At 71.7% G+C, this 56256-nt stretch carries 51 protein-coding genes and 1 tRNA gene (1 of these 52 only partly in view); 25 read left to right on the forward strand and 27 right to left on the reverse strand.

Going from position 1 to position 56256, the window contains the following annotated elements:
• The 4 genes from ACWGIG_RS04350 to ACWGIG_RS04365 all read left to right on the forward strand — a co-directional run.
• Positions 1-1236, forward strand: a 1236-nt coding sequence (locus ACWGIG_RS04350) for a methylaspartate mutase (protein ID WP_453319987.1), incomplete at its 5' end; no start/stop codon positions are given.
• Positions 1237-1356: 120 nt separating this feature from the next.
• Positions 1357-3354 (forward strand): FAD/NAD(P)-binding protein, encoded by a 1998-nt coding sequence (locus ACWGIG_RS04355; RefSeq protein ID WP_453319988.1) that lies wholly within the window; start codon positions 1357-1359, stop codon positions 3352-3354.
• Positions 3355-3420: 66 nt separating this feature from the next.
• Entirely contained in the window at positions 3421-5187 is a 1767-nt protein-coding gene (locus tag ACWGIG_RS04360; RefSeq protein ID WP_453319989.1) for an AMP-binding protein, read from the forward strand.
• 1 nt (position 5188) lies between these two features.
• Entirely contained in the window at positions 5189-5341 is a 153-nt protein-coding gene (locus ACWGIG_RS04365) for a (2Fe-2S)-binding protein (protein ID WP_453319990.1), read from the forward strand.
• Between the two features lie 84 nt (positions 5342-5425).
• Here ACWGIG_RS04365 and ACWGIG_RS04370 read toward each other — a convergent pair whose 3' ends face one another.
• The 9 genes from ACWGIG_RS04370 to ACWGIG_RS04410 all read right to left on the reverse strand — a co-directional run bounded on the left by ACWGIG_RS04370 (position 5426) and on the right by ACWGIG_RS04410 (position 14156).
• Positions 5426-6382 carry a DMT family transporter gene (locus ACWGIG_RS04370; protein ID WP_453319991.1) on the reverse strand — a complete coding sequence of 319 codons (957 nt, stop codon included), beginning with the start codon at positions 6380-6382 and terminating at the stop codon, positions 5426-5428.
• A gap of 285 nt (positions 6383-6667) precedes the next feature.
• Complete coding sequence (locus ACWGIG_RS04375; RefSeq protein ID WP_453319992.1) at positions 6668-7264, reverse strand: cupin domain-containing protein; 597 nt, start codon at positions 7262-7264, stop codon at positions 6668-6670.
• A gap of 52 nt (positions 7265-7316) precedes the next feature.
• Complete coding sequence (locus ACWGIG_RS04380) at positions 7317-8339, reverse strand: LuxR C-terminal-related transcriptional regulator (RefSeq protein WP_453319993.1); 1023 nt, start codon at positions 8337-8339, stop codon at positions 7317-7319.
• 215 nt (positions 8340-8554) lie between these two features.
• Positions 8555-9706, reverse strand: coding sequence for an MAB_1171c family putative transporter (locus ACWGIG_RS04385; RefSeq protein WP_453319994.1), 1152 nt, complete (start codon positions 9704-9706; stop codon positions 8555-8557).
• An 8-nt stretch (positions 9707-9714) separates the two neighbouring features.
• A complete protein-coding gene (locus ACWGIG_RS04390) occupies positions 9715-10272 on the reverse strand; it encodes a hypothetical protein (RefSeq protein WP_453319995.1) in 558 nt (185 codons plus the stop codon).
• A 6-nt stretch (positions 10273-10278) separates the two neighbouring features.
• The gene (locus tag ACWGIG_RS04395; RefSeq protein ID WP_453319996.1) at positions 10279-10782 is read right to left on the reverse strand and encodes a hypothetical protein; all 504 of its coding nucleotides are present in this window, start codon (positions 10780-10782) and stop codon (positions 10279-10281) included.
• An 81-nt stretch (positions 10783-10863) separates the two neighbouring features.
• Positions 10864-11925, reverse strand: coding sequence for a pyridoxal-phosphate dependent enzyme (locus tag ACWGIG_RS04400; protein ID WP_453319997.1), 1062 nt, complete (start codon positions 11923-11925; stop codon positions 10864-10866).
• Complete coding sequence (locus ACWGIG_RS04405) at positions 11918-12871, reverse strand: GHMP family kinase ATP-binding protein (RefSeq protein WP_453319998.1); 954 nt, start codon at positions 12869-12871, stop codon at positions 11918-11920. The genes ACWGIG_RS04400 and ACWGIG_RS04405 overlap by 8 nt, the downstream gene beginning before the upstream one ends.
• The gene (locus ACWGIG_RS04410) at positions 12852-14156 is read right to left on the reverse strand and encodes a diaminobutyrate--2-oxoglutarate transaminase (protein WP_453319999.1); all 1305 of its coding nucleotides are present in this window, start codon (positions 14154-14156) and stop codon (positions 12852-12854) included. Before ACWGIG_RS04410 ends, ACWGIG_RS04405 begins: the two co-directional genes overlap by 20 nt.
• A 545-nt stretch (positions 14157-14701) precedes the next feature.
• Here ACWGIG_RS04410 and ACWGIG_RS04415 point away from each other — a divergent pair.
• Positions 14702-15913 carry an ATP-grasp domain-containing protein gene (locus ACWGIG_RS04415; RefSeq protein ID WP_453320000.1) on the forward strand — a complete coding sequence of 404 codons (1212 nt, stop codon included), beginning with the start codon at positions 14702-14704 and terminating at the stop codon, positions 15911-15913.
• Positions 15914-16055: 142 nt separating this feature from the next.
• Here ACWGIG_RS04415 and ACWGIG_RS04420 read toward each other — a convergent pair whose 3' ends face one another.
• Complete coding sequence (locus ACWGIG_RS04420; RefSeq protein ID WP_453320001.1) at positions 16056-16964, reverse strand: helix-turn-helix domain-containing protein; 909 nt, start codon at positions 16962-16964, stop codon at positions 16056-16058.
• A 118-nt stretch (positions 16965-17082) separates the two neighbouring features.
• Here ACWGIG_RS04420 and ACWGIG_RS04425 point away from each other — a divergent pair, with 118 nt between their 5' ends.
• From ACWGIG_RS04425 to ACWGIG_RS04450, 6 genes are all read left to right on the forward strand, one after another.
• Positions 17083-18141 carry an NAD(P)-dependent alcohol dehydrogenase gene (locus ACWGIG_RS04425; RefSeq protein WP_453320002.1) on the forward strand — a complete coding sequence of 353 codons (1059 nt, stop codon included), beginning with the start codon at positions 17083-17085 and terminating at the stop codon, positions 18139-18141.
• A 279-nt stretch (positions 18142-18420) separates the two neighbouring features.
• The gene (locus ACWGIG_RS04430; protein WP_453320003.1) at positions 18421-19704 is read left to right on the forward strand and encodes an NAD(P)/FAD-dependent oxidoreductase; all 1284 of its coding nucleotides are present in this window, start codon (positions 18421-18423) and stop codon (positions 19702-19704) included.
• 142 nt (positions 19705-19846) lie between these two features.
• Positions 19847-20863: a permease gene (locus ACWGIG_RS04435; protein WP_453320004.1), complete on the forward strand. Its 1017-nt coding sequence runs from the start codon at positions 19847-19849 to the stop codon at positions 20861-20863.
• Positions 20860-21705, forward strand: a complete 846-nt coding sequence (locus tag ACWGIG_RS04440) for a TIGR03943 family putative permease subunit (protein ID WP_453320038.1) — start codon at positions 20860-20862, stop codon at positions 21703-21705. The genes ACWGIG_RS04435 and ACWGIG_RS04440 overlap by 4 nt, the downstream gene beginning before the upstream one ends.
• 112 nt (positions 21706-21817) lie before the next feature.
• Positions 21818-22492 carry a maleylpyruvate isomerase N-terminal domain-containing protein gene (locus ACWGIG_RS04445; protein WP_453320005.1) on the forward strand — a complete coding sequence of 225 codons (675 nt, stop codon included), beginning with the start codon at positions 21818-21820 and terminating at the stop codon, positions 22490-22492.
• A gap of 245 nt (positions 22493-22737) precedes the next feature.
• Positions 22738-24402 carry a GMC oxidoreductase gene (locus tag ACWGIG_RS04450; protein WP_453320039.1) on the forward strand — a complete coding sequence of 555 codons (1665 nt, stop codon included), beginning with the start codon at positions 22738-22740 and terminating at the stop codon, positions 24400-24402.
• A 71-nt stretch (positions 24403-24473) separates the two neighbouring features.
• Here the strand turns inward: ACWGIG_RS04450 and ACWGIG_RS04455 are convergent, their stop codons facing one another.
• The 8 genes from ACWGIG_RS04455 to cqsA form a co-directional block, all read right to left on the reverse strand.
• Positions 24474-25061 (reverse strand): FABP family protein, encoded by a 588-nt coding sequence (locus ACWGIG_RS04455; protein WP_453320006.1) that lies wholly within the window; start codon positions 25059-25061, stop codon positions 24474-24476.
• 122 nt (positions 25062-25183) lie between these two features.
• Entirely contained in the window at positions 25184-25594 is a 411-nt protein-coding gene (locus ACWGIG_RS04460) for a DUF2834 domain-containing protein (protein ID WP_453320007.1), read from the reverse strand.
• Positions 25595-25704: 110 nt separating this feature from the next.
• A complete protein-coding gene (locus ACWGIG_RS04465) occupies positions 25705-27405 on the reverse strand; it encodes a phytoene desaturase family protein (protein WP_453320008.1) in 1701 nt (566 codons plus the stop codon).
• The gene (fabG, locus tag ACWGIG_RS04470; protein ID WP_453320009.1) at positions 27389-28141 is read right to left on the reverse strand and encodes a 3-oxoacyl-[acyl-carrier-protein] reductase; all 753 of its coding nucleotides are present in this window, start codon (positions 28139-28141) and stop codon (positions 27389-27391) included. Before fabG ends, ACWGIG_RS04465 begins: the two co-directional genes overlap by 17 nt.
• Positions 28142-29224, reverse strand: coding sequence for a beta-ketoacyl synthase N-terminal-like domain-containing protein (locus ACWGIG_RS04475; RefSeq protein WP_453320010.1), 1083 nt, complete (start codon positions 29222-29224; stop codon positions 28142-28144).
• Positions 29221-30480, reverse strand: coding sequence for a beta-ketoacyl-[acyl-carrier-protein] synthase family protein (locus ACWGIG_RS04480; RefSeq protein WP_453320040.1), 1260 nt, complete (start codon positions 30478-30480; stop codon positions 29221-29223). The genes ACWGIG_RS04475 and ACWGIG_RS04480 overlap by 4 nt, the downstream gene beginning before the upstream one ends.
• 89 nt (positions 30481-30569) lie before the next feature.
• Positions 30570-30818 (reverse strand): phosphopantetheine-binding protein, encoded by a 249-nt coding sequence (locus ACWGIG_RS04485; protein ID WP_453320011.1) that lies wholly within the window; start codon positions 30816-30818, stop codon positions 30570-30572.
• A gap of 42 nt (positions 30819-30860) precedes the next feature.
• On the reverse strand, positions 30861-32051 hold the full coding sequence (cqsA, locus tag ACWGIG_RS04490; RefSeq protein ID WP_453320012.1) for an alpha-hydroxyketone-type quorum-sensing autoinducer synthase: 1191 nt from the start codon (positions 32049-32051) through the stop codon (positions 30861-30863).
• Between the two features lie 423 nt (positions 32052-32474).
• Here cqsA and ACWGIG_RS04495 point away from each other — a divergent pair, with 423 nt between their 5' ends.
• Positions 32475-33125 (forward strand): HAD family hydrolase, encoded by a 651-nt coding sequence (locus ACWGIG_RS04495; RefSeq protein WP_453320013.1) that lies wholly within the window; start codon positions 32475-32477, stop codon positions 33123-33125.
• A gap of 16 nt (positions 33126-33141) precedes the next feature.
• Here the strand turns inward: ACWGIG_RS04495 and ACWGIG_RS04500 are convergent, their stop codons facing one another.
• The gene (locus ACWGIG_RS04500; RefSeq protein WP_453320041.1) at positions 33142-34011 is read right to left on the reverse strand and encodes a hypothetical protein; all 870 of its coding nucleotides are present in this window, start codon (positions 34009-34011) and stop codon (positions 33142-33144) included.
• Between the two features lie 103 nt (positions 34012-34114).
• Between ACWGIG_RS04500 and ACWGIG_RS04505 the strand changes: the two genes are divergently transcribed.
• Positions 34115-35311, forward strand: coding sequence for a MerR family transcriptional regulator (locus ACWGIG_RS04505; RefSeq protein ID WP_453320014.1), 1197 nt, complete (start codon positions 34115-34117; stop codon positions 35309-35311).
• Positions 35312-35422: 111 nt separating this feature from the next.
• Positions 35423-35725 (forward strand): DUF6355 family natural product biosynthesis protein, encoded by a 303-nt coding sequence (locus ACWGIG_RS04510; protein WP_453320015.1) that lies wholly within the window; start codon positions 35423-35425, stop codon positions 35723-35725.
• 38 nt (positions 35726-35763) lie between these two features.
• Here ACWGIG_RS04510 and ACWGIG_RS04515 read toward each other — a convergent pair whose 3' ends face one another.
• The 4 genes from ACWGIG_RS04515 to ACWGIG_RS04530 all read right to left on the reverse strand — a co-directional run bounded on the left by ACWGIG_RS04515 (position 35764) and on the right by ACWGIG_RS04530 (position 39879).
• A complete protein-coding gene (locus ACWGIG_RS04515) occupies positions 35764-36489 on the reverse strand; it encodes a hypothetical protein (RefSeq protein ID WP_453320016.1) in 726 nt (241 codons plus the stop codon).
• 215 nt (positions 36490-36704) lie between these two features.
• Complete coding sequence (locus ACWGIG_RS04520; protein ID WP_453320017.1) at positions 36705-37496, reverse strand: VOC family protein; 792 nt, start codon at positions 37494-37496, stop codon at positions 36705-36707.
• Between the two features lie 17 nt (positions 37497-37513).
• Positions 37514-38767, reverse strand: a complete 1254-nt coding sequence (locus ACWGIG_RS04525; protein WP_453320018.1) for a metallophosphoesterase — start codon at positions 38765-38767, stop codon at positions 37514-37516.
• Between the two features lie 257 nt (positions 38768-39024).
• A complete protein-coding gene (locus ACWGIG_RS04530) occupies positions 39025-39879 on the reverse strand; it encodes a GNAT family N-acetyltransferase (protein ID WP_453320019.1) in 855 nt (284 codons plus the stop codon).
• 64 nt (positions 39880-39943) lie between these two features.
• Between ACWGIG_RS04530 and ACWGIG_RS04535 the strand changes: the two genes are divergently transcribed.
• The 3 genes from ACWGIG_RS04535 to ACWGIG_RS04545 all read left to right on the forward strand — a co-directional run bounded on the left by ACWGIG_RS04535 (position 39944) and on the right by ACWGIG_RS04545 (position 42229).
• Positions 39944-40168 carry a hypothetical protein gene (locus ACWGIG_RS04535; RefSeq protein WP_453320020.1) on the forward strand — a complete coding sequence of 75 codons (225 nt, stop codon included), beginning with the start codon at positions 39944-39946 and terminating at the stop codon, positions 40166-40168.
• Positions 40169-40253: 85 nt separating this feature from the next.
• Positions 40254-40907 (forward strand): ArsR/SmtB family transcription factor, encoded by a 654-nt coding sequence (locus ACWGIG_RS04540; RefSeq protein WP_453320021.1) that lies wholly within the window; start codon positions 40254-40256, stop codon positions 40905-40907.
• Positions 40904-42229, forward strand: coding sequence for an MFS transporter (locus tag ACWGIG_RS04545; protein ID WP_453320022.1), 1326 nt, complete (start codon positions 40904-40906; stop codon positions 42227-42229). Before ACWGIG_RS04540 ends, ACWGIG_RS04545 begins: the two co-directional genes overlap by 4 nt.
• A 7-nt stretch (positions 42230-42236) precedes the next feature.
• Here ACWGIG_RS04545 and ACWGIG_RS04550 read toward each other — a convergent pair whose 3' ends face one another.
• Entirely contained in the window at positions 42237-43379 is a 1143-nt protein-coding gene (locus ACWGIG_RS04550; RefSeq protein WP_453320023.1) for a serine hydrolase domain-containing protein, read from the reverse strand.
• 225 nt (positions 43380-43604) lie between these two features.
• Between ACWGIG_RS04550 and ACWGIG_RS04555 the strand changes: the two genes are divergently transcribed.
• The 6 genes from ACWGIG_RS04555 to ACWGIG_RS04580 all read left to right on the forward strand — a co-directional run bounded on the left by ACWGIG_RS04555 (position 43605) and on the right by ACWGIG_RS04580 (position 53044).
• Positions 43605-44570 carry a phosphotriesterase family protein gene (locus ACWGIG_RS04555; RefSeq protein WP_453320024.1) on the forward strand — a complete coding sequence of 322 codons (966 nt, stop codon included), beginning with the start codon at positions 43605-43607 and terminating at the stop codon, positions 44568-44570.
• A 216-nt stretch (positions 44571-44786) separates the two neighbouring features.
• Positions 44787-45893 carry a mechanosensitive ion channel family protein gene (locus ACWGIG_RS04560; RefSeq protein ID WP_453320025.1) on the forward strand — a complete coding sequence of 369 codons (1107 nt, stop codon included), beginning with the start codon at positions 44787-44789 and terminating at the stop codon, positions 45891-45893.
• Positions 45894-45943: 50 nt separating this feature from the next.
• A complete protein-coding gene (locus ACWGIG_RS04565; protein ID WP_453320026.1) occupies positions 45944-47653 on the forward strand; it encodes an ATP-binding cassette domain-containing protein in 1710 nt (569 codons plus the stop codon).
• Positions 47654-47878: 225 nt separating this feature from the next.
• Entirely contained in the window at positions 47879-51718 is a 3840-nt protein-coding gene (locus ACWGIG_RS04570) for an nSTAND1 domain-containing NTPase (protein WP_453320027.1), read from the forward strand.
• A gap of 176 nt (positions 51719-51894) precedes the next feature.
• Complete coding sequence (locus ACWGIG_RS04575; RefSeq protein ID WP_453320028.1) at positions 51895-52476, forward strand: RICIN domain-containing protein; 582 nt, start codon at positions 51895-51897, stop codon at positions 52474-52476.
• Positions 52469-53044: an RICIN domain-containing protein gene (locus tag ACWGIG_RS04580; protein ID WP_453320029.1), complete on the forward strand. Its 576-nt coding sequence runs from the start codon at positions 52469-52471 to the stop codon at positions 53042-53044. Before ACWGIG_RS04575 ends, ACWGIG_RS04580 begins: the two co-directional genes overlap by 8 nt.
• A gap of 39 nt (positions 53045-53083) precedes the next feature.
• Here ACWGIG_RS04580 and ACWGIG_RS04585 read toward each other — a convergent pair whose 3' ends face one another.
• On the reverse strand, positions 53084-54553 hold the full coding sequence (locus ACWGIG_RS04585) for an aminotransferase class V-fold PLP-dependent enzyme (protein WP_453320042.1): 1470 nt from the start codon (positions 54551-54553) through the stop codon (positions 53084-53086).
• Positions 54554-54818: 265 nt separating this feature from the next.
• On the opposite strand from ACWGIG_RS04585, the gene ACWGIG_RS04590 reads away from it, so the two are divergent.
• Both ACWGIG_RS04590 and ACWGIG_RS04595 read left to right on the forward strand, forming a co-directional pair.
• A tRNA-Pro gene (locus tag ACWGIG_RS04590) sits at positions 54819-54895 on the forward strand.
• 95 nt (positions 54896-54990) lie between these two features.
• The gene (locus ACWGIG_RS04595; protein ID WP_453320030.1) at positions 54991-55473 is read left to right on the forward strand and encodes a DUF309 domain-containing protein; all 483 of its coding nucleotides are present in this window, start codon (positions 54991-54993) and stop codon (positions 55471-55473) included.
• A 28-nt stretch (positions 55474-55501) separates the two neighbouring features.
• Here ACWGIG_RS04595 and ACWGIG_RS04600 read toward each other — a convergent pair whose 3' ends face one another.
• On the reverse strand, positions 55502-56227 hold the full coding sequence (locus ACWGIG_RS04600; RefSeq protein WP_453320031.1) for a LutC/YkgG family protein: 726 nt from the start codon (positions 56225-56227) through the stop codon (positions 55502-55504).
• Positions 56224-56256: the end of a LutB/LldF family L-lactate oxidation iron-sulfur protein gene (locus tag ACWGIG_RS04605; RefSeq protein ID WP_453320032.1), read on the reverse strand. It continues 1404 nt past the right edge of the window; the window shows 33 of its 1437 coding nt (coding positions 1405-1437); its start codon lies off the right edge, out of view; it ends in the stop codon at positions 56224-56226. The genes ACWGIG_RS04600 and ACWGIG_RS04605 overlap by 4 nt, the downstream gene beginning before the upstream one ends.

A 56256-nucleotide genomic window follows, 5' to 3' on the forward strand; every position in this document is an offset into this window, starting at 1 on the left:
CCGTTCGGTGCGGCGGTCGCCGCGGCCAGGTCCCGACGCGAGCTGGTCGTCCAGCCCCGGATGGGCTTTCCCACCGGCCCGGCCATGCGGCGCGGGCTGGAAGCGGTGCGGGACGTGCCCGTCCGCACGGTGGGGACCATCACCCTGGACAGCTACACCCGGGTCGGTGACCACGCCTCCGCACGCCGCGCGCTCGACAACGGCGAGAACCTCAACGGCTACCCCCTCGTCGCCCAAGGCCCTTCTGCCGCAAGGAAGTTGACCGAGGGCCTCGGCGGCGGCCAGTTCGCGGTGCAGGTCCGGCACGGCTCGCCGCTGCCGCTGGACATCTTCCGCACACTCCTCGACTCCGGGCTCGACGCCACCGAGGGCGGACCCGTCTCCTACTGCCTGCCCTACAGCCGTACGCCACTGGCACAGTCGGTGGACGCGTGGGCCCGCTGCTGCGAACTGCTGGCCGAACGCTCGCCGCACGCGCATCTGGAGAGCTTCGGCGGCTGCTTGCTCGGCCAGCTCTGCCCGCCGGGCCTGCTGGTGGCGGTGGCCGTCCTGGAAGGAATGTTCTTCGAGCAGCACGGGCTGCGCGACATCTCCCTCAGCTACGCGCAGCAGACCGACTTCGGGCAGGACGTGGCGGCGATCGCCGCGCTGCGCAGGCTCTGCGGGGAGAAGCTGACCCGCTCCAGCTGGCACCTCGTCCTCTACACCTACATGGGCGTCTTCCCCCGGACCGAGGGGGGCGCCCTGGCCCTGCTGCGTCACAGCGCGTCGCTCGCCGCCCGTACCGGAGTCGAGCGCCTCATCGTCAAGACGCCGGCGGAGGCCCACCGCATCCCCACCGTGGAGGACAACGTCCGGGCCCTGAAGGAGGCGGCACGTGCCGCGGCGGACACGGATGCCGGGCCGAGGGAACCGGCGGTCGACGACGGGGTGTACGAGGAGGCCCGCACGCTGGTGGAAGCGGTCCTCGGCCTCCACCGGGACGTGGGCGCCGCCCTCGTCGAAGCCTTCGCGCGCGGCTGGCTGGACGTTCCGTACTGCCTGCACGCCGACAACGCCCAGCGCTCCCGCAGCTACATCGACGGCGACGGACGGCTGGCCTGGCTCTCGGTGGGATCCATGCCGATCCGGGCCCGGCCCGCCGCGCACAGCCGCCGGCTCGGGGCGGACGACTTCCTCGGCATGCTCTCCCACGTCCGGTCGACGTTCGACTGTGCCGCCCTCGCCTGGGCCTGACGGTGCGGCAGGGCCCCCGTGCCGTGCCGCCGCCGTGTGCTCCCCCTGCTGCCCCTGTCCCTTCCCCTCACCGATCCGTGCGGCACGCGCCGCAGCATTCGTGACACAAGGAGAACCGCAGTGAACCTCCCCACACCCCCGCAGGACGAATACACCGTCGCCGTCATCGGCACGGGCCCCCGCGGCCTGTCCGTGCTGGAACGGCTCGCCGTACTGCTGAGCGATCCCGGCCCTTCCCCCCGCCCCGTCCGCATCTACGCCGTCGACGCCGTGGAGGTCGGCGCCGGACGGGTCTGGCGGACCGACCAGGACGACTGGTACACGATGAATACCGTCATCGGGCAGGTCACGATGTTCTCCGGCGGGCCCGACGGCGGCCGGGCCCGTCCGGGCGCGGGCCCCTCGCTCGGCGAGTGGCTGGACGACTGCGCACCCACGACGGCGGACGGCCCCGCGCTCGGCCCCGACGACTTCGCCTCGCGCCGTGACTACGGTCGCTACCTGCGGTTCGTCTACCGCACGATCACCGACGAACTGCCCGCTCACGTACGGCTGATACCGGTGCGCGCCCGGGTGGACGCGGTGCGGCCCGGTCCCGCGGGCGGCTATTCGCTCACCCTGGACGACGGGCGCGGGATCACGGCAGAGCGGGTCGTGCTGGCCACCGGGCACCCCCGCAACGAGCCCGACGACTTCGACCGGTCCATGCTCCGGTTCGCCGAGGAGCACCCGGGGGTCCGTTACGTCGGCGGCGACTCGGCCGCCGACATGGATCTCGAAGGCGCCGTGGCGCCCGGAACCACCGTGGCCGTCCGCGGACTGGGTCTCTCCTTCTACGACGTGCTGCTGTCGCTGACCGTGGGCCGGGGCGGTGCGTTCGTCCGCGACGCCGAGGGACGGCTGGAGTACGTGTGCGGAGGGCGCGAGCCCCGGGTGGTGGCCGGTTCGCGCAGCGGGCTGCCCATCCCGGCGCGCGGACGCAACCAGAAGGCGCCCGGTCATGTCCACCCCGCCCGGTTCCTCACCCCGAAGGCGGTCGACGCGGCCCGTGCCCGCCGGAGGGCCGTGACCGGCAGCGCGCGGCTCGACTTCGACGAGGACCTCCTGCCGCTGCTGCTCAAGGAGGTCGAGCACGTCTACTGGACCACCCGGGTGCGGGCCCTGGCAGGCGCCGAGGAGGCCGGGCGGTTCGCCCTCGCGCACGCGGCGAAGCTGGACGCCGGCGAGGACACCTCCGTACTGCTCAAGGAGGCCGGCCTCCAGGACGCTCCGGAGCTGGACCTGTGGGCGCTCGCCCGGCCCTTCAAGGGAGAGACCTTCGCGGGCCGTGCCCAGTGGCAGGAGCGGTTGTGCGCGGTGATGCGCGACGACCTCCAGGAGGCGGCGCTCGGCACGCTCGACGGTCCGCTGAAGGCCGCCCTGGACACCCTGCGCGACCTGCGCGGCATCGTCCGGTCGGCCGTCGACTACGGCGGGCTGCTGCCCGACTCCCACCGTGACGCGTTCCTCGGCAGGTACGGACCGGTCAACGCCCTGCTGTCGGCGGGCCCTCCCATGGTCCGCACCGAGCAGCTGATCGCGCTCATGGAGGCCGGGGTGGTGGAGATCGTGGGTCCGGACACGAGGTTCGGCACCTCCGCGCAGGCAGGCCGGTTCACCGTGCACTCCCCCCAGGTCCGGGGCTCCCTCCGGACCGCCGACGTGCTGATCGACGCGCGCATCCCGGCTCCGGCCCTGCCGCGGGACAGCGCACCGCTGACCCGTCAGATGTTCCGGGACGAGCTGATCCGCGAGTTCGTCAGCACCGATGCCGCCTCCGGCACCCGGTTCGCCACCGGCGGCCTGGACATCGTCCGGGGGACCTTCCAGGTCCGCGACTCCGGGGGCCGCCCCCACCCGGGGCTGTTCGCGCTCGGCATTCCGACGGAACACGTGCGGTGGTTCACCCAGATCGGCAACGGGCGCCCCGGCGTGGCCACCGACTTCCTGAAGGTCGCCGACACCGTGGCGCGCGAGGTCCTCGCCCCGCTCGACGCGGACCGCAGGGAGCAGGCCTCGCGCCGGACCCCCGAGGAGTGGGCGGTCCTCGTCGGCCACGACGCCTCCGCAGTCCGTTAAGGAGGGGCCCGCGCACCGTCCGCAGACCGCCCTCCGTACCGCATGCAGCACGAAAGGTGACACTCCATGGCACATCCAGAATCCGAAGCCACCCGCGCGTTCCGGGAGGCGCGCGACGTTCTGCTGACCCACCGGGACGACCTCGACGCGGCACGCCGGCTGTTCCGCTGGCCCCGGCCGGAGCGCTTCAACTGGGCACTGGACTGGTTCGACGTGGTGGCCCGGGACAACGCACGGCCCGCCCTGCGGGTCCTGGGGCCCGGCGGCGACACGGACTTCTCCTTCGACACGATGGCCCGGCGCTCCGACCAAGTCGCCTCCTGGCTCACCGGGTTGGGGGTGCGCCGCGCCGAACCGCTGCTGCTCCTCCTCGACAACCGGGTCGAGCTGTGGGAGACGATGCTCGCCGCGATCAAGCTCGGCGCGGTGATCGTGCCGACGTACACGACCACGACGCCGGGCGAGCTCGCCGACCGCATCGCACGGGCGGGGGTGCGGCACGTGGTGGCGGCCTCCGAACTGGTGGACCGTCTGGCAGGCATTCCCGGCGACTGGACCCGCATCGCGGTGGGCCCGCGAAGGCCCGGCTGGGTGCCCTACGACGACTCCCACGCGGCTGCGGCCGAGTTCGTACCGCAGGGAGGGTCGGCTGCCGACGACCCGCTGTTCTGCTACTTCACCTCGGGGACGACCTCCCGGCCCAAGATGGTGACCCACACCCATCTCAGCTATCCGGTCGGCCACCTCTCCGGCATGTACGGGAACGGCGTGCGTCCGGGCGACTTCCATCTGAACGTCTCCGCGCCGGGCTGGGCCAAGCACGCCTGGAGTTCGTTCTTCGTGCCGTGGAACGCCGAGGCCACGGTGGTGGCCCTGGCCGAGCCGCGACCCGGTCCCGCCACGGTCCTGGAGGCGCTGCGCACCCGGGAGATCACCACGCTCTGCGCGCCGCCCACGGTGTGGCGCGGCATGGTCCGCCGCGGTCTGGGGGAACGTCCCGCGGGGTTGCGGGAGGCCGTCGCCGTCGGCGAGTCCCTGGAACCGACGCTCCTGCACGCCGTACGGCAGGCCTGGGGCATGCCCGTCCGGGATGGTTTCGGCCAGACCGAAACGACCGCCCAGATCGCCAACCCCCCGGGGCGGGAACCCGTTCCGGGACGGATGGGCTGGGCCCTGCCCGGGTACGACCTGGTGCTGATCGACCCGGAGACGGGCGAGGAGGTGCCCGACAGCACGCCCGGCGAGCTGTGCGTGCGCCTGTCGCCGCCCCCGGTCGGCATGATGACCGGGTACTCGGGCGACCCGGAGCGCACGGCCCGGGCCTTCGAGAACGGCCTGTACCACACGGGCGATCTGGTGGTGCGTCACCAGGACGGCAGTTACGGCTACCTCAGTCGTACGGACGACATGTTCAAGTCGTTCGACCAGCGGATCTCGCCGCTGGAGCTCGAACAGGCGCTGCTGCGCAGTCCGGTGGTCGCGGACGCGGCCGTGGTGCCCGCCCCTCATCCCGTGGGCCTGTGGGAGCCGAAGGCGTTCGTGGTGACCGCTCCGGAGCACGGCGAAGGCGCCGCCGCCGCGGAGGCGATATTCCGCCGCATGGCCGAAGAGCTGCCGCGCGAGAAGTGGGTGCGTGTCCTGGAGTTCGTCGACCGGCTGCCCCTGACACCCTCCGGCAAGATCCGCCGGGCGGAGCTGCGGGATCGCGCCGTGGCGACGGGGACGGTCCACCGGCTGCCGCACACCTGGGACGAGGAAGGAGATCCGGATGGACGAGCGGACGGCACGGCCGAGTCCCCTGCTGTGCCTGTGCGCACAGGTCACGGAGCATGAGGTGATCGAGGCGGTGCGGCACGGTGCGCACGACCTGTCGGGGGTCCGTGCGGCCACCGAGGCGGCCACCGGCTGCGGTGACTGCGCGTACGACGTCGAGGACCTGATCGACGCATGCCGTACGGAGCCGGCGGCGCCGACCGCGCGGAACTGACCGCGCGTCCCGGCCCGGAAACGGGCGGGCGGGGCGCCGTAGAAGTGGTGGGGGAGCCGGGCCGGGGGCCCGGCTCCCTGCCGTTCAGCGCCGGACACGATGGGCCAGGAACGCGCCGGCCGTGGCCAGGGCGAGTCCTCCGAGGGTGGACAGCCCCAACGGCTGTCCCAGCAGAACCGCGGCGAGCCCGGCGGTGCACATCGGCACCAGGTAGAACAGGCTGCTGACCTGGCTCGTCCCGTTGCGCTGCAGCAGGTGGTAGAGCAGGCCCACGCCGACGATCGAGTTGATCAGGGCGCTCCACAGCAGCACGGGCCAGTAGCCGGCCGTGAACTCCACCTCCCAGCCCTCGTGCAGCAGGGCCGGCACCAGGGTCACCGCGGCGGCGGCCAGCAGCTGGACCGCGTTCCCCCCGACCGGGTCCACCTGGCCGCAGAAGCGCTTCTGGTAGACGGTGCCGACCGAGATGCCGAGGAGTCCCAGGGCGAGGAAGCCCAGCCCCAGCAGGTAACCGCCGGAGAGCTGGATGCCGTCGGAGACCGCCAGGGCCACACCGCCCAGCCCCAGCACCAGTCCCGCGCACTGCCCCGCCGAGACGCGTTCGCGCAGCATCGGCACGGCCAGCAGGGACGCCGTCAGCGGGTAGAGCGCGATGACCAGGGCCGCGAGCCCCGAAGGCACTCCGAGGTCCATTCCCATGTAGATGCTGGAGAACTGGACGGCCTGGACGAGCGTGCCCGCGACGGCCAGGTGCCACAGTTCCCGGCCCCGGGGAAAGGTCTTGCGGCGGAGCCCGGCGACGGCCAGGAGGACGAGGCCGGCGAGGGCGAAACGCAGGGTGGCGAAGGTGTAGGGAGCGGCGTGCCGCAGCCCCAGCGAGCCGCTGATGAATCCGGAGCTCCAGACCACCACCAGCGCCGTGGGTGCCACCAGGCGGGCCTTCCCCGCCTTGGGCCGACGGGCCGTTCCGGCCGCGGCACTCGTACCGCCGGGGGCCTGGGGCGGCTTGGGATTCTCGATGCGCGGGTTCGGACTGATCACCGCTGACACTCTCCCCTCGTGTGCAATAAAACGCACTCTAGAGCAGAATATCGCTCATGGCGAGAGAGGGAAGCCCTTCATCCAGCCCTGTCCGATCCCCTCCGGTCCTGGGCGATCACGGGCGGACGCCGGGTCACCCACGGCCGTGCGCGCACGGCGAAAAGCCCCACGGACACTTGTCCGTGGGGCTTCGGAACCCACCGCCCCGCCCTGCGCGGTCGCAGGCAGGGGCAGGAGGATCGGGGGGAGCAGGAGGGGCGGCAGTTCAGTCCGGCACGAGTGCGGTCAGTAGAGGCTGGAGAACAGCACGCCGACCAACTGGGCAGGCTCGCCCGTGTCGTTGCGGAAGCTGTGCGGATGGCCCGCCGACCACTGGACGCAGTCCCCCGCACCCAGCACGTGGTCCTGCCCGTTGTAACGGGCCACCAGGGCGCCCCTGGTGACCATGATGAGGTCGGAACCTTCGTGCTGGAGGTCCTCGGCCAGGCCGCTGTGCGGCGCGAAGTCGCCGGTGACCACCTGGTAGCCCAGCTCCGGGGAGCGCAGTACCCGGTAGACGACGCCCGGCGCCCGGTCCAGGACCTCCTGCTCCTCCCGGGGGTACAGCGAGGGAGTGGCCCGGCCGCGGGAGAAGCCGAGGAAGGAGCCGACGTCATGGTCGAACACCTTGGCCAGGCGTCCGAGCCGTTCCAGCGCGATGTCCGTCTCCCCCCGCTCCAGCGCGGCCAGGAAGGACACCGAGAGGCCGCATTCGGCCGCTACCTGGCGCAGCGACATCCCCTTGTGGGTGCGCAGCCGGTGCAGCACCTCACCCGGTGGCGGGAAACCCAGTTCCGGGTCCCGCGGGGCGGTGGCAGGTGTGGAAGAGGCCGACTCTGTCATGTCCCACATCCTAGGACCGCCGCCAGGCCGCCCTGCGCGGCCGGGCTTCGCCTCACACGGCTTCCAGGAGGCCCGACTGGGCAAGGAGGACTCCCAGCTGGCAGCGGCTGCGCGCACCCAACTCCTGGTAGATCTTGGCCACATGGGTGCGGCAGGTCCGTACGCTCAGACCGACGCGGCGGGCGATCGCCTCGTCGGTCTCCCCCTCCGCGAGCAACTGGATGATCGACATCCGCACGCTGGAGACCAGCTCGCTGACGTCCGCCGCCCGGTTCTGGCTCTCGAACGGCCTGGCATGCAGCCACGCACCCTCGAACACCCCGAGCAGGAAGACGACGACGCCCGGCTGCCGTATGGCCAGGGCCACGTCGCGATTTCCGTCCACCGGGATGAATGCCAGCTCCCGGTCGAAAATGATCATCCGCTCGAAGGAGTCGCCGATGGTCCGCACCTCGCCCCCGGCTCCGCAGATGCGCTCCACCCTTTTTCTCGTCGGCCCGTCGAAGCGGGTGGAGTGCTGGTACAGCGTCCGCCCCCTGACCTGCCTTCCGAGCGCGGACTCGGGCGGTTCCCACACGTTCTGCGTGGCGTCGCCGGCGCCGCGGCCACCGCCCGGGCGGGCCACCAGCATCTCGGACTCGCACTTCTCCGCGGCCGCCGCGATCTCCGCCGCGATGGCCTCCGCCCCGATGACGGTCTGGAACGGTTCCACCGGGCAGACCTCCCGCAGGGTCCGCTCGTGCACCTCCTGGAAGACCGCCAGTTCGGCCTGGATCTGCTCGGACTGACGCTCCATGTGGGCGATCTGCGAGTGCAGCGGTGCCAGCCTGCGGGAGGCGGCGGTGCGCGGGGCGACGGGCACCAGCACGCTGTGGTCGTCGGCGAGCGAGCGCAACAGCTGCCCGTCCACCAGCAGTTGTACGACCCGGTTCATGCGCACGTCGTCCCAGCCGAGTTCCCCTGCGGCCTGGGAGTAACAGAGGACTTGGCACCGGAGTGCAAGTCGGTAGAGCTCCTCCAGATCCTCGGTCTCCCTTAACAGATCGGGATACCGGCTCTTGAGACGTTCCTGCATCTCGCCCCCTTCAGTGCGTCCAACAAAGTCGCCGCGCACCGGCCGTTCGCGCGGCACCCGGAGAAAGGGCTCGCCCGCGTCTTGCCAGAACGGGCTCACGGGGTGTTACTTATAACGTTCGATCGTGCTTAATATCGCACGCACTTGTCGACTCGTCAACTGTGGCGGACGGGGGGACCGCAGAAAGCCGCCTCCCGTCCATCATGGCGGACGGCTTACCTCGTGACGTCGAAATCCCTCACGGATGGCGTGGAATAGGCCACGGCGACCTGCACCAGGAACGCCGTCTCCTCGTCGAGGTCGTCGGTGCGGAAGTCGCCCGCCACCAGCGCCGTCTGTGTCGGCCGCCGACTCAGCATCGCCTTGCGGCCCTGGTGGAGTACGCACGCCAGCACCGCCGCGTCGTGGCTGACGGGCGGCGGCGAAACGGTCCGCAGGTACGCGCCGGCCTCCTCGGAGGCCGACGGATGGCAGAAGTTCTGTACGACGAGCAGGGCGTCCCGTATCTCGATCACCTTGCGGTACTGGAGCAGCGACAAGGGCCCCCGTGGACGCAGGAGTTCGGCAGCCCAGGACCGGCGTGGGTCCAGCACGACGTGCGGCACGAGCGAGGTGAGGTCGTACCAGAGCGGCCACAGCCGCCGGATCGTCACCACCCGGCAGGCCGCCCGCCGCACCACGGAAACGATCGGAATCATGAGGGCCGACGCGCGCAGCAGCGCGTGCAGGAACATGCAGAAGGGGAGCAGCACCACCACCCCCTCGGCCGGCCACACCAGCCGGATCCCCTGGCCCGCCCAGTACACCCCCGAGAAGACGGTGCCGAGGCCGAACAGCCGCAGCGTCGTCCTCACCACGGGGTTCTCACTGCGGCGGCGGCAGCGACGGCACACCCACACGCACACGACGTCGGCCGCCAGGTGGGCGCCGACCAGGATCCACCAGTACGCCGTCCCGGGATGGGAGTCTCCCGCCCGGCCAACGGTGTGCTGGGCGTGGGGCGGCGCGAGGCGGTCCACGACGGCCAGGGCCAGGATCGCGGCTCCCGCCACGAGGTACAGGGGCCTGCGGTAGCGCTTCCCGCGGCCGGTCGCGGTGACGGCGAAGTCCAGCACCGCACTCGCCGAGACCATTCCGCTGAGGTTCGCCAGCAGGCCGACGTCGTACGAGACGCCCTTGTGCCGGACGAGCCACCCGGCCGCCAGGCTGAGCGTCATCGCCGCGGCGGCTGCCGCCACCGCCACCCACAGTCCGCGTTGGCTGCGTACCCGCACCGACGCGGGCATCCTCAGCAGCACGGCGACCCACAGGACCACCACCGAGACGATCTCCAGGCGCCTGCCGAGTTCCTCCCACCCGACGCTCATGCTCATGCTCAACGCTCGTGCGGTGTTCCGAGGCCCAGCGCCGCCTCCAGCGGGTCCAGGCCCTCGGCCGTCGCCGCGTCCGGCCCCTTCTGCCAGGTACGCAGCACACCGGCGAACATCTCGGCCTCCTGCTCCTCCCGCGTCGTGTAGTCGGTGCGGCCCAGCAGGCGTTCCACCAGTTTCAGACTCAGGTCGGGAAGCAGCGCGGCGGCGAACCCGCCGAACTCGTCCGCCTCCAGGGAGTGGTGGTCGAACAGCATGTGCCCGATCGCGTGCAGGACGATGTGCTCCTGGTGGGAGCGGGTCGTCTGCTGCTCGAAGAAGATGTGGTCCGAGTCCCCGGTGGCCAGCCACAGACCGCAGGCGCCCGCCGTGGCCGCCTGCAGCGGCAGCGGATGGAGGTGCAGGGCGCGGCCCCGACTCGTCTCCAGCGCCCGGCAGAGGAGTTCGAGCGAGAACGGGTCCGGCGGGTCGAGCTGCTCCAGCAGCTCTTCGCAACGCCGGCGGAGCTTGACGTACCTGGCCGGCCTACGGTGTGCCCTCGTGATTCTCTCCCCCCGTCCCATGCGTGGTCAGCGTCTCGGACCGGCGGGACCGGGCCCCGGCGGCTCGTCCTCCCCACCGGCCGGCTGCCCGCCGACCCCGGTGAGATCCTGGAGCCGGCGCACTTCGTCGACCATCGCGATCAGTGCGTCGAGACTGGCGGTGGACAGCCCGTTCGCCCGCAGTGCGAGGTTTCGCACCTGTGTGTCACCGAGGGCGGAGGCCAGTGCCAGCTGGGCGTTGACCCGGGTGGCCACGGTGTCGTTGACGAAGTAGTCCACCGGTACGCCGAAGAACTCCGCGAGCGCCTCCAGATGATCGAGGCTCACGTTGGACTTCTTTCCGGTGGCGAGCTCCCAGAGGTAGGTTCCCGAGATGGCCCGCCCGGTGGTCTGCGTGATCTCCAGGGCGAGCTTCACGTAACCGGGGCGTTTTCGTTCGTCGGGGTAGAGGGTGCCGATCAGCGTCGTGAGCCGCTGGTCGATCTTCCGCTCGACGGGCGAGCCCGATCCTCTGGCCGGGGAACTGCTCATGCGCGTCTGTGTTCCTTCCTGTCGAATGGGCGTCCCGCCGCCGCCCCTCCGCCAGCATGAACGCGTCCCACCTCACTCAGCCTAACTTCGTCCGCCCACGCGTTCGGTCGCTTCGGGCCAACTGCCGCTTCCCGGGGGCGCCGTGGCCGGGCGCCGGTCCCAGTCCATGACCGACCAGGGCAGGGCGAGGTCACCGAGGTCTCCGATGGTCTTGGGTTCGAGTCCGTCCACGGACACGGCCGTACGATGCTTGCGGTACACGGTGTCCATGTAGCGGTGCCCGGTGTCGGCCGCGATGAAGAGGTACTGGCGGCCGGTGCGGAAACGCGCCTCCCAGGAGGCCGCGAGGTGGGCGCAACCGGAGGACATGCCGCCGAAGATGCCGTGGTCGCGGTAGAGCCGCACGGTGGCGGAGACGGCCTGCTCGTGCGCGATCCAGTGGATGCGGTCGTACAGCGAGTGGCGCACGTTGCGGAACGGCACCGGGCTGCCGATGCCGGAGATGCTCGCCACGGGGTCCTCGACGGGTTCGCTGCCGAAGGTGACGCTCTCGAAGGGCTGCACCCCCACGAGTTCGGTGTCGGGACGCGACTCGCGCAGATAGGTCGTCAGGGCACCGGTCGAGGCGCCGGAGCCGACACCGCCCACCAGCGTGAGGGGCACGTCGCCGAACTCCCGGTCGATGTGGGCCGCGCAGGCCCGGTAGCCGAGGTAGTGGTAGTCCTCGTGGTACTGCTGCATCCAGTGCACGTCGTCCCGTTCGGCGAGCACCTCGTGCACCCGGGCGAGACGCACCTCAAGGTCCATCTTGTCCACCAGCGGGCCTGGCGGGATGGCCACCTGGTCCACGTGGACCCCCAGCAGTTCCAACTGGACCACCACGGACGGGTCGACCTTGGTGGAGCAGACGACGCGGCACTTCATGCCGTACTTGTGGCAGGCGAGTGCGAGCGCATACGCGTACGTACCGCTGGAGCTGTCCATCAGGGTGTCGCCGGGGCGCACCCGGCCGGTGTCGAGCAGGTGCCCGACGGCCGCGAGCGCCGAGTAGACCTTCATCGTCTCGAATCTGGCGACCACGAGGTTGTCGGTGATCCGGACGAGGGCCGGCAGCTTCACGGCGTCGGCGATGTGATCAAACATGTCCCCACCCCACTTGGGAGAAGTGGCACTGGTGGCCCAGGCCGAGGAAGTACGCGGACAGGTCGGCGAGGACGTACGGGTCGGGGCGCTGCCGGAAGAGGTAGCCGATAACGGTTCCGGTGTGCGCGACGAAGAGCCCGTCGGCCCGGAACCGGATGCGCCGGGCGAACAGTGCGTCGAAGGTCTCCTTCGGGACGACGCCCTGCGACAGGGCGGCGCTGCGGGTGGCGGCGGCGGCGACCGCGACCGCGTCGGCGCGGGCGAAGGACGTCACCAGGTCCTGCACGCAGTCGTCGTAGGCGCCCCGGTGGCGCGTGTAGTGGGCGAGCAGCGCGGGGCCCGCGGCCTCGGTGTCCACCGTCCCCTCTTCGGTGAGGTAGCAGGCGTACAGCCCCACCTGCGCACCGAGCGGCCGGACCACCCGCTGCGAGGCGCTGAGGTACAGGGCGAACTCGTCGAGGAACACGCTGTCGGCGCGCTCGATCCGGCGCAGGATGCCGGTGATCGTGTCCTGCTCGTGCGGCAGGCCGAACACCCGGAAGAGGCAGCGCAGCGTGGCGACGATGTCCGCCGTGGAGCTGGCCATGCCCTTGCCCGTGGGCAGTTCGCTGTGGAAGGTCATGCGGCCCGGTGGCATGGTGAGGCCGAACCGGTCCAGCAGCAGCTCCACGGCGCGGGCGGTCTTGGGCCGGCCGTGCAGGGCCGAATCGTCGAATCCGGTGGCTTCCGGGTCGGCGGTGAAGTGGCACCAGCTGAACTTGTCCACGGGCAGCGAGACGATCGAGATGTGCGGGACGCCGTCCTCCCAGTGCGGGCCCTGGTAGAGCTCGCCGAGGGTGCCTCGGCTGATGCCGCTGTGGACGGCGGACGGGGAGCCGGCCAGGGTTTCCGGGCGCGTGGCCCGCCGGGGTGACGCGGTGCGCGGCTCAGTGGGCGTCCGCAGCATGACCGGCCCCTTCCGGGGTGGTCGCGGCCAGTGCGCAGAGCAGGATGTCGAACCCGCGGGCGAGGTCCTCGGGACGGATGGTGAGCGGCGGCAGGACCCGCAGCACTTCGTCGGCCCGGCCGCAGCGCTCCAGTACCAGGCTGTCCCGGAAGCACAGTTCCTGGATGCGCCGGGCCCGGTCGGGGTCGGCCGTGTCGATGCCGACGACCAGACCCCGGCCGCGCACGGACAGCCCGTGCGCGGCGGCGACCCGCGTGGCGAAGTGCTGCAGAGCCGCGGCGTTCTCCTTCAGCAGGGCGAGGAATCCGGGCTCGTTCCAGTAGCTCAGGGCCGCTGCCGCGGTGACGAAGGCCAGTTGGTGTCCGCGGAAGGTGCCGCTGTGCTCGCCGGGTGCCCAGACGTCCAGCTCCGGCGAGATCAGTACCAGGGACATGGGAAGCCCGTACCCGCTGATGGACTTCGACAGGGTGATCAGGTCGGGGACGATGCCCGCCTGCTCGAAGCTGAAGAAGTCTCCGGTGCGGCCACAGCCGGCGAAGATGTCGTCGACGATGAGGACGATCCCGTGCCGGCGGGTGAACTCCCTTAGTGCGCGCAGGAATCCGGGCGGTGCGCAGTAGATCCCGCCGTCGGACTGGACCGTTTCGAGGATGACCGCGGCCGGCAGCGGAGTGCCGCTGGAGGTGTCGGCGACCATTCTCTCCAGGAGGGCCAGCGGGTCGAAGGGGCCGGTCGGCCCCTCCGGGTAGGGCACGAAGGTGGTGCTGTGGGCGTCGGAGCCGAGCCCCGTGCGGGCTGCGAGGTCGCCGGTGACGGCGAGGGAGCCGGCGGAGACGCCGTGGAAGCCTCCGTAGAACGAGACGACGCCGCGCCGGCCGGTCGCCTTGCGGGCCAGTTTGAGCGCCGCTTCGACGGCGTTGGTGCCCGTGGGACCGCAGAACTGCACCTTGTGGTCCAGGCCCCGGGGGCCGAGGACCGTGTCGTGCAGCGCGTCGAGGAATTCCCGCTTGGGCGCGGTGTAGAGGTCGAGGCCGTGGGTCAGGCCGTCCGACTCGATGTGGCGGAGCAGACGGTCCTTCAGGGCCGGGGGGTTGTGGCCGTAGTTGAGCGCTCCCGAGCCGCAGAAGAAGTCGAGGTACTCGCGGCCCTCCTCGTCCTGGAGGAAGGATCCGCGGCCCTTCACGAAGACGGCGGGGAATTTGCGGGAGTAGCTCCGCACCTCGGACTCCAGCCGGTGGCGGGAGGCCTCCTCACGGACGGTCGGGGGTGGCAGCGGGGTGCGCATGCGGTGCTCCTTCGGCCGGGTGGATCAGAGTGGGACCGCCGCGGACGGGCGCGTCACGGCACAGCCGGTCCGCCCGGCCGGGTGGCGGGCGGCGGCGCGGTCGCGGGGCGGGGTGTTCCTGCGGCACGGGGCACGGCCCGGTCGCCACAGCAGGAGTACGTCGAGAAGGCGGTTCACCTGCACGCGAACGCACGTCCGGCAGACGCGGACAGAGGCTCGGGGGCGCCGTCGCCTCGGCAACGGCGCGCCAGCAGGCCGCCACGAAAACACCTGCGCGGTGGGCTGTCAACGACATGGCCCGCCCTGGGCCATCTCCCTGAGGTTCCGTATGGCCCACGAGTACGGCGCTGTACTGGGCATTCATCAGCAGATCGATGTTCCGGAAAATGCGTCGGTGCCGCCCGGGACGGAGATCGGAAGGTGTCCCTCAGCTTCCTGCGTTGCAACTTGATGATCCCGGCGGGCCCTGGAGGCCCCCGCCGCCACCTGGCCATACTCGACGCACATCCCCCCTGGTCCGCAGTTGACGAACGGAGAAATCCGGCATGCACGTCGCAGCTCTCGAATGGCTCACCTACGGCCTGGACAAGGCGGTCGCGGCTGCCGCCCGGCGAGGTCTGACCCTTCACCTTCTGACCGCCGACCGCTCCGAGTACGCCTTCGAGCTGAGCCGGTGCGACATGGACGTCCTGGTCGTGCACGAAGTGGACACCTCGGACGCCAGGATCGTGGTGAAGGAGCTGGAGGCGATCGAGGGGCTGGCCGGACTCATCAGCACCACGGACACGTGCAGCCTCGTCTCGCTGGAGGTGGCCGACCGGCTCGGCCTGCCGGCCCAGCCCTCCGATGCCGTGCGCCTGGTGCGGGACAAGGCCGCACTGCGTCGGCGGCTCCACGGCCTGGGGCTGTCGCGCGCGTCCCAGGTGACCGTCGATCCGTTCGCAGCCGACGCGGCGGCCGTCGCCGACTCCCTCACCTACCCCGCCGTACTGAAGGACTCGTCGGGCACCGGCAGCGAGGGCGTGTGGATCGCGCACGACGCGCACGACGTGCCGGGGATCCTCGACGCCGCCCGTACCGGCAGGCTGCGCGGCGGGGTGCTCACCGCCGAGCCGTACTTCTCCGGTCCGCTGTACAGCGCCGAGACCCTGAGCTGGGACGGCGAGACCCGGGTGCTCGGCATCACCAGCCGGATCCTGTCCCCTCTTCCGCACTTCCGTGAGGAGGGCGAGGCCTTCCCCATCGCCTTCCCCGCACCGCAGGCCGCGGAACTGACCGCCTGGGTCCGCGCGGTCCTCGACCGCATCGGGTACCGGGGCATCTCCCACACCGAGTTCATCATCACCGACGACGGCTACGAGGTCGTCGAGATCAATCCCCGGCTGGGCGGCGGCATGGTGGCCGAGCTGATCTCCGGCGCGTACGACATCAATGTGTGCGAAGCCTTCTTCGACATGGCGCTCGGGCAGCGCCCCGCGCTGATGGACGCGCCTTTGACCGTGGTGCGCGGGATGGCCGAGGTGCATCTCCTGGCCGAACGCACGGGTGTGTTCGACGGTTTCGAGGGCGAGGAGAGGCTGGCCGGGCACCCGGGGTCGCCGCGGCTCTCCGTGGCCCGGGCTCCCGGCGAAGCCGTGGACTCCCTGACCGACTGGCGGGCCAGCCTCGGTTCGGTGGTGGCGGAGGGCCCGACCGCCGAACTCGCCATGCACCACGCGGCGTCCGCGGCGCGGCTCGTGCGTCCCCTGGTGATCTGACCTCGTGCTTCGCCGTGGTCGCGGCTGCCGTCCTGGCGATCCGATGCCCGACCCGGACCGGCCGGGACCGAGAAGGCCCGGTGCGGCGGGTGTCGGGAAGGGACGGGTCCCCGTGCCCTCCGCCGGTCGCCGACGGCTGCCGTCAGTTTCCCGTGCCCGCCGCGCCGGCGCGCGTCGCGTCCGCTCCCCAGCTGGCGAGCAGTCGCAGTCCCTGGGCCGACGCCGAGTCGGGCTCCGCGTGGTACGTGACCAGTGACTGGTCGTGGTCGTCGGGCAGGCGCAGGGTCTCGTACGACAGGGTCAGGTCGCCCACCAGGGGGTGGCGCAGGCGTTTGACGCCGTGGCCCTTCTCGCGGACGTCGTGCCTGGCCCACAGGGAGCGGAACTCCTCGCTCTTCACGGAGAGTTCGCCGACCAGGGCCGACAGCAGCGGGTCGTTCGGGAAGCAGCCCGCGTCCATCCGCAGGAAGCTCACCATGTCCGACGCCTTCTGTTCCCAGTCCACGAACAGTTCGCGCGCCCCGGGGTGCAGGAAGCAGATGCGCGCCCAGTTCCGCTCCTCGGGGGGCAGTGCGGCCCAGTCGCCGAAGAGCGCGGCGGCCATGCGGTTCCAGGCCAGGATGTCCGAGCGGCGGCCCACCACGTAGGCGGGAACGCCCTCCATCGCGTCCATGAGGTGGTGCAGCGCGGGGCGTGCGTGCTGGGGGCGGGCGGGGCGCCTCTTCTTGTGCTGCTTGGGCTTGGCCAGGTGGGTCAGGTGGGAGTGCTCGGCGTCCGTGAGGCGCAGGGCGCGGGCGATCGCGTCCAGGACCTCGCCCGAGACGTTGCGGCCGTTTCCCTGTTCCAGGCGGGTGTAGTACGCGACGGAGACTCCCGCGAGCTGGGCGAGCTCCTCACGGCGCAGACCCGGCACCCGCCGGTGGCGCCCGAAGCTCGCCAGGCCGACGTCCTCCGGCTGCAGCCGGGCCCTGCGGGTGCGCAGGAACTCACTGAGCTCGGCGCGTCCGTCGAGGGGCTCGGGGGTGGGGGAAGCTGTCGGCCGGTCGTCCATGCCGTCCAGTATCCAGGGTCGTACGCGTACGAGCCTGTCCCCGCCAGTAGTAGGACCACTGGACGTAGGCAGGACGGTGACCTGGGTAGATGTCCACGTGGCTGGCACCGTGGACGGCATGACCGCACAGATCAGCACCACGACCGTTTCCGCTTACGCCGCACCGTCCGCCAAGGCCCCCCTGGAGCGGACCACCGTTCCGCGCCGCCCGGTGGGCGAGTCCGACGTACTGATCGACATCAAGTACTCCGGCATCTGCCACTCGGACATCCACCAGGCGCGCGACGGCTGGGGCGAGGGCATCTTCCCGATGGTTCCGGGCCACGAGATCGCCGGTGTCGTCACCGAGGTCGGCCCCTCCGTCACCAGGTTCGCGGTCGGCGACCGGGTCGGTGTCGGCTGCATGGTCGACTCCTGCCGCGAGTGCGAGAACTGCAGGGCCGGTCTTGAGCAGTACTGCGTCAAGGGCAACATCGGCACGTACAACGCCCTCGACAAGAACGGCGAGCCCACCTACGGCGGCTACTCCACGCACATCGTCGTGGACGAGGCCTTCACCGTCCGCATCCCCGACGGCCTCTCCCTGGACGTCGCCGCGCCGCTGCTGTGCGCGGGCATCACCACGTACTCCCCGCTCGCCCACTGGAACGCGGGTCCGGGCAAGAAGGTCGCGATCGTCGGCCTCGGCGGTCTCGGCCACATGGCCGTCAAGATCGCGCACGCGATGGGCGCCGAGGTCACCGTGCTGTCGCAGTCCCTGCGCAAGAAGGACGACGGCCTGAAGCTGGGCGCCGACCACTACTACGCGACCAGCGACGAGGCCACCTTCGAGGAGCTCAGGGCGAGCTTCGACCTGATCGTCTCGACCGTTTCCGCGCCGCTTCCGCTGGACAAGTACCTGAGCCTGCTGCGGACGGACGGCGCCATGGTGAACGTCGGCGCTCCGGAGGAGCCGGTCTCGCTCAACCTCTTCTCGGTCATCGCGGGCCGCAAGACCCTCGCGGGCTCCGGCATCGGCGGCATCCAGGAGACCCAGGAGATGCTGGACTTCTGCGCCGAGCACGGCCTGGGCGCGGAGATCGAGCTGATCGACGCAGGTCAGATCAACGAGGCGTACGAGCGGGTCCTGGCCAGCGACGTGCGCTACCGCTTCGTGATCGACGCGTCCACGATCTGAGACGGGCGCAGGGGCCGGTGACGGTTCACCGCGACGGACTCCACCACGCTCCATCGAGCGGATCCAGCAGTCGCTGGGTCCGCTCGTCGCCGTTTCCGGGGCTGCCCGGCCCCTACGCGGGATGTGAGAACGCCCCCCGACCGGACGTACGGAGGGAGCCGTCGCGGCCTGATCCCACCTCGCCTGATCCGCACTCTTGACAAACTATTCATGCACCTGACAGCAGTGGCTCTGTACCACCCCCGTACGGCACCACACTCCGATGGGAGCAATCAGCGCATGAGCAAGCCTGAGAGCGCGGGATACGACTACGACGTCGTCATCGGCGGAGCCGGTCTCGCCGGCAGCGCGGCGGCGATCCTGCTCGCGCGACGCGGTGCCCGCGTCGCACTGCTGGAACGACACTCGGACCCCGACGCGTACAAGGTGCTCTGCACCCACTCCCTCACCGCCAACGCCTATCCGGTGCTGGACGAGCTCGGCCTCGTCCCCGCTCTGGAGAAGGCGGGGGCCGTCCGCAACCAGGCGCGCTGGTACACCCGCTGGGGCTGGATCGAGCCGAGGGCGGCGCCGGGCGGTCCCGAGCTGCCGTACGGGTTCAACATTCGGCGCAGCACCCTCGATCCGTTGATCAGGTCCCGTGCGGCCCGGACCCCCGGCGTCGACCTGCTCCTCGGGCACCGGGTGACCGGGCTGGTCCGGGAAGCCGGGCGCACCTCGGGGGTGCGCGCGTCGACGCCTCAGGGCGAGCGCGAGATCCGGGCCCGCCTGGTGGTCGGCGCCGACGGCAAGGACTCGGACGTCGCGAAGTTCGCCGGGGTGCCGTCCCGGAGTTACGAGAACGCGCGGTTCGGCTATCTCGCGCACTTCCGCGGTCTTCCGCTGCCCGACGGAGCCAGTCACACCTGGTTCCTCGAACCCGACATGGCGTACGCGTTCCCGAACGACGACGGGGTGACGGTCGTCGCGGTGCTCCCGGACAAGAAGCGGCTTCCGGCCTTCCGCGAAGACCTGGAGGGCAGCTTCCTCGCCTTCCTGCGCGCCCTGCCCGAGGCACCGCCCGTCGACTCCGCCGAGCGCATCACGAAGATCACCGGCACTCTCAACTACCCGCTGCACAGCCGCAGGCCGACCGCACCGGGCCTCGCGCTCGTCGGCGACGCCGCCCTGACCAGCGATCCCCTGTGGGGAGTGGGCTGCGGGTGGGCCCTGCAGTCGGCGCAATGGCTGGCGGACGCGGTCGCCCCGGCCGCCACCGGGCGGGGCGACCTCGACAGATCGCTCGCGGTGTACGCCCGCAGACACGGGCGCCGGCTGCGCGGTCACCAGTTCCTGGCCGCCGACTACGCCACGGCCCGTCCGTTCAACCCCCTGGAACGGCTGATGTTCTCGGCGGCGGCGCGCGACGCATCGGCGGCGCGGCACATGCACCTGTTCGCATCCCGCCTGATCGGACCGCTGCGCTTCTTGAACCCCGTGGTGCTGGCCAGGGCTTCGGCCGTCAACCTCAGACATCGCGGGGCGGGCGCGCCCTCCGCGCGCAGGTCACGCACGCGGTCGTGACCGGCGCGGCCGGCACCCCCCGCGGCCGGCACCCCTGCGGCCGGCACCCTCCGCGGCCCGCTTCCTCCCCGCGCGGCGCCGAGTCGCACAGTTGTCCGGATATGGTGAGCCCTCCCCCGACGTCTTCAGGCCCGGAGCCCCAGTGAACACACCCGACGGTCTGATCGAGGTCCCGCCGGGGGTGGCGGCCGGCCGGGGCGCCCCGCCGTCCTTCCGGGTCGCGGCGGTCGTCTCGACCCTCACCGTGGTTGCCATCGCCTGGGCTGCGGGGGCCGGTGAGCTGCTGGCCGGTCCCGGCTTCCGCGCCTGGCAGACGATCACCGTGGCGATCCTCGTCCAGGCCATGCCGTTCCTGCTCCTGGGCACGCTGATCTCCGGCGCGGTCAACGCCTTCGTACCCGCGCACGTGTTCAGCAGGGCGCTGCCGCGCAATCCCGTGCTCGCGGTGCCGGTGGCGAGCGTCGCGGGGGTCGTGCTGCCGGGCTGCGAGTGCGCCTCGGTGCCGGTCGCCGGGAGTCTGATCCGGCGCGGGGTGACCCCGGCCGCCGCGTTCGCCTTCCTCCTGTCGGCTCCCGCGATCAACCCCGTCGTACTGGCGTCCACCGCCGTCGCCTTCCCCGGCCAGCCGGAAATGGTCGTCGCCCGGCTGGTGGCTTCGCTGGTCACCGCCGCCCTGATGGGCTGGCTCTGGCTGCGGTTCGGACGTGCGGAGTGGCTGCGGATGCCCGCCCGCCACTCCGGCCACCAGCAGGGAGAGAGCCGTCTGGAGGAGTTCCGGCTCGGCTTCCAGCACGACTTCCTGCACGCGGGCGGCTTCCTCGTGCTGGGCGCGATGGCCGCGGCCACCTTCAACGTCGCCGTGCCGAAGTCGGTGCTGGAGACCTTCTCCGGCTCGCCCTGGCTCTCGGTGCTCTTCCTCGCGGGGCTGGCCGTCGTGCTGGCCGTCTGCTCGGAGGCGGACGCCTTCCTCGCCGCCTCGCTGACCGGCTTCTCACCGACCGCGCGGCTCGCTTTCATGGTCGTCGGCCCCATGGTGGACCTGAAGCTCATCGCCCTTCAGGCGGGCACCTTCGGCAGGGCGTTCGCCTGGCGCTTCTCCGCCACGACCGCTGCCGTGGCCGTGGTGTGCACCGCACTGACCGGCTGGTGGCTGCTGTGAGGCGCGCGGTCCAGCCCCTCCTGCTGCTGCTCACCGGGGCGGCGCTCCTGCGGGTCTCGCTGTTCAGCGACATCTGCCTGCGGTACGTGAAGGAAGGGCTCCAGCCGTTCCTGGTCGTGACCGGACTCGTCCTGACCTGCCTGGGTCTGGTCGGCACCGTGCGCGACGTCGTCCCACTTCTCAGGGGGCGGGGGGACGAGGAGGAGCACGCCGAGGAGGAGGAGTCCGAGGCCTCGGATGGTGGGCCGGCTTCACAGGACGGTGCGTACGGGCACGACCACGGGCACGACCACTCCCGGGGCCCGCGGGTGGCCTGGCTGCTGCTGCCACCCGCGCTGCTCCTGCTGCTCCTCGCGCCGCCCGCGCTGGGCTCGTACATGGCCTCCCGCGACAATCCGCAGCTCGTCGCGGACTACGAACGGTTCGACCCGCTGCCTGCCGAAGGCCGTCCCGTACCCCTCTCCCTGACCGAGTTCATCGCCCGTCTGCAGCAGGACGAGAGCGGCAACCTCACCGGCCGCACCCTCGTCCTCCAGGGTTTCGTCACCCCTGCCGCAGACTCCGGCAAGTGCGACGGCAAGTGTGACGACAAGAAGGCGGCCGGGGCCTGGGAGCTGACTCGCCTGGTGGTCTCCTGCTGCGCCGCCGATTCGCTGTCCCTGAACGTCCCCGTGCACGGTGTGCCGGCGCCGCCCGCCGACTCCTGGGTGAAGGTGACCGGCACCTGGCGCCCGGGCGGTACCCCAGGGACCACTTCGGCTTCGCTCGCACTCGACGTCACCACCATCGAGAGGATCCCGGAACCGGCCAGCCCCTACATGGACAGGGCGCCCGGCCTCTGAGGTCACGCCGCGCGTCCTCGTGCACTTGGCCGTGTTGCTTGGCAGTGTTGCTTGGCAGTGTTGCTTGGCCGTGTGCTTGTCTGCCGCGCCGGAGCCCCGCTAGCGTGCTCGTGTGGATCTCTTCTCGCGCTCCTGGTCGGCATTGCGGGCCGCGGTGGCGGAGCTCTCGGACGAGGACTTCGCGCAGCCGTCCGGTTGTACCGGCTGGCTCGTGCAGGATCTGGTGTGTCATCTGGTCATCGATGCCCAGGACGTCCTGATCACTCTCGCCACACCGGCCGGTACGGAGCCGACCCGCGACGCCGTGACCTACTGGGAGGTCGCCGAGGCGCCGCCCACCGGCGACGATCCGCTCGACGCGCTGACCGTCAGGCTGGCTGCCGCCTACGAGGAGCCCTGGCTCCTGAAGTTCCATCTCGACGACGTCGGGTCTGCCGCCGGCCGGGCCGCCGGACTCGCCGACCCGGCCCTGCGGGTGGGCACGCGTGACGTCGTCCTCACCGCGGGCGACTATCTCGGTGCGTACGTCCTGGAGTGGACGCTGCACCACCTCGACCTGGTCGCGCACCTTCGGGACGCAGCGCCGCCTCTCGCGGAGGGGCTCGCCCGGTCGCGGGACATGCTGGAGAGGATCGCGGGGGCCGCTTTCCCTGCCTCCTTCTCCGACACGGACGCGCTGCTGGTCGGCACCGGACGGCGTGCCCCGACCGATGCGGAGACGGCCGCGCTGGGTGGGTCGGGTGCGTGGCGCGAGCGGGCGGGGAAGATCCCGATCGTCCTCGGGTGACGTCCCGCGCGGTTCGGCCTTTCCGGCACTTCGACAGACCAACTCCCTTGTAAATACGGCGCGTTGGGCGCCCTGCAGCCGGTACGCGGAACTCCCGTGCCGCCTCGTCCCGATGCCCCCATACGCCCCAAGATCGGGCATAAGTTACCAATAGGTATGCAGTGACTTCCCATGCCCGTAGCAGTAGAACTCCCTCCTCTTCCCACAAGAGCGAGGAACCTCGTATGAGCCACCACTCCCCACACATCTCCCATCCCTCTCATCCCTCCCATCTCCCCCGCGGCACCGACGCCCGCAGCGTTTCGCGACGCCGATTTCTCGCCGGGACCGGTTCGCTCCTGGGCGCCGCCGCCGTGTCAGGGCCCCTCTTGGCCGCTTCTGCCCAGGCCGCCCCCGCGCGGGCGGGGCTCACTGCCGGAGAGCGGGTGCCGGCCCTGGTGATCGGTACCGGGTACGGGGGTTCCGTCGCCGCCCTGCGGCTCGCGCGGGCGGGGGTCGACGTACACATGGTGGAGATGGGCATGGCCTGGGACACCCCCGGCCCGGACGGCAACATCTTCGCCAACACCACCAGGCCCGACCACCGCTCCTTCTGGCTCCGTACCAGAACCAAGCAGCCGCTGAGCAGCTTCCTCGGCTTCCCGCTCGACAAGGACGTCCCGCGCCACACCGGGATCCTGGACGCCGAGGACTTCGCCGGCATCACCGTCTACCAGGGGCGGGGAGTCGGCGGCGGTTCGCTGGTCAACGGCGGGATGGCGGTGACTCCGCGCAGGGAGAGATTCGGCGCCGTGCTCCCGTCCGTGAACGCGGACGAGATGTACGGCACCTATTACCCGCGTGCCAACGCGGGGCTCGGCGTGACCGAGGTCGACCCTGCCTGGTGGGAGTCTGCGGAGTGCTACCAGTACGCGCGCGTGGGCCGCAAGCACGCGCAGCGCTCCGGCTTCCCCTTCGTCTTCGTACCGAACGTGTACGACTGGGAGTACATGAAGCAGGAGGCCGCGGGGGCGGTGCCACGGTCGGCACTGGCGGGCGAGGTCCTGTACGGGAACAACCACGGCAAGAAGACGCTCCAGAAGACCTACCTCGCGCAGGCCGTGGCAACCGGACGGGTCGTCATATCCCCGCTGCACAAGGTGACTTCGGTCAGTCCGGTGGCCGGTGGCGGCCCCGGCTACACGGTCGTGGTCGAGCAGCTCGACACCGCCGGTACGGTCGTCGCGACCAAGGCCGTGACCGCCGACCGGGTGTTCTTCGCGGCGGGCAGCGTGGGTACCAGCAAGCTGCTGACCCGGTTGAAGGCGACCGGTGCGCTGCCTCGCCTGAACGACGAGATCGGCAAGGGCTGGGGCGACAACGGCAACGTCATGTGCGGGCGCGCCAACCACATGTGGGACGCGACCGGCAAGCTCCAGGCCTCCATGCCCACGGCCGGAATCGACAACTGGGACGCGGGCGGGGCGTTCGCCGAGGTCGCACCGCTGCCGACCGGCATCGAGACGTACGCCTCCTTCTACCTGTCGATCACCAACAATCCGCACCGGGCCCGCTTCACCTGGAACGCGGCGGCGAACCGGGTCGACCTCGACTGGCAGACCGCCTGGAAGCAGCCGTCCGTCGACGCGGCCCGCACCATCTTCGACAAGATCAACGGGAAGGAGGGGACGATCTACCGGACCGACCTCTTCGGTGCGTACAAGATCTGGGGCGACCACCTCACCTACCACCCGCTCGGCGGCGCGGTCCTGAACCGGGCGACCGACAACTACGGTCGTCTGCACGGCCATCCGGGGCTGTACGTGATGGACGGCTCGCTCGTCCCCGGCAATGCCAGTGTGAATCCGTTCGTCACGATCACCGCGCTCGCCGAGCGCAACATCGAGAGGGTCATCGCGGACGATCTGTAGGGGCGCGCGGCGAGGGGCGGCGCCAGGTGGCGGGCGCTCGGGGGCCCGTCACCCGGCGGGCCCGGCGGGGTTCACGGCCGCCGGTGCAGTCGCGCCGAGAGGTGGTGCTGCAGGGGCCGGCCGACGGCTGCGAGGTCGTGGGCGAAGGTGAGTGTCCCGTCGTCGGTCAGGGTGTAGCGGCGGCGGGTGGCGTCGACCTTCTTGGCGGTGGGGGTGAGGGCCACCTCGTCGGTGGAGAGGTCGACCGTGGTGGTGGGGGCGGAGGTGGCGGTGCCGACCGCGATCTCGGCGATGCCGGTGGGCTGGGTGATCAGGGCTTCCACCCGGCCGTCCGGCTGGAGCCGCCACCAGCCGCTCTCGCGGGCGGACGGGCGCAGCGGCGTGCCGTCGGGGGCGAGCAGCCAGGCGCGGGCCTCGTAGTGGAGGAAGGGGCGGCCGTCGTGGGTGAAGATGACTTCCTGGGCGTAGGTGAAGTCCTCGGCGAGGGTGGGGTATTCGCCGGCTCCCTGGCCGTACCAGGTGCCGAGGAGCGGGACGACGGGGGCGAGGAGGGGGTGCGGGGCGGGGAGATCTTCCGCGTGGCGGGAATCGGGGTAGGGGTACGGGTTCGGGTTCGGGTTCGCGTGTGCGGACGGGATCTGTGGGGCGGGGGTGGACACGGGAGTACTCCTGGGGCGCGGGTGGGTTGATGTCTGGGGGAAGCGTAGAGGGTGGGGCGGGGCGGTGGAGCGGGGCGCGGCTTCGCGCGGGGGCCGCTCCGTGCCCGACCTCCCCCGGGCTCTCAACCTCGTTCGAGCAGGGGTGCCGTGGCGCGGCGCAGGTTGCGTTGGCGCAGGAGGAGGTAGAGCGGCAGGCCGACCGAGGCTCCGAGGAGGCTGGCCAGGACGGTGAGGGTGCGCTGGGCTCCGGTCAGGCTCTTGTCGACGACGGTCACGGTGAAGAGGAGCGCGACGACGGTCACGATCACGTCCCAGCCGAAGAAGCTGCTGATGCGGGTGGCGAACAGTTCGTCGAGGAGCAGGCCGAGGTCGGGGCCGTTCTCGGCGAGCCAGGGCACGGCCTGCGCGAAGGGCAGGGCGATGCCGACGGCCAGGAGCACCGCGTAGGCCGTCTCCGTGGATGTGGTGCTGCGCCGCAGGCGGCCGGCCTGCGTCGTGCGCTCGTCCGGTGTGCTGTTCGGCCGGTCTCCCATGTGTGTCCCTCCCGTTTCCCCCGAAGGATACGAATGCCGGGTGGGCGGGGACAGGGGAAGGGCCCCTCTGCCGGGGCAGAGGGGCTGTGCCGCTCGGGGACGTGGGGCGCTCAGCCGATGCGGGCCAGACCGCGGGCGTCCCGGCGGGCGCGCCCTCGGGAGATCCGCAGGGGGTCGAACTCCGATGTGCGGGGCGGGAGTTGGGACGGGTCGGCGAGGGTCGTGCCTGCGCAGACTTCGGAGAGCAGGGGACGGTCGAGGATGCGGCCCGCGGCGGAGATGCCGCTGAGGGCGGTGCCGAGGATTCCGGCGCCGAAGCTGGAGTTGGCGCCGACCGCGTACAGGCCGCGCACTCCCGTGCGGATGCTGGGGCGGCGGCCGTGGCCGCCCCAGTCGTCGAAGCCGTAGGGAGTGCCCGAACCGCCTTGCACGTAGCGGTGGTTGGTGTGCGCGGTGGCGGTTTCCAGGTGGGTGAGGTGGGGGCGGACCGGGCCGACGGCGGCCTCGGCGATGTCGACGAGGCGCTCGCGCAGGCGGGTTTTGACGGCCTCGTAGTCGGGGTCGCGGCGGTAGCGGCCCGGCGGCCCTTCGAGGGGTGGCACCAGAGTCATGACCTGGAAGTTGCTGTGGCCCGGCGGGCAGACGTTGCTGCTGTCGGGGTCCTTGAGGGAGCCGAAGGAGAGGAAGGCGAAGGAGGGGTCGGAGCCGTCGCCTTCGAGGGCCTGGGCGTAGGCGGCCTCGATGTCGGTATGGGCCCACCACCAGATGTTGGTGTTGGGGAGGTCGAGGGGGCGGTCGAGGGCGATGTAGGCGGTGGCGACGGCGGCGCGCATGGTGGCGCGGCGGGTGCGTTCGACGACGGGGGCCGAGAAGCCCCGGCCGCCGCAGAGGTCGAGGACGGTGCGGCGGTAGTCGGCGTTGGAGATGACGAGCGGGGCGCGGACCGTCTCTCCGGTGGTGAGGCGTACGCCTTCGGCCCGGCGGTCGTCGGTGACGAGGATCCGCTCGACGGGACAGCGGGTGCGGACCTGCCCGCCGTGTGCCTCGATGACCTCGACGAGGGTGGCGATCATCGTCTGGCCGGAGCCGACGGGGGCGTACGCCCCGCGCAGGTAGTGGTCGAGCATGGTGGCGTGCGTGGAGTTGAGGGTGGTGGAGGGCGGGGTGCCGTAGTTCCCGGACTGGGCGGCGATCAACGTCCGTGCGGCCGGGCCGAGTCGGCAGTCTTCGTAGAGGTCGCCCAGCGTGCGGCAGCCCCAGGAGATCAGCGCTTTCGACAGGGGGGCGCGGCCGGTGCCGGGCGGGGTGGTCATGCCGCCGCGCAGGTCGGCGGCGATGTCGCGCAGGGTGTGGACGCAGCGGGTCAGGGCGTCCTGTTCCGCGGGGAGGGCGGCGCGGAGCCTCCTCAGGTACGCGTCCCAGCCGACGGGGACGTCGACGGTGGTGCCGGGCAGCATGAGGCGGTCGAAGCCGTCCGCGTCGAGGGGGCGGAAGGCGACCCGGTCGGCGCCGATGCCGAGTCCGGAGAGGATGGCAGGGAGCAGCCCGCCGGGGCCGCAGTCGCCGACGTAGTGCATGCCGACGTCGAACTCGTAGGCGCGGCGGCGCCGGAAGACCTGTGCGTTTCCGCCGGTGACGTCGTGCTGTTCGGCGAGGAGGACGCGGCGGCCGGACACGGCGAGGTAGGCGGCGCAGACGAGGCCGCCAACGCCGCCGCCGACGATCACCGCGTCGTACGAGAGGGAGGAAGAGGTGCGGGAGAGGGAGGGCGAAGGGGAGGAGCGGGTGGGCGTGTCAGAGTGCGATGCCACCGTGGACCTCCAGGACGCTTCCGGTGATGTACGAGGCCCGGTCCGACACCAGGAACGCGGTGAGGTCGGCGACTTCTTCCGGGGTGCCGAAGCGGCGCATGGCCACTGAGGACAGCAGCCGGTCGCGGTCCTTCGCGGGGAGTGCGTCGGTCATGTCGGTCTCGATGAGTCCGGGGGCGACGACGTTGGCGCGGATGCCGTGGGCGCCGACTTCCTTGGCGAGGGCCTTGGTGAAGCCGATGATTCCGGCTTTGGCGGCGCTGTAGTTGGTCTGGCCGGGGTTGCCGTGCACCCCGGCGACGGAGGAGAGGGCGACGACGCACCCGGTGCGGCGTTTGAGCATGGGGAAGACGGCGGCGCGGCAGGTGTGGAAGACGCCGTCGAGGTTGGTTTCGATGACCTGGTGCCAGTCGTCGTCGGACATCAGGACCAGGGGGCGGTCGCGGGTGATGCCGGCGTTGGCGATCACGGCGGTGACGGGGCCGAGTTCGGCCTCGGTGCGGGTCACCCAGTCCTTGGCCTCGGCGGCTCGGGAGACGTCGGCGCGGACGGCGAGGGCGCGGACGCCGAATTCACCGGCTTCCTTCTCGACGCGGCGGGCGGCCGCTTCGTCGGAGCGGTAGCAGAAGCCGACGTCCCAGCCGTCCTGGGCCAGGCGCCGTACGACGGCGGCGCCGATGCCCCGGGAACCGCCGCTGACCAGCGCGATCCTGCTCCTGGTGTGCTCGGTGTCCATTCAGCTGCCCTCTCCCATGCGCAGGACGGCGGCGGCCACCAGTCCCTGTCCGTCGACCGAGGTGATCACCGCGTGTCCGCCCGGTGCGCGGTCCGCGGAGGCGACGGCGGAGGCGAGTTGGAGGGCTGCGGAGGCTGCTCCGGTGTCGCCGAGAAGCGCGCCGAGTGCGGGCAGTTCTTCGCGTGCCCGACGGGGGAAGAGCGCGTCCAGGGCTTCGCTCTCGGCGGGGTCGAGGCCGGTTCCGGCTGCCGCCCATACGTCGCGGGCGGCGATTTCGGCCCGGTTCAGGGCCTCGGCGACGGTGGTGCGTACCGTCCCTGCCGGGTCGGTGCCCTCCGCGGTCTGGCGGGTGTGCACGGACAGGACCGAGGCCAGCGGGGGTCTCGCGGACGGGGCGCTGCCGTCGGTCAGGCGCAGCACGGCCGCGCCCTCGCCGAGCACGGCCGCGCCCTGGCCCCACGGCGCGGGTGCCCCGTCGCGGCTGCGCGCCTCCAGCCAGGCGCGGGCCGTCGAGTACTCCTCCGCTCCCCCGCACAGGACGGTACGGGCGCGGCCGGCGCGCAGCAGGCGGTGGGCGTAGAGCAGGCCGAGGAGGGCGCCGGCCCGGCCGCCGGCGAGGGTGGTGTTGGGGCCCTGGATGCGGTGGCGGATGGCGCACTGGGCGGCGGCGCAGTTCATCACGCTGTTGGGGATGACGCCGGGTTCGACGTCGTACGGGCGCTCGCCGGTGAGGGAGGAGCGGGTGAAGTCCGTCATGGACTGCACGCTTCCGGTGGTGGTGCCCAGGACGAGAGCGGTGTCGGGGCCGGGGTCGGTGTCGTCGTCGAGGACGGCGCCGACCGCGGTGACGGCGAGGGCGGTGACCCGGTTCATGTCCCGGGTGCCCTTCTTGCCGAGTACGGTACGGGGCTCGAAGTGCGGTACGAGGCAGCCGAGTTGGCCCTCTTGGCCGGGTACGGGTGCGGCCGTGGGGCGGCGGTCCCGTACTCCTGCCGTGAAGTCGGCCGCGTGGTGTCCGTAGGGGGAGAGCGCCGACCAGGCGGTGATGTGCAGCATGGGGTGGGTGTTCCTCGCGAGGGTCATGACAGGAGGTCGGGGCGGCTGTCGTAGCGGCCGAGGACGACGGCCGCGTTGTTCCCGCCGAAGGCGAGGCCGTTGTTCTGGACGATGCGCAGGTCCGCATCGACCGCTTGGTTGGGGACGCAGTCCACGGCGCATTCGGGGTCGGTGGTGCGGTGGTTGATGGTCGGCGGGATGAAGCCGTGGGTGATCGCCAGGGAGCAGGCGATGGCGCCGAGCGCGCCGGCGGCGCCCATGGTGTGGCCGAGCATCGATTTGAGGGAGATCGTGCGGGGCGGGGTGTCCCCGTAGACCTGGCGGACGGCGCGGCTCTCGGTGACGTCGTTGGCCTTGGTGCCGGTGCCGTGGGCGGAGATCAGGTCGACTTCGCCGGGCTTGACCCCGGCGTCGTCCAGGGAGAGCTGGAGGCAGCGGGCGACGCTGTCCTCCTGCGGGGCGACGGGGTGGTGCGCGTCGCAGTTGAGCCCGTAGCCGAGGACTTCGGAGTAGATGCGGGCGCCCCGGGCGAGCGCCGATTCGAGGCTTTCGAGGAGGAGCATGCCGGCGCCTTCGCCGGTGAGGATGCCCTGCCGGTCGGCGTCGAAGGGGCGGCAGCAGTCGGGGGCGATGGTGCCGAGCCGGTAGAACGCGGCGAACGTCTTGCGGCAGAAGGCGTCCGCTCCCCCGCACAGCGCGAATTCGGCGTCGCCGTGCCGGATGGCGTCCAGGCCGTTGCCGATGGAGTAGTTGCCTGCGGAACAGGCGGTGCCGATGGTGAGTACTTCGGCGTCGGTCAGGCGCAGTTCGCGGGCGGCGGCGATGCCGAGGAGGGCCGCGGGGATGCGGCGGGCCGCCCGGCCGGAGACGGCGGACGGGCCGCCGTGCAGGTGGGCCTCGGTGATGCGGTCCAGGTCGTAGGACTCGCCGTCGGTGGTGCCGACGGAGATCTGGCAGCGCACCTGCCGCAGGTCGGCGTCGGTGAGTCCGGCGTCCTCGACCGCCATGCGGGCGGCGGCGGCCGAGAACTGGGCGGCCCGCCCGTATGCGGCGGGGTCGAGGCGGCGCAGCATGCGGGCGGGGTCGAAGTCGGGGACCTGGCAGCCGTTGGCGTGGGCGAAGCCGGTGGTGTCGAAGGCGGTGATGGGGCTGACTCCGCTGCGTCCTGCGCGCAGTCCTGCGGTGAACTCCTCGGTGCCGGTGCCGATGCTGGACAGCGCGCCGAGGCCGGTGACGACGACGCGGCGGGCAGCGGGGAGGAGGCCGGGGCGGGACCCCGCGATCGGGGTCCCTTCGGCACGGGAGGGAGAGGAGGGACGAGAAGGGCGGGAGGGACGAGAAGGGCGGGAAGGGCGCGGGGGCACGGTCGCGGTTACCAGCCCGCCGTCTCGGCGAGGACCTGGCGCACACCTTGGAGGTGGGCCATGCGGGGCATTTCGCTCTGGTCGATGGTGACCTTGAACTCCTTCTCCAGGGCTGCCAGTACGCCGATGAGGGCGAGCGAGTCCGCGCCGTGCTCCTCGACGAACAGGCCGGTCTCGGTGATCTCGTCGGATTCCAGCTCCAGGCGGTCGCACACGATGTCGGTGATGCGGTTCTGGCGCAGGTCGATGGTCTGCATGGTGGTGCTCTCTTCTGTGTGTCCGGAGGTCTGGGGCGGGGCTCAGCGGCGGGCGGCCGGCCGGCGGGTGGACTTCCAGTCCCACAGGCCGACTTCGTCGCGTACGGCCGCACAGCCGGCCAGGATCCGGTCGAGGTCGGTGGCGGTGAGCTCGGAGTGCACGGACAGGCGCTGTACGCAGCGGCGGGCCGGCACGCTCGGCGGGACGAAGGCGGCGCCGAACACGCCCTGGGCGTCCAGGGCTTGCTGGAGGCGACGCAGGCCGGGTTCGGTGCCGGGCCGCAGGGGGATGATCTGGCTCTCGCTCGGGGTGATGTTGTAGCCGAGTGCGGTGAGGCCTTCGCGCAGGTGGCGGCTGTTGTCGTCCAGGCGCTTGCGGCGGTCGTCGGCGTGGACGAGGACGCGGAGGGCGGCGGTGAGGCCCGCCACGTCGTGGGGCAGCAGCGTGGAGGAGAAGACCGCGCCCAGGGAGTGGTACGGGAGGTAGCCCGCGACCGCCTCCGTGCAGGCGACGAGTCCGGCCCGGCCGGCGAAGGCCTTGGCGAGGCTGGCGGTGCGGTAGGCGACCTTGTCGGTGAGGCCGAGGGAGGCCACCAGCCCGGCTCCCCGGTGGCCGACGGTTCCGAGGGTGTGGGACTCGTCGGCAATGAGGTCGCTGCCGGTGCGGGCGGCGACGGCGGTCAGCTCCGGGAGCGGGCAGAGGTCGCCGGTGACGCTGTAGAGGGTGTCGAAGGCGATGAGACCGGGACCGTACTGGCGGATCGCGCGTTCCAGGTGCTCGGTGTCGTTGTGGGCGAAGGGGCGGGCGACGGCCCGCGCGGCGGAGATGCCTTCCCAGAGGGAGGCATGGGCGAGTTCGTCGACGTAGACGGGGCCGCCGGGCGGACAAACGGCCTGGATGAGACCGACGTTGGCCGCCCATCCCGACTGGCAGAGCATGACGGCCGGGGCGGCCAGCCAGTCGGCGAGTTCCGTTTCGAGCCCGCGCAGGGGGTCGGTGTCGCCGGTGAAGGCTCCGGACATCAGGGCGCCGTTGCCGTGGTCGCGGAGGCTGCGCACCTGGGCGTCGAGTACGGCGGGGTGGCCGCCGACGGCGAGGTAGTCGTTGGACATGAGGGTGATGTCGGTGCTGCCCGGGACGGCCCGGCCCTGGTACAGGGGGCCGCCCCAGCTCTCCCTGCGGATGTCCCAGGCCTCCAACCGCTGCTGGAGATAGGAGAGTTCGCCGGACACAACGCCTCGCTCTTGGTTGACGGATTTCTCCGGACTGACAAGACCGGCAAGACTTTAGGGGCGAAAGTGATCTTCCATGCACCAAGGAATCCTTCGGACATATGTCCACCTGAGCAGCAAATGCGCGATCCTCGCAGCTCAGGCGCGCATCTGCAGAATCGTTCCTTCTTTTGCGGGCGCGCACACTTCACTCCCTTGGATGCGCAGACGACTCCGTTCGGGTCTTCCCTGCCGCAGCGGTTCGCCGTCCTCACCGGAGGCCCGAGCTCGGACAGGAGCACCCTGACTGAACGGCCGGCGCGGGCGAGCCGGTGGAACTTGCCGCACGCGAGCATCGAGGAACGGGCTGCGCTCCGTCACGGATGCGGTGGGCACACCTGGGGTCCCTGATGTTCGGGGCCTCGGACTTGCGACCATGGGCACATGCCGATCACCGCTGTGCTCTTCGACGTCGACGGGGTCCTGCTGGACTCGACCGCCGCCCACCACCGCGTCTGGGACGCATGGTCGGCGATGCGGGGGCTGGACACCGAGAAGGTCTGGGAGCTGACCTTCGGACGACGGCCGGAGGACACCGTGCGAGAGGTCGCGCCACAGCTGGATCCTGTGGTCGAACGGGCCGAGCTGGACCGGCTGTTGGCGCGGGAGGAGGGCTCGTTCCCGCCGGTCGAGGGGGCCGCCGAGCTGCTGGCGGGACTGTCCGACGAGGCGTGGGCGATCGTGACCTCGGGCGACGTGGCGTCCGTGCGACGGCGGTTCGGTGCGGCCGGGCTGCCGCTGCCGCGCGTGCAGGTGTACGGGGCGGATGTCGCGCGGGCGAAGCCCGCTGCCGACTGTTTCCTGCTGGCCGCCTCACGGCTGGGGGTGCCGCCGGGCGCGTGTCTGGTCGTCGAGGACGCGCCTGCCGGGGTGCGCGCGGGCAGGCGCGCGGGGTGCACCGTCGTGGGGCTGACCACCACGCACGCGGCGGGTGCACTCGGGGAGGCGGACCGGTGCGTGCCGACGCTGCGGGAGGTCGGTGAACTCCTCGCTGGCTACGGCCTGTTGAGGGCAGGTGGGGCGGGCGGGGCGTGACGGGGCCGCGCGGCCTTCACGCCGTGGCCAGGAATTCCCGGAGCGAGGTCTTCAGGCTGGTGAGGAAGGTGTCGCGGGCGGCGGCGGGGACGCGGTCCAGGGACAGGTAGGGGTTCAGGTCTTCCAGTTCGACCAGGAGGAGTTCACCGTCCGGGGCGCGGCAGGCGTCGACGCGCTGGATGCCGTGGTCGAGGGTGTTCCAGTCGATGAAGCGCTGGGCGAAGTCCAGGTCGGCCCCGGTGGGTTCGTAGGGTTCGAGTTCCCAGCGGCGGTCCGGGTGCGGGGCGTGCAGGGCGTACTGGAAGGCGTGGTCGACGTAGGTGAAGGAGACTTCGTAGCGGAAGTCGATGCGGGGCTGGACAAGGATGTCGCCGTACGCGAGGCCCGGCAGGTCCGTGCGCGGTACGAAGCGCAGGCCTATGGAGTCCGCGCCCGCCTTCGGCTTGACCGCGTACAGGTCGGTGTCCGGCAGGACGTGCAGGTCCTGGAGGCGGTCGACGGTGGGGATGACGGGGTAGCCGGCCTCGGTCAGGTCGGTCAGGTACTGCTTTCCGGCCATGTCGCCGCGCCCGTTCAGCGGGTTGTAGACGCGGACGCCTCCGGCCAGGGCGCGGGCGCGGAAGGCGTCGTACTCCTGCTGGTAGTGCAGTACGGGGCCGCTGTTGCGGATCACGACCGCGTCGAAGCCGTCCATCAGGGCCGCGGCGTCCAGCGGGTGGCACAGGGCGACGTCGAAGTCCTCGCGCAGCCGGGAGGACAGGAGGATGTCCTCGTCGCAGTAGCGCCTCCCCCTGGCCGGATAGGCGAGGTCGGTGACGTACAGGATGTGCGGTCGGCGGTGGGGGTGGGCGAGCACGGCGGAACTCCTCGAACGGTGGACGATCATCCTAACGAGGGACTTCTTGACCTTGCCCCTGGGGCAGAGCACAGCATCGGTGGGGCCGGGCGCCAGGTCCGGCACGAGGAGGAAGAAGCGTGGGGGAACGGGCATGGGGCTGCTGACCATCGGGGCGTTCGCCAAGGCGTCGCGGCTGTCGCCGAAGGCGTTGCGGCTGTACGACGAGCTGGGTCTGTTGCCGCCGGCCCGCGTCGACGCGACGACCGGCTACCGCTTCTACGCACCCGAGCAGTTGGAGCGGGCCCGGCTGGTGGCCTGGCTGCGGCGCCTGGACATGCCGCTGGCCCGGATCCGGCAGGTCTGTGCGCTGGACGCGGCCGGGGCGGCCCTGGAGGTGCGCGCGTTCTGGGCGCAGGTCGAGGCCGACACCGCGGTCCGCCGTGACCTCGCTTCCTTCCTCGTCGGCCAACTGTCACGGAAGGACACCGTCATGACCACCGCACCGCCACTGGAGATCCGATACGCGGCCCTGTCCGACTCCGGCCTGGTCCGGGAGACCAACCAGGACGCGGCGTATGCCGGGGCCCGGCTGCTGGCCGTCGCCGACGGGTACGGGGACTGCGGCGGGCCCGCGGCAGCCGCGGCCGTCGACGTACTGAAGCGACTGGAGACCGACGGCGTCCCCGCGGGCAGTCTGCTCAACGCGCTGGAGGACGCCGTCGAGCAGGCGCGGCACGCCGTACACGGTGCGGCAGGCACCGGAGCGCGGGAGGCCGGGGAAGCGGGGCAGGTACAGGCGGCGCGGGAGGCGGGGCAGGTACAGGCGGCGCGGGAGGCGGGGCAGGTACAGGCGGCGCGGGAGGCGGGGCAGGTACAGGCGGCGCGGGAAGCGGGCACCACGCTCACCGCCATGTGGTGGACCGGCTCGCAGCTGGCGCTCGTACACATCGGGGACTCCCGCGCCTACCTCGTGCGGGACGGCGGCCTCTTCCAGATCACCCACGACCACACCCTCGTACAGTCGATGGTCGACGAGGGGCGGCTCACTCCGGCCGAGGCGGCGTCGCACCCCCAACGGGCCTTGCTGGCAAGGGCGTTGACAGCCGAAGCGGGGACGGGTCCGGTCACGGCCGAGACGAAGCTGCACGACGCCCTGCCGGGGGACCGCTATCTGCTGTGCTCGGACGGACTGTCCGCGGTCGTACCGGCCGAGAAGATCCGTGCGGTGCTGACGTCGGCCGAGGGGCCCGACGAGGCGGTGGGTGAGCTGGTCGCCCTGGCGAACGCCTCCGGCGGGCCCGACAACGTCAGTTGCGTGGTTGCCGACGTGCTCCATTCAGGGTGTTGAACCACCCGTCGGAGGGAGAGGGCGTGACGGTGCGGCCGGGCGGGCGCGATGGTCTCCAGGTGTCCGGGTGATCAGAGCCCGGGCACTGTGTTCCCACCAAGGAGAAGCCCCATGCGTATTCCCCGTCCCCTGCTGGCCGTCGTCGGCGCCGTCGCTCTCGTCCTCGGCACGACCACCGCGGCGACCGCCGCCCCCGGCGCGCACACGCAGAGCGCCCTGATGAACCCGTGCGGCTTCTACGAGACGGGCAGTGACGCCTTCTACCACCACTGCACGACGGACGGTTCGAACGTCATCATCCAGGTCAGGGTCGCCCTCGCCCCGGACTACGAGCGCTGCGTGTACCCGGGCAATCACTGGCTGGGCAGCTCCAGCAAGATCCAGGGGGCGCACTACACGGGGCGCACCTGCTGATTCCGCCGGAGTCGCACGCGTACGGACGGACGGACGGACTAGGCACGTGCACGGACGGACTGGGGCCGGTCCTTGAGGCCGAGCACCACACCTCGTCCCGCGTAGAAACGGTCCAGGTCGGCCCACGGCACACGGGCGTACTCCTGCGACTCCCCCGGGAAGCCGGAGGGGTTGTGGATCAGCAGGGCGTCGGGGGTGGCGCCGACCGCGAGGACGAGGTGGCCACCCCGGCCGGGCGGGGACGGGTGCAGTTCGCGTACGGACGGGTGGACGGAGAGCATCAGCAGCCTTCCCTGCGCGAGGAGTTGGGGGATCTCCGAGACGGGGAGGCGGGGGCGGCACTCGGCGGTCAGCGGCCAGTTCGCCTCGACGTGGCGGGCGAAGGGTGCGTAGATCAGGCCGTCGAGGCCGCCGTCCTCCCGTCGTACGTACCCGCCCGCCCGCTCGCACCCGGCGGCCAGCTCCATGGCGGTGGGGACGGGCTGCCGCCAGTGGGCCAGGCACATGCGCAGGCATGCCATGCCGCACAGCCGCCACGACCACCAGTCGTACTCCTCGGGTGAACTCGCCCCGTAAGACGCCCACTTCGGGTCATCGGTCGCGGAGAGGTCACCTTCGACGATCGCGCGGACCAGCTCGGGCGAGGCCCACTGGGAGGAGTACGGGACGGGGTGGACGACGTCCGTGACCGTGGCCGGGGGCGCGGGGTCGGGCGTGGAGGTGGCGGCGGTCGCGGTGGCGGTGGTGGCGGGGTGTACGGGCATGGTGCCGCATTCTGCCGGGGCGACCGGGCCCGCACTCCGCCGGGGCCCTGAGCACCGACTACGGCGCGGGCCGGGACCGGGGCTCGGGCCCACGGGGGTCGGGACCGGGAGTCGGCCCTCAGTCCTCGGGCCCGCAGGGACCGGGACCAGGACTCGACCCACAGGGCTACCGCCCGCAAGGCCCCGGCCCTGTCCGGTCCGTTCGCGACCGCGGGTCAGGCCGGGGCGCCGTCGGTCAGCAGGTGTACCGACTCCTGCTCGCTCGGGTCGGTGCGCGCCACGATGCACAGCACGGGCTCGTCGCCGGTGACCGGCATGTGCGGGGTGTCGGCCGGGATGAACACCATGTCCCCCGGGCCGATCTCGTCGCATTCGGCGAGGCCGTCGCCGTGCCGGATCTCGTGCCGTCCACTGATCACGTAGATGGCCGACTCGTGGCCCGCGTGCAGGTGCGGCCGGCCGCTGGAGTGGGGCGGTATCCGCACTTCGTGGAGGCAGAGCCCCTTGGTGTCGACGGTCTCGGAGGACACGCCTTGGGTGAACACACCGCCCTGCACGCCCGGATAGCCCTCGTCGGCGCGGCGCAGCACGACGGCCTTCGGGGCGGGCAGGGGCTCTCCCGCACGCGACTCCTCGGTACCCACGGAGACACGGAATTCATTGCCCGCCGGGTCGGCCAGGACGACCCAGCCGCCTGTCGCCCCTCCCCGGTCGTCCTCCACCGCGAGGGTCGCACCGAGCGCCGTGAGCCGCCGGATCTCCGCCGCCTGGGTCCCTTCCGGTTCCAGGTCGAGGAGCACCCGGCCGCGCTCCGACTTCTTCTCCGCGCCCCGTACGAACATCAGGGCAGGTGCGCCCGGAGCCGCCGCTAAGGAGACCGTGTCGTCACCCGGTGCGTCCAGCGCGTCGACCGCTCTGTCCAGCACCTCGCTCCAGAACTCCGCGACCTCGTACGGCTCGTGGGGGTCGGTGCATTCGAAGGTGATGTGCCGGACCGTGGACGCCATCCGAGGACTCCTGTCGCTCACGCATACGATTTTCCGGCGGACTCTACCTCCTTGGGGCGTACGGGGGTGGTGGTCCTGGTGCGGTGGGCGAGCTGCGCGGTGCGGGTGGGGACATCGACCGTGTACGCGTCCACGGTCATCGCCGTCTCGGAGACCTTGAGGACCATGAAGCCGTGGTCGGAGAAGTTCTGCCAGCTCGCAGGATGGCTCGAACGGGCCTTGCCGTCACCGGACTTGGAGGAGGCGCCGCAGACGATCTGGCGGGTTCCGGCGGTACGGGTGGTGGGCTCCAGGAGCTGGAGGGTGTGGTCGTGGCCGGAGAGGATCAGGTCGGCGCGGCCGACCACGACCTCTTCGTACAGCTCCTTGAGGTGGATGCCGCGCGTGTAGTGGCCGATGAGGAAGCCGTCGTACGAACCGGCACTGCCGTGCTTGCCGTTGTTGAGGTACGGGTGGTGGCCGATGACCACCTTCCAGCGGGCCCGGGACGCGGCGAGCGCACCGTCGAGCCACTCGCGCTGGGCGCGCATGTACGGGCCGTCCCACTGGTAGTGGGGGTCGAACTGGGCGACGGTGGAGGCCACCGGGTTGGTGTCGAGGGCGAAGAACTCGACGACGGGATCGGCTCCACCGGCGGGAAGGGCGGCGGTGTAGTAGCGGCTGGGCATGTACCAGCGACGCGAGGATCTGGCGTACGAGACCTCGCGGTCGCCGCGGGAGGGGTCGCCGCCGCTGCCGGGGATCAGTCCCGAGCAGTCGTGGTTGCCGAGGACCATCAGCCACGGGACGTCGATGCCGGTGTTGGGCTCTTCGAACTTGGTCTGGAATTCGGAGTCGTGGTCGGACTCGGGGCCGTTCTCGTAGATGTTGTCGCCGAGGCCGACGGCCAGGCCGATGCCTTCGGTACGGCAGACCTGGCGGGCGGCGGCGGCCACGGCGTGCTGGGCCTCCTCGCCGGTGCCCGCGTCCCCCGTGATCAGCACGCTGAACTCGCCGTTAGGACCCGGGCGTTGGGGGAACGGGAACTTCTCCGCTTCCGCCCTCCGGGGCCGGGGCGCCGAACCCGTCGGGCGGGCCTCGGCGGTGCCGCCGCCGGGCAGCACCGCGAGCGCGGCCCCGGCGACCGCTCCGCCCAGCAGGGCCCGCCTGCGTACCGCGCTCATGGCACGCACGCGGTCGCCCACCGGTCCTTCGGCGATCCCGGGCTCGGCGCGCAGCCACTGTTCTTCGGTCAGGTCCGCGCGGGGCGGGGTCAGGTCGTCGTCGCACATGGATGCGTTTTCCCACACCAGGGCGGAAGCGGGGAAGACGAAAGAGCGAACAGGGGGCGGAGGTATGGGGGTGACTTTGTGGTCGGCCCTGTGCCGGGGTGGGTTTGTCCGGGGGCGTCCGGCGCGTCCTGCCCGTCCGGCGCGTCCGGGGCAGCGGGTGCTCGGAGTGGGGTGTTCGGGGTCGGGTGTTCGGGGTCGGGTGTTCGGGGTCGGGTGTTCGGGGTCAGGTGCTCTGGGTCGGCGCTCGGGACCGGGTGTCAGTCGTCCCGTTCGAAACAGTGGGAGCGGCCGATGACGGTGAAGCCGCGGCGCGCGTACCAGTGGCGCGGCCAGTCGTCCCCGTCGGCGATCAGGAAGCGGGTGTCGCAGCCCGCTTCGGCCGCCAGGCGCAGGGCGGTGGCCACGACCGCGTCGGCGTGGCCCCGGCGGAGGTGTTCCTCCGAGGTGTTGAGGTCCTCGATCTGCGCGATGCCCGTGGCGGGGTCCGCGTAGAGGTCGGCCCAGGAGGCGACCTCGCCCGTCTCCGTACGGGAGCCGATGAAGTGGACGGTGTCGGCGCCGCGGTACCTGGCCTCGCGCCGGTCGACGAGTTGGCGTACGACCTCGTCGCGCACGTCCGGCAGGAAGCTGCGCCAGCGGCGGGCGAGGGGTTCGCGGAAGGCGTCGAGGTCGACCGGCTCCGCCTGCCGCGCGAGGGAGCCGTCCGGTTCCGGCCCGGTGTGGAGCATGATCAGGTCGGCGCTGTGCCGGTATCCGGCCAGTGCCAGCGGGGGTGCGCACGCCGTCGCGGTGGCCTCGTCGTGGACGCAGATCATGCGGTGCGGCAGGTGGCCGAGGATCTCGTCGGCGAGGGCGGGCAGGGACGGCGGGTCGTCCGGTATGCCGTCGACGACGAGATGGTTGTCGCCGTGGGACTCCGGATACCTGTCGTCGAAGACGGCGAATCCGCCGGGGAACTCGACGGTACGGACGGCCCGCCGGCGGTCGAAGGCGGCCAGGAAGGCGTTGATGCGCGGGACTTCGGCGGCGGGGTTCGACGCGGGGCTCTGCCGACGGGTTCGCCGGGAGCTCGGTCGGGGGTTGTGCTGATTGCTCGGTCGGGGGCTCGGCATGGAGGGAGCCTACGCAGCCGGGGGGCGGGGCGCTTCCGGAATTCACGCCTTGATTCGTGCCGCGATGAGTTTTCGCGGGAACGGCGGCCCTCTCCCCGTCGTCTGGAGGAAGTTCACGGACTCCGTCGGGTTCGGGGCCGGCTCCCGGCACCTGGAGACGTACGACACGTCGACGGCGCCGGCGGAGCTGCTCGGCACGCCGACGGCGGAGTTCCCGGGGGACCACGCTGGCTTCCTGGGACAGCCGGAGGAGTTCGCGGAGGGGTTGCGGAAGGTCCTTGCCGGGTGAACCGGCCCGACAGTCGGCAGGTTCGCCAAAACTATTCTGCAAAAATACTTTGGGAAAGTGGTGCCGGCGTTCTACGCTCCCGTCCATGACCGACAAGAAGCCCGCGGGACGCCCGGGGCAGGGCAAGCGCGTCCTCGATCCCGAGCAGGACGCTGCCGCCTTCAAGGCGCTCACCCATCCGCTGCGCATCCGGCTGCTCGGGATGCTGCGGAAGGACGGCCCGGCCACGGCGAGCGAACTCGCGGCCCTGACAGGTGAGTCGTCCGCGTCCACCAGCTATCACCTGCGGGTGCTGGCGCAGTACGCGTTCGTCGAGGAGGCCGAGCACCGGGACGGGCGGGAGCGGCGCTGGCGTTCTGCGCACGCGATGACTTCGTGGAGCAACGAGAGCATGGGCGCCACCCAGGAGGGCCGCGCCTTCATGGACATCATGCGCAGGCGACAGGTGGAACACCTGGAACGCTCGCTCGGCCAGCACGTGGAGGACCTGGCCGCCGGGCGGCTCGGACCGGAGTGGGTGGAACCCTCCGGCATCGGCGACTCGATGCAGCGGCTGACTCCGGAGTCCCTGGGAGAGCTGAAGGAGGTACTGGAGGCCAAGGTGGCGGAGCTGAGCGCGCGCGACGAGCAGGACCCGCGCGCCGAGCAGGTCGTCGTCATCATGGCGGGGCTCCCCCTTGCCGCTCGTACCTCCGATGCGGGGGCGCGGACTTCGCACATATCTGACGGTGAGTCATGAGCGAGTCCACCGTCCTGCGCACGGCCCGCCGCCGTTACCTCGCCGTCTGTGCGCTCTTCTGGCTGCCGATCGGGCTGGCCTTCAGCCCCGCCGTCCTCCTCTACAGCGAACGCGGCATGACCCTGACGGCCGTCGCCGCGTTCTTCGCCACTCATTCGCTCACCACCGCAGCGCTGGAACTGCCCACCGGAGGTCTTTCCGACGTCCTGGGCCGGCGTTCGGTACTGGCCGCCGCCGGGCTGCTCGACGTCATCGCCCTCATGCTGCTGGCCCTGGGCAGTACGTTCACCGCATTCGCCGTCGGCATGGGCCTGAAGGGTGTGGCCCGCGCCCTGTCCAGCGGTCCTGCCGAGGCCTGGTACGTCGACACCGTCCAGGCCCATTCGGGGCCGGACGCGGACCTGCGCACCGGCCTGTCCCGGGGCGGCCTCGCGACCTCCGCCGCGCTGGCGGCCGGCACCCTGGTCGGCGGCGCGGTGCCGTGGCTGCTGGGGCTCGGCCCCGACCTCGGCGCCCGGCTGAGAGAGGCCACCGGCGGGCTCGTACTGCCGCTGTCCGTGCCCGTGCTCATCGGCGCCGCGGTCAGTGTCGTCTTCGTGCTGTACGTCCTGATCGTGCTGCGGGAGCCGCCCCGCAAACCCGCCACGCTGAGCAGCGTTCTGCGCGACGTCCCCCGAACCATCGGCGCCGGACTGCGCCTGAGTGCACGTGAGATGACGGTCCGTCGGGTACTGCTGAGTGCGGGGGCGGCCGGGGCCGCACTGTCCACGATCGAACTGCTCATGCCCGGCCGGGCCGCCGGGCTCACAGGTGCGGCGGAGTCGGGTGCGGTGCTCTTCGCCGCGATCGCCTGCGCCGGGTTCGCCACGTCGGGGCTCGGCAGTGCGCTCGCGCCGCTCGCCGCCCGGCTGACCCGCAGTGGCGAGCGTGCGGTACTGGCGGGCCTGGGGGTGAGCGCGGGCGGTCTGCTGCTGCTCGCCCTCACCGCGAGGTCGTCGGGGCCACTGTCACTGGTCCTCGCTGTGGGCGGGTTCATCCTGTTCTATCTGGGCCTGGGCGCGGCGGGGCCGAACGAGAACGAGCTGTTGCACCATCGCGTGACCAGTGAACAGCGTGCCACCGCCCTCTCCGTACAGTCGCTCGCGCTTCAACTCGTCGCCGCGCTCGGCGTTTTGGCGGTCGGAGCCCTCCCGGTCGGCCCGCTCCCCTGGCTGTTCGGCTGCGCGGCGCTGCTGGCGGGCGCCGCACTGTGGATACGGCGACCGGCGCCGGTGCCGGCCCCGGTCGCACGTACCCTCTCCGCTTCCCCGGCCGACCTCTGACCGGCCTCTAGCGGTCGCCCAGGCACTCCCCCACCGCCGCGATCAGCCGATTGGCGCGGGCGTCGCCGTGGCCGATCATCCGGTTGCCCGTGTAGGCGAAGCCGACTCCGAACTCGTCGTCGCCGAAGGCGAATTGGCCGCCCGCTCCGTCGTTTCCGAAGCTGTGTGCGCCCAGCGTGGGGCGGAACGGCGAGTCGAGCAGGAAGCCCGATCCCCAGCGTGCTCCCGCATCGAAGCCCAGCCACGACTCGCCCGACGACTGTTCCCGTACGGCATCGGCGACGGTGTCGGCGGTGAGCAGCCGGGGCCCGCCGTCGATGCCGGTCGCGGCGGCTGCGTACAGAGCGGCCAGGGAGCGCGCGGAGGAGACCGCACCCGCTCCGGGGATCTCGGCGCCCAGCAGGGCGGGGTCGTTCCAGCCGTGCGGTGCGTCGAGTCCGGGGAAGGTGAACGCCCCGTTCATGGTGACCATGCGGGTGAGGATCGACTCGGGGCCCGGCATCGGGGGCCGCCCCGCCGCCTCGACGAGCCGGGCGAGGCGCCCGCTCTCGCTGTCGGGCAGGCCGATCCAGCAGCTCAGGCCGAGCGGGTCGGCGACGGCCCGGCGGAAGTACGCGCCGGGGGTGAGGCCGGTGACGCGCCGGATCAGTTCGCCGAGGAGGAAGCCGAAGACGTGCGCGTGGTACTCGTACGTGGCGCCCGGCTCCCACAGGGGCTTCTGCTCCTCGATGGCGTGGACCACCGGGGTCCAGGCGGTGATCTCCTCGAAGCTCAACGTGCGGTCGAGGACGGGGAGTCCGGCGCGGTGGCCGAGCACCATGCGCGCCGTGATCCCCTCCTTGCCCTCCCGTGCGAACTCGGGCCAGTACCGGGCCACGGGCGCATCGAGATCCAACTCACCCTGCTGGGCCAGCAGTTGGATGCAGATGCTGACGACTCCCTTGGCGCAGGAGAAGACGGGGACGACGGTGTCCTCCTGCCACGCCTGCCCGGTGCGCTCGTCCGCGGTGCCGCCCCACAGGTCGACGACCTTGTGTCCGCCCGCGAACACGGTGACGGCGGCGCCGAGTTCGCCGAAGTCCTCGAAGTTGCGGACGAAGGTGTCGGCGACCGGCCCGAATCGCTGGTCGGCCCATCCGTTGAGCTGCACGGTACTGTCTCTTCCTCTTCGTGACGCCTGGCCGTGCGGGAGGCGGTCGCGCCCCGCCCGGCCCGGTTGACCGGCCCACGCTATGCGCGCCCACCAGCCCGCCACCAGCGGTTTTCCTGCCGCACGGCCGGAGGGGCCGGGCGTCACAGAGGCAGGATGGTTGCGTACCGCACCGTCGCGGGCCGGAGCACCGACCGGCCCGCACCCGACCGCCGAGGGATCCACGTGCCTGCAACTCCCGCCGTTCGTACCGTCCTTGGCGATGTCGCACCGTCCGCCCTCGGCGTCTGCGACGCGCACGACCACCTCTTTCTGCGCTCGCCCCACCTCGCCGGGCAGGAACTCGACGACGAGGCGCGCGCCGCGGACGAGCTGCGCGCCTTCCGCGCGGCGGGCGGCGCCGCGCTCGTGCAGTGGACGCCCCGCGCGATGGGGCGGCGCCGCGCCTCGCTGGTGCGGCTGGCCCGCACTTGCGGGGTCCGGCTGGTCGCCGCGACCGGGCTGCACCAGGCCCGGCAGTACGGGCAGAAGGAAGCGGGGGAATCGCGGGAAACGGGGGCACCGGGGGAATCGGCGGAAGCTCTTCTCGATCGCGCGGCCCAGGACTTCGTCGCCGATCTGACCACGGCCGAGGTCCCGGCGGGACTGATCAAGGTGGCAACCGGGCCGGACGGCCCGGAAGCCACCGACGGCCTGGACACCTGGACGCGCCGCGTCATGGCCGCCGCGGCCGAGGCCCAGCACGCGACCGGCTGCCCCGTCGGCGTGCATCTGGAGCGCCCCGAGCATGCGGAGGAAGTGGTCGCGCTGCTGTCCGGGACGCTCGGGGTGCCGCCGGAGCGCATCCTGCTGGGGCACCTGGGCCGGACGGCGGATGCCGACACCTGGCTGCGGGCCGCCGCGACCGGCGCCCATCTCGTACTGGACGGCCCGTCCGCCGCGTACGGCACCACCGACGAGCGGGTGCTGGCCGCGCTCGTCACGCTCGCCGGGGCGGGACACGGCGACCGCCTGCTCCTGGGTGCGGACACCACCACGTCACGGGCGGCCCCCGGCCGGGCCGCCCACCTCCTCGACACCCTGCGGCCGTCCCTGGCCGAGGCGCTCGGCGAGGAGACGGCGGAGCGTGTCTTCGTGTCCAACCCGGCGCGGGCGTTCGCCACACGGTGGAGCGTGCCGCGTCTGCCGTGACCCGATGCGCGGGCCAGGGTACGGCCGCTGACGGGGGTGGCCGGTTCATGGGGCAGGATGACGCTCGCGCCGGAGGACACCCCTGTTCCTCCGGCGTGGCCGCGCAACCCGGAATGAGCAGGTACCAAAGGTGACGACACCTCACATATGCCGCCCCCAGGGGCATTTCTTTCTCTCTTCGCTTCCCGTACCGCTCACGTCCCAGGGGGAGCTCCGATGAAGCGAGCCCTCGAACTGAGTGATCTGATCGTCGCCGGCATCGCGGTGGCCGCCGGGCTCGTCGCGGCCCTGCTGCTGCGGGCCGTGCTGCGCTGGCTGGGCGAGCGGGCCAGCCGGACCCGGTGGGGCGGCGACGACGTCATCGTCGACGCCGTACGGACGCTGGTCCCGGTCGCGGCGATCGCCTCGGGTCTCGCCGTGGCCGCGGCGGCCCTGCCGCTGACCGACCGGACCGGGCAGATCGTGACCCGGGTCCTGACCGCGCTGCTCATCCTGGCCGGGACGATCACGGCGGCCAGGATCACCACCGGTCTGGTCAGGACGGTGGCCCAGTCCCGGCAGGGCGTGGCCGGATCGGCGACCATCTTCGCCAACATCACGCGCGTCGTGGTGCTGGCGATGGGCTTTCTCGTACTCCTCCAGACCCTCGGCGTCTCCATCGCCCCGCTCCTCACCGCGCTCGGCGTGGGCGGTCTGGCGGTGGCCCTCGCCCTCCAGGACACCCTTGCCAACCTCTTCGCGGGCGTGCACATCCTTGCCTCGAAGACGGTGCGCCCCGGCGACTACATCCGGCTGAGCGGCGGCGAGGAGGGCTACGTCGTCGACATCAACTGGCGCAACACGGTCGTGCGCCAGCTCTCCAACAACCTCGTGATCATCCCGAACATGCAGCTGGCCGGCACCAACATGACGAACTTCAGCCGCCCCGCGCAGGACCTGGAGATCTCGGTCCAGGTCGGCGTCTCGTACGACAGCGATCTGGAGCAGGTCGAGCGGGTGACGTCCGAGGTCGTCGCCGAGGTGATGCGGGACGTCGTCGGCGCCCTCCCCGAGCACAAGCCCGCCGTCCGCTTCCACACCTTCGGGGACTCCCGGATCGGTTTCACCGTGATCCTGGGTGTCGGGGAGTTCAGCAACCAGTACCGGGTCAAGCACGAGTTCATCAAGCTCCTGCACCAGCGGTACCTGGCGGAGGGCATCCGGGTCCCGGCCCCCGCGCGGAACGTGACCGTCGTGCAGGGCGGCGTCCCGGACGACGCCATGCTCGGAATCCCCCGGCAGCGCAGTGCGCCCGGCCAGGATCCGCTGCACCCCACCCACTGACCCCGTGGCGATGGGGGCGGGAAACGGGCGATTCCTGCCATGCTGCCCCCATGCGCCCCCACACCTCCGCCGCACCGCCTCCCCCGCCCGGTCTGCGGATCGCGGCCCGCCGGGTCACCCAGCAGGTCAAGGGTGCCGGACGCGTGCTGCACGACGTGTCCCTGGACGTCGCCCCCGGCTCGCTCACCGCGATCGCGGGCGGCAGCGGGGCGGGCAAGACGGTCCTGCTCACCACGCTGGCCGGCCTGAACGCCCCGAGCGGCGGGACGGTGCGGCACGACGGCGCCCCACCGGGCCCACCGGGGCGGGAGTTCGGCTTCGTACCGCAGGAGGACGTGCTGCACCTCGAACTCCCGCTGCGGAACACCCTCGTGTACGCGGCCGGGCTGCGGATGGAGCCGGGAACCCCCGCCGCCGCGAGGGACGCCGCAATGCGGCGGGTCCTGGAGTCGCTGGGCCTGTCCCACCGGGCAGAAACACGGGTACGGGACCTGAGCGGCGGCGAACGCAAGCGCGCCGGCATCGCGGCGGAGATGCTCACCCGGCCCCGGGTGCTCTTCCTCGACGAACCCACCTCCGGTCTCGACCCGGTCACCGGCGCCGAACTCCTGCGCACCCTGCGGGGGTTGGCGCAGGACGGCACCACCGTCGTCCTCACCACCCACGCACTGGCCGACCTCCCGCGCGCGGACCGGGTGGTGTTCCTCGCCCCCGGCGGCGAGGTCGCCTTTGCGGGTGAACCCGCGGGGCTGCGCCCGGCGTTCGGGGTCGGCACCCTGGAGGAGGTGTACGGGGCCGTGGCGAGTGGCGCGAAGGCGGCGCCCGCCACCCCCGCCCCGGAACCGGACTCGGCCTCGGACCCGGAACCGGACTTGAGCCAGAACGCCGCTCCGGCAGCGTGGCCCCGCGTCGGTCCCGTGCGGCAGTGGGCGCTGCTGACCCGGCGGGGAGCGGCGCTGCTCGTGCACAACCGGCTGTCGGTCGCGGTGCTCGCCGGGTCGCCCGTGATGATCGTGGCGATGTTCGCCGTGCTGTTCCGGGCGGGCGCCTTCGACCCGGCGGCCCCGGACCCCGGCTCCAGCGCGATGATCATGTTCTGGATCGCGTTCGGCGCGTTCTTCTTCGGGCTGACGTACGGACTGCTCCAGATCTGCACCGAACTGCCCGTGCTGCGCCGCGAATGGCTGGCGGGCCTGCGCCTGGGAGCGTACGTGGCGTCCAAGCTCACGCTCGTACTGCCGGTCCTGGCCGTCGCCGACGCCCTGCTGCTCGCGGTGCTGCGCGTCCTGGACCGGCTGCCCGCCGCGGGCTGGGACACCTACCTCTCGCTCTTCTCGACGAGCCTGCTCGCCTCGGCGGCGGCGCTCGCACTGGGGCTGCTGGCCTCGGCCGCCGTGTCGGAGCCGGGGCAGGCGACGCTGATGCTGCCGCTGCTGTGCTTCCCGCAGGTGCTGTTCTCGGGGGCGTTCGTGCCGGTGCCCCGGATGACGGTCGCCGGCGAGGTGCTCAGCCTGGCGATGACCAACAGGTGGGCGTACGAAGCCCTGGGCAGCGCGGTCGGCCTGGAGGGCCTGTGGCGCGACGGCGCCTCCCCGCTCGGCCCTCCCCTGCTGGCCTCGTACGGCGACTCCTTCGCACACCCGGCGTCCCGCGGGTGGCTGATCCTGGCCGGGTTCGCACTGCTCTTCCTGGTGGCGGCCTGGGCGGTGCTGGTGCGCAAGTGCCGCCGGGGTACGGCGGACGGGCGGGCCGGGCGGTAGGCGGAGCTTCGAGAAGGGGCCGCTGGAAACGCACCCGCGACAGCGTGCGGCACCAGGCCGACCCCGTCCGAGGAGCAGCGAGCAACCTCACCCGAGCCGCCTGGGGCAACGCAGTGCGCAGGTCACTGGCTTGGGTTGGCGAGATGGTGTCTTTCGACGCGGTGGGGCGCGTGTTGGGATGAGACGTCGCTGCTGCTCACGCGGACCGCACGGGGAGGAAGCGATATGGGGCGTCCGGAGACGGATCTTGATCCGGGGCTGGGGCCGGTTCAGGGGTTCGCGTCCGAGCTGCGCAAGCTGCGTCACGAAGCGGGCGGGATGACCTACCGGCAGATGGCCCGGCAGGTGGAGGTCTCGGTCTCCACCCTGTCGAGAGCGGCCGGCGGGGAGCAACTCCCTTCTCTTCCGGTGGCCTTGGCCTATGTCCGGGCGTGCGGTGGCGATGAGAAGGACTGGGAGCAGCGCTGGCGCGACGCGGTCACGGACCAGGCCCGGGTGTGCACCCCCGTGCTGGACGAGACCGTCCCTTCTCCCTATCGCGGTCTGGCCCGTTTCGACGTGGGCGATGAGGGTCTGTTCTTCGGCCGGGACGAGGTGACGGACGCACTGGTCCGCACGGTGACGGAGCACCGCGTGGTCGCGGTCCTCGGGCCGTCCGGCAGCGGCAAGTCATCCCTGCTGCGAGCGGGGCTGATACCCCGCCTGCGCGGCCTCGACGCGCAACAGCGGCCGGCGGCCGTGCGGATCCTCACTCCGGGTGAGCATCCGCTGCGCACTCACGACGCGGTGTGCGCACCGGCCCCGGGCGAGGGGGACACCTGGTTGATCGTGGACCAGTTCGAGGAGGTCTTCACCCTGTGCCGTGACACCGGCGAGCGGGCCGATTTCCTTGCCGGTCTGCTGGCCGCGGCCGAACCCGGAAGCCGGTTGCGCGTCGTTCTCGGTGTACGCGCCGACTTTTACGTCGACTGCCTGGCCCATCCGGAGCTGGCTGCGGCCATCCGCCGGTCCAGCGTGCCGGTGGGGTCCATGACTGCCGACGAGGTGCGTGCGGTGATCGTCAAACCGGCCCGGGCACACGGACTGATCGTGGAACGTGCGCTGACTGCCCGGCTGACGGAACAGGCCGCAGGGGAGCCGGGCAGCCTGCCGCTGCTCTCGCACGCCTTGCTGGAGACCTGGCGCCGCCGCCGGGGCCGCGCACTGACCCTTGAGGCGTACGAGGCGACCGGCGGCATCCACGCGGCCGTCGCTCAGACCGCCGAGGAGCTGTACGCGCACCTGACACCGGCCCAGTCCCGGCTCACTCGGCGGATTCTGTTACGCCTGATCACCCCGGGGGACGGGACGCCGGACACCCGGCGCCCCGTCCCCCGCGAGGAACTCGCCACCATGGCGCCCGAAGATGCCGCCGCCGTCCTGGAACGGCTCGCCCGTGCCCGTCTCATCACGCTCGACGAGACCACGGTCGACCTGGCGCACGAGGCGCTGCTCACCGCCTGGCCCCGGCTCCGCGCCTGGATCGAGGAGGACCGTGAGAGGCTGCGCCAGCACCGGCTCCTCACGGACGCGGCGTCCGGCTGGCACGCGCTGGGCCGCGACGCGGGCGCCCTGTACCGGGGCACCCGGCTGACGGTGGCCGAGGTTCGGTTCACGTACCGTCCCGGCACTGACGATGAACCCGATGACGAACTCAATGCAATGGAAAGGGAGTTCCTCGGCGCGAGTCTTGCCGCGCGCACCCGCGAGCGGCGCAACCGCAGGACCCGTACCGGCGTGCTCTCCCTCCTCCTGGCACTCGCCCTGGTCGCGGGCCTCACCGCCTGGCAGCAGAACCGCGACGGCGAGAAGCGCCGCATCGAGGCGGAGGCGCGACGCATCGCCGGAGTCGCGCAGAGCCTGCGACAGTCGGACCCGGTGGCGGCGATGCGACTGGGCCTCGCATCGTGGCGGATCGCCGAACTCCCGGAGACCCGGGCCGCGTTGATGAGCGCGATGGCGCAGCCGGAGCAGCGCTCCTTCATGGACCCGAACACGGATGCCGCCGCGATGCGTCAGTTGAGTGCGGACGGCCGCACGCTCCTGAGTCTCGGCTCACGGGAGGTCGTCGAGTGGGACGTGGCGCGTCAGCGGCGCAAGCGCACCTTGCCGGGGCTGGGGAACGGGCTGGCCGGCGCTGCTCCGCCTCGGGGGTACTCGCGCTGGACACCGGTGTTCGCCGGGAAGGGCGAAGGGTGGCGCGTGCATGCCCGCGACCTCGCGACGGGGCGCCGGGGCCCGTGGCAGGCCAACGCCTTCGGCGGCGTCGAGATGGGGCCGAGCGGCCTCACCATCGTGACGTACGAGCAGCAGGCCTCCCTGTCCCGCGTCACTCAACAGACCGCCACAGTAAGGAAAATGGACACTGGCGAGGTGCTGCTCGTGCTGCCGGCACGACGCCGGCAACTCCGGACAGACGCCCCTCTTCCCGAGCCCGTCGCCCCGACACTCACTTTGCGGCGCATGAAGGAGGAGCGCGGTGTCGACGTCATCCAGGACGTGACGCTCAGCGACGACGACCGGCTGCTGGCGCTGTGCGTCCCGAACGAACCGGTCCAGCTGTGGGACGTACCCCACCGGCGAAGGCTGCACACGCCCTGGGCCCCTACCGTGTCCTGGCAGCAGTGCACCGACGAGGCGATCCGATTCACGAGGCATGGCCGCACGCTCTCCGTGACGGGAGAGGACGGGGTCCGTTCCTGGAACGTCGCCACAGGCAAGGAATACGCCAGGGTCGAGCACAAGGGCGTATACGAGGCCCAGTACAGCGACAACGGGCAGTTCCTGGCAGTGACGGACCGGACCGAGCTTCAGATCTGGCGGACACAGAGCCCCGAAGCCCCGGTTTTCCGCCATCCGCTCAGGGGCGAACGGGCGACACAGCTCCGCTTCGATCTCGCGGCGGGCCAGTTGCGCTATCTGGGCGGCCCCGACGAATCCTGGGGGCGCACGGTCCACACGGTGGACCTGAAGGGAGCCCTGACGCCCGAATGGCGGCCCGAACGGTCGGCCGCGGCCACGTTCAGCCCTGATGGCACGCTGCTCGCCACCGCCCAGGTCGACAAGCAGCGCGTACGGTTCCGGGTCCGGGACCTCCGGCCGGGGGGTGACTGGTCCGAACTGCCGAGCGCACCATGCCGATCTCGGGGATTCGCCTACCCGTGGCCGTGCGTCTCGCTGCTGGCCTTCAGCCCCGACAGCCACACCCTTGTCTTCGGAACCGACGAGGCGAGCGCTCCACTTCCCTCCCGGAGGCTGTCCTTCTGGGATGTCGCGCAGCGCCGCGTGACGCGGACGCAGAGCCTGCCCCCCGCCGAGGGGTCGGAGTTGGGCGCCCTTGCGTACACGCCTGATGGCCGTGCCCTGCTACTGATGGAGATCCCGTACGAGGGCTCCACCCACCTGTGGGACCTGGACCGCCGCGCAGCGACCAGGACCTGGAAGGGGATCAACGGCCACTCGCTGGCCTTCGCTCCCGATGGCGACAGCTTCGTCACCGACGAAGGACAGTCGGCCGGGATGCGCTCGGGACCTCGGGGCACGGAGCACCGCTTCGGTCAGGGCCACGCACCGGCCTTCAGCCCGGACGGCGCCCATCTGGCCACGGGCGACACTTCTGGCCGAGTGACGCTCTGGGACGTTCGCACGCACCGTCGTCTCGGCGAACTGACCAGCCCCAGCCTCCGCCCGGAGGTGTCCACCCTGGGGCTGGCCTTCTCCCCCGACTCCCGGCTGCTGGCCGTTTCGTTGAGCGACGGTTCCCTGCAACTCTGGGACACCGCCTCCCACCAGCCCATCGGATCCCCTCTCCGTACATCCGGCGACCCGGCGAAGAGCATCCGTTTCAGCCCTTCCGGCGACCAGCTCTACACCAGCGGAAAGCACATTCCCTTCGCCACGTACGAGCTCGGCCCGGCCTCCGCCGCCACAACCGTCTGCCGCCGCGCCCCAGGGCCTCTGCCCCGAGCCGAGTGGAAGAGGCTCATCCCCACAGTCCGGTACCAGGACATCTGCCCAACACCCTGATCCCCCGCCCCCGGGACCGCTCACCTGCTTTGTTTCACGCCCAGGATCGGGCGGCGCAACAACCCTGGGCCCGGTGAACTTGAGGCAGAACCAACCGAACGGCACGCCTCCGGTCCGGGGGCGTGCCGCCGTGGGCACGAGCTGTGCCCGAGCCGAATGTGAACCGAAGGAGAGCTATGCGGTACACGCGCAAGCACGCCGCAACGGGCGTCACCGCCGCGGCCCTGGGGGCGGTGACGCTCCTCGGGCCGGCGGGCCCGACCATGGCAAGCACCCAGCCGGGGAGCGCCTCGGTCCCTGCGACTGCAGAAGCCGGGCAAGCAGCGCGCGCCGGGGCTGTGTGGTACTTCAAGGCCAAGCACAGCGGAAAGTGCCTCACCGTTCACGGGGCCGGCACCGCCAAGGGCGCCGCGGTCGACCAGTACACCTGTCAGAACCGGGCGAATCAGCGCTGGCGGGTGGTGTACACCAACCAGTGGGGCGTCGCCTATGTCATCAACGAGCGCAGCGGCAAGTGCCTGGACGTGGCAGGCGGCAGCAAGGCCAACGGCGCCAAGATCATTCAGTGGGATTGCAACAGCCGCAACAACCAGCAGTTCCACGTCAGGAACCTGTCGGGCCATGTGGCCCTGAAGCCCAAGCACATCGCGACCAAGTGCCTCGACGTTCCCGGCGCCTCCAAGGCCAACAACAAGCAACTGGTGCTCTGGAAGTGCAAGAACGTCGGCAACCAGCAGTTCAAGATGGTCCGTGTCTGAGATCCCGGGGAGAGACAACACGATGACGAAGACCAAAGCACTTCTCGGGGTCACACTGGCCGGGGCCGGCATGCTGAGCATGGCGTCACCCGCCGTCTCAGCCCCCGAGGCTCCCCCGCGCACCTCCGCCGCCACCTCCTCCTCCGCGGCGGCAAAGGGCATCACCGGGATCCACTACATCCGGCCGGCCCACGCACCGAACAGGTGCGTCACGGTGCACGCCTGGGACAACACCACCCGAGCGAAGATCAACCAGTGGACATGCCAGCGCCAGGGCAACCAGCGCTGGAACTTCATTCACCATCAGGGACGCCACTGGATCAAATCTGAATCCAGTAACAAGTGCCTCGACGGCGCGGACATGCGCAAAGGCCGCAAGGTCCTGCAGTGGCACTGCAAGAACAGTCTGAACCAGGCCTGGAATGTCATCGCGCGCGGCGGAAAGACCTTCTCCGTTCACGTGGGCACCCAATGCCTCGATGTGGAGGGCGGGAACAAGGCCAACGGCGCCCGGCTCATTCTGTGGAAGTGCAAGAACGTCAAGAACCAGCGCTTCCTCCTCAACTAGCCGGCCCCTTCGGAGATCCACCGGCCCGCACCGCCGCCGTCAGCAGCCCTCGCGCGGGGGCAGCCCCGCAGTCGTGGGCGTCCGGTCGCGGTAGGCGCCGGCCGCGAAGGCCAGGAACGCGTCGATGTCGGCGGGCTGGGAGGAAATGCCCAGCGAGAGACGGATCGCCCCTGCGGAGGGAAGCCGCAACAGCTCCAAGTAGTCCTCCAGCGAGTCCACTCGGCGCTTTGCCGCCCTCCGCAGGCGGCGCAGCGGCAGGCCGAAGGCGGCCTCCCCCGCGCCCGGGTTGCAGAAGCAGCCCGTGCGCAGGGAGATCCCGTGCTGTGCGCTGTCGCGGGCGACGATCCGCTCGTCGACGACCCGGCCGTCCGCCCCGAGCAGGTTCAGCGCCACCGTCCCGCCGCGCGGGACACCTCGGTACGGGACCTCGCCGTACGGGACGCCTGCGCCGTCCGGCCCGTACAGCCGCACCAGGGGTGAGCCGTCGCTGTGCCGCAGGGCGCGCAGCCCGGTCAGCAGGCGGCAGGTCAGGGCGGCGACGTGGGCGTGGACGCGGTCCATGCCGATGCCGTTGATCCACTCCAGTCCTGCCGTCACGTCGGGTATGGAGAGGAAGTCGACCGTGCCGTCCTCGAAGGCGGACTCGTCCCGGGCGAGGACGTGCCACTGCGCCTGGGCGCTCACCGCGTGGACGGTGCCGCCGGAGAACCACGGGCGGCGCAGCCTGGCGAGCGCCTCGCGCCGGGCGATGAGGCTGCCGACGCCCGTGGGGTGCCCGAAGACCTTGTACCAGCTGACCGCGACGAAGTCGGGGTGGTGGCGGCCGAGGTCGAGGACGTGGGTGGGGACGAAGGCGGCGGCGTCGAGCAGGACGTCGTAGCCGCGGCGCTGCGCTGCCGCCGCCCATTCCAGCGGGTGCTGCACCCCGGTGAAGTTGCTCTGCGCGGGATACGCGAGCAGTCCGCGCCGCCGCCCCTCACCGTCCGTGCGCCCGCGCGGGGGCAGGGCGGCCCTCAGTTGTTTCTCGTCGACACTCAGCCCGGGCCCGCCGAGCGGGACGTACACCGTCCTGGCGCCGCGGGCCCGCGCGTACTCGCGCAGCCCGTTGACCGAGTTGTGGTTGTCCAGCGGCAGGACCAGGCGGTCGCGGGACGTGAAGGGGTACGCCTCGCCGACCAGCCGCAGCGCGCCCGTCGCGTTGGATGTGAAGATCACCGCGTACTCCGCCGGGTCGGCACGGAAGTGCCGCAGGACCGCCTGGCGGGCCTCGGTGAGCAGCAGTCCCGAGGCCCGGGAGGCCGGGCTCTCGGAGTGCGGGTTGCCGTAACAGCCGCCGACCACCCGCTCCGCGGACGCCAGGACCAGGGAGCGTGGCGGGAGAGCGGCGCCCGTGTGGTCCAGGTAGACGTGCCCGCCCTCGTCGAGCCGGCCGAATTCGGCGTCCCGCAGGGCGGTGAAGAACTCTGCGGCCGGAGCGTCCTGCGGGGGCGGGGACTGGGGCTGGGGCACGGTCGGGGGCGGCGCGGGTGTGCCGGGGCCGTCCGCCTCGCCGTTCGTACGGGTCCTGTCCACGACGCCTCCTCGGGATGCCGCCCTCGGTCTGCCTCTCCATCCTCCGCCTCTCCCATCCTCCTTCTCTCTCGTCCTCCGTGCCTCGGCCCTTTTCGCTCCCCCGGGATGCGGCTCGCGCGGCAGGCGGTTCTTGGGGCCGCTCAGGTTGGGGTATTGTTCTCATGCGTGCTCAGCCAGGGGAAAGCCCAGGTCAGGCACGCACCGGGACGTGGCGCAGCTTGGTAGCGCACTTGACTGGGGGTCAAGGGGTCGCAGGTTCAAATCCTGTCGTCCCGACCAGCGTTTATTCGCAGGTCGAAGGCCGTATCAGAGATCAATTCTGATACGGCCTTTTCCGCGTTCCCGGGTGTTTTCCCGGAGGGACAATGGGCGCCATGGACATGAAGCGGGACCGCGATGCCGAAGGCCGTGCGCGCAACGCGCGCCCCCGCGACGGGCTCGGGCGCCCGCTGCCGTACGGAACCCCGGGGGTGGAGCGGCAGCCGGAGGGCGTGGTGCGCTCCCCCGCGGAATCGGTGCGGGAGGCGCAGCGGCTGCTGGACGCGGGGATGCCGTTCCATGCGCACGAGGTGTTCGAGGACGCGTGGAAGTCGGGCCCCGAGGAGGAGGCCGCGCTGTGGCGGGCTCTGGCGCAGTTGGCGGTGGGGCTGACCCATGCGGCGCGGGGCAATGCGGCGGGCGGGGCGCGGCTGTTGCTGCGGGGCGCCGGAGGCCTGGCCGCGTACGGGAACACCGCCCACGGGATGGACCTCGCCGCGCTGGTGCGGTGGGCACGGGAGCTGGCCGGGCGGGTGGGCGCGCCGGGGGCGGGCCCGGTGGATGCGGGAGCCGAGGCGCCGAGGCTCGGCGCGCGCTGAGGCGGCTGCCCCGGGCCGGCCGGTCCGGTCAGTCCTCCGTGAGCAGGACCACCTCCAGGGTGCGGGGGCCGTGTACGCCCTCGACCCGGTCCAGTTCGATGTCGCTGGTCGCCGACGGGCCGGAGATCCAGGTCAGCGGGCGGGCCGGGTCCAGGCGGCCCATGGCCTGCGGGAGGGACGCGACCACCTGGGAGGGGGCGCGGACCACGCAGATGTGGTGGTCGGGGACGAGGGTGATGCGGCGGCGGCCCTGGTCGGGGCTGCCGTCCAGGACGATCGTGCCGGTCTCGGCGATGGCGAGGGCGCAGCCGGTGACGACGCTCTCGACCTGGTCGAGGTCGGCGGGGGTGAGGGCCGCCCGGTCGTGGATGCGGGTGGGGTCGGCGGCCGAGAGCCAGTGCGGGGGCAGCTGCGGCGGTACGAGGACACAGGCCGAGCCGCGTTCCGCGAGCAGGCGCATCAGGAGGTGGGCGATGCCGTCCTCGGTGGTGCGGTGGACGACCGCCCGGTAGTCGGCGAGGTTCTCGTGGAGGAGGTCGAGGACGGCCGCCGGGTCGTCGGGGGTGTGGCTGGTGGCGTAGGCACGGGTGGGCTCGGGCACCTCGGGGGCGTCGGCGACCGCCGCACGGATCCGGGCGAGGATGCGGTCACGGCTGCGGGACGGCGGCGAGGGCGTGGAGCCCGGCCTCGGGGCGGGCGGGGCACCGGTCGGCGCAGAGGGCATCGAGCCCGGCTCAGGTGTGGGGGTGGTCATGATGTGTGGTTCCTCTTCCACCAGTCGCG

It is taken from the genome of Streptomyces sp. NPDC054863 (genome assembly GCF_053610825.1).

What these genes read in the sequence shown, in the direction of transcription:
- ACWGIG_RS04360 (WP_453319989.1), top strand. Translation starts at nt 3,421, where the DNA reads ATGGCACATCCAGAATCCGAAGCCACCCGCGCGTTCCGGGAGGCGCGC.
- ACWGIG_RS04375 (WP_453319992.1), bottom strand. Translation starts at nt 7,264, where the DNA reads ATGACAGAGTCGGCCTCTTCCACACCTGCCACCGCCCCGCGGGACCCG.
- ACWGIG_RS04380 (WP_453319993.1), bottom strand. Translation starts at nt 8,339, where the DNA reads ATGCAGGAACGTCTCAAGAGCCGGTATCCCGATCTGTTAAGGGAGACC.
- ACWGIG_RS04385 (WP_453319994.1), bottom strand. Translation starts at nt 9,706, where the DNA reads ATGAGCGTCGGGTGGGAGGAACTCGGCAGGCGCCTGGAGATCGTCTCG.
- ACWGIG_RS04390 (WP_453319995.1), bottom strand. Translation starts at nt 10,272, where the DNA reads ATGGGACGGGGGGAGAGAATCACGAGGGCACACCGTAGGCCGGCCAGG.
- ACWGIG_RS04395 (WP_453319996.1), bottom strand. Translation starts at nt 10,782, where the DNA reads ATGAGCAGTTCCCCGGCCAGAGGATCGGGCTCGCCCGTCGAGCGGAAG.
- ACWGIG_RS04400 (WP_453319997.1), bottom strand. Translation starts at nt 11,925, where the DNA reads ATGTTTGATCACATCGCCGACGCCGTGAAGCTGCCGGCCCTCGTCCGG.
- ACWGIG_RS04405 (WP_453319998.1), bottom strand. Translation starts at nt 12,871, where the DNA reads ATGCTGCGGACGCCCACTGAGCCGCGCACCGCGTCACCCCGGCGGGCC.
- ACWGIG_RS04410 (WP_453319999.1), bottom strand. Translation starts at nt 14,156, where the DNA reads ATGCGCACCCCGCTGCCACCCCCGACCGTCCGTGAGGAGGCCTCCCGC.
- ACWGIG_RS04415 (WP_453320000.1), top strand. Translation starts at nt 14,702, where the DNA reads ATGCACGTCGCAGCTCTCGAATGGCTCACCTACGGCCTGGACAAGGCG.
- ACWGIG_RS04420 (WP_453320001.1), bottom strand. Translation starts at nt 16,964, where the DNA reads ATGGACGACCGGCCGACAGCTTCCCCCACCCCCGAGCCCCTCGACGGA.
- ACWGIG_RS04425 (WP_453320002.1), top strand. Translation starts at nt 17,083, where the DNA reads ATGACCGCACAGATCAGCACCACGACCGTTTCCGCTTACGCCGCACCG.
- ACWGIG_RS04430 (WP_453320003.1), top strand. Translation starts at nt 18,421, where the DNA reads ATGAGCAAGCCTGAGAGCGCGGGATACGACTACGACGTCGTCATCGGC.
- ACWGIG_RS04460 (WP_453320007.1), bottom strand. Translation starts at nt 25,594, where the DNA reads ATGGGAGACCGGCCGAACAGCACACCGGACGAGCGCACGACGCAGGCC.
- fabG (WP_453320009.1), bottom strand. Translation starts at nt 28,141, where the DNA reads ATGGACACCGAGCACACCAGGAGCAGGATCGCGCTGGTCAGCGGCGGT.
- ACWGIG_RS04475 (WP_453320010.1), bottom strand. Translation starts at nt 29,224, where the DNA reads ATGACCCTCGCGAGGAACACCCACCCCATGCTGCACATCACCGCCTGG.
- ACWGIG_RS04485 (WP_453320011.1), bottom strand. Translation starts at nt 30,818, where the DNA reads ATGCAGACCATCGACCTGCGCCAGAACCGCATCACCGACATCGTGTGC.
- ACWGIG_RS04495 (WP_453320013.1), top strand. Translation starts at nt 32,475, where the DNA reads ATGCCGATCACCGCTGTGCTCTTCGACGTCGACGGGGTCCTGCTGGAC.
- ACWGIG_RS04500 (WP_453320041.1), bottom strand. Translation starts at nt 34,011, where the DNA reads ATGATCGTCCACCGTTCGAGGAGTTCCGCCGTGCTCGCCCACCCCCAC.
- ACWGIG_RS04505 (WP_453320014.1), top strand. Translation starts at nt 34,115, where the DNA reads ATGGGGCTGCTGACCATCGGGGCGTTCGCCAAGGCGTCGCGGCTGTCG.
- ACWGIG_RS04510 (WP_453320015.1), top strand. Translation starts at nt 35,423, where the DNA reads ATGCGTATTCCCCGTCCCCTGCTGGCCGTCGTCGGCGCCGTCGCTCTC.
- ACWGIG_RS04515 (WP_453320016.1), bottom strand. Translation starts at nt 36,489, where the DNA reads ATGCCCGTACACCCCGCCACCACCGCCACCGCGACCGCCGCCACCTCC.
- ACWGIG_RS04520 (WP_453320017.1), bottom strand. Translation starts at nt 37,496, where the DNA reads ATGGCGTCCACGGTCCGGCACATCACCTTCGAATGCACCGACCCCCAC.
- ACWGIG_RS04525 (WP_453320018.1), bottom strand. Translation starts at nt 38,767, where the DNA reads ATGTGCGACGACGACCTGACCCCGCCCCGCGCGGACCTGACCGAAGAA.
- ACWGIG_RS04530 (WP_453320019.1), bottom strand. Translation starts at nt 39,879, where the DNA reads ATGCCGAGCCCCCGACCGAGCAATCAGCACAACCCCCGACCGAGCTCC.
- ACWGIG_RS04535 (WP_453320020.1), top strand. Translation starts at nt 39,944, where the DNA reads ATGAGTTTTCGCGGGAACGGCGGCCCTCTCCCCGTCGTCTGGAGGAAG.
- ACWGIG_RS04540 (WP_453320021.1), top strand. Translation starts at nt 40,254, where the DNA reads ATGACCGACAAGAAGCCCGCGGGACGCCCGGGGCAGGGCAAGCGCGTC.
- ACWGIG_RS04545 (WP_453320022.1), top strand. Translation starts at nt 40,904, where the DNA reads ATGAGCGAGTCCACCGTCCTGCGCACGGCCCGCCGCCGTTACCTCGCC.
- ACWGIG_RS04560 (WP_453320025.1), top strand. Translation starts at nt 44,787, where the DNA reads ATGAAGCGAGCCCTCGAACTGAGTGATCTGATCGTCGCCGGCATCGCG.
- ACWGIG_RS04565 (WP_453320026.1), top strand. Translation starts at nt 45,944, where the DNA reads ATGCGCCCCCACACCTCCGCCGCACCGCCTCCCCCGCCCGGTCTGCGG.
- ACWGIG_RS04570 (WP_453320027.1), top strand. Translation starts at nt 47,879, where the DNA reads ATGGGGCGTCCGGAGACGGATCTTGATCCGGGGCTGGGGCCGGTTCAG.
- ACWGIG_RS04575 (WP_453320028.1), top strand. Translation starts at nt 51,895, where the DNA reads ATGCGGTACACGCGCAAGCACGCCGCAACGGGCGTCACCGCCGCGGCC.
- ACWGIG_RS04595 (WP_453320030.1), top strand. Translation starts at nt 54,991, where the DNA reads ATGGACATGAAGCGGGACCGCGATGCCGAAGGCCGTGCGCGCAACGCG.
- ACWGIG_RS04600 (WP_453320031.1), bottom strand. Translation starts at nt 56,227, where the DNA reads ATGACCACCCCCACACCTGAGCCGGGCTCGATGCCCTCTGCGCCGACC.